The following is a 56667-nucleotide window of genomic DNA, read 5'->3' on the forward strand; positions in this document are numbered from 1 at the left end:
ACAAGCGCCTGCACAAGACCGACTGGATCGTCGGCGCCGTGTATCCGGTCGCCGAAGCGTTCACGCCGCTGATCCACCTGCGCCCGACCGCGCTGCTGGCCTCGGTCGCGGTGGCGGCGCTGGCCGGACTGGCCGGCTGGCTGGCCATCCTGCGCTTGCTGCGTCCGCTGGGCGAACTGCGCGGGCATGTGGCCGGGATGGTCGACGGCACGGTCGGGATCGACGTCTTCAACGTGCGCCGGCGCGACGAATTCGGCGAACTGAGCCGCGCCTTCTTCACGCTCTCGCAGCAGCGCCAGGAGGCCGAAGTCAAGCTCGCAGCCCAGGCCCGCACCGATATCCTGACCGGCATCGACAACCGCCGCATGTTCGAGGAAACCTTCGCCGCCGCACTGGCGCGCGCCGCGCGCGCCGACAGCATGGTCGCGCTGGCCTACCTCGACATCGACCATTTCAAGGCCATCAACGACACCTACGGCCACAAGGGCGGCGACGAGGTGCTGGTCGAGTTCGCAAAACGCTTGCGCGCGGCGGTGCGCTCGACCGACAGCGTGGCGCGCCTGGCCGGCGACGAATTCGTGGCGATCTTCGAAGGCGTGAGCAATGATGCCGAACCGGCAATCCTGGCCGGCAAAATCCTCGACATGGCGCGCACGCCCTTCCTGTGCGCCGGCAAGCAGGTGCAGGTGACGACCAGCGTCGGCATCGCCATCGGCGGCGGTGGCGCCAGCATGGAAGATTACCTGGCGCTGTCGGACGAAGCCCTATACGCGGCCAAGAACGACGGGCGCAACCGCTTTGCCATCCGCCGCCTGGATCCGGCGCTGGCGCAGGGGGCGCGCGCCTCCGTCTGTGCCGGCCGCTGATAGCGGGCGCCGCAAGCGGGGGCCGCAAGCGGGTGCGATAATGCTTGATTGCAGGTAACTCCAGCGTTAAGCTTTGCGTACAAGCACAATCTCGAAGGAATCTTTCATGAGCACACAATGCGACGGTTGCCCGGAATGCGCGCCCTTGCGCGCCAGGCTGGCTGAAAAAGAGCAGGAAATCCTGGACCTGACCGAGTCGCTGACGCGCCACGACACCCTGACCGGCGCGCTGAACCGGCGCGCGCTGACCGAACTGGTGGCTGAAGAGCTGCAGCGCTCCTCGCGCACCGGCCAGCCATTCTGCGTGGCCATGATCGGCATCGACCACATGAAAGAGGTCAACCAGCAGTTCGGCCACGACAGCGGCGACGCCGTGCTGCAGGCGGTCACCCGCTCGGCCACCGAGCTGCTGCGCACGCTGGACCGTTTCGGCCGCATCGAGAGCGACGAATTCGGCATCATCCTGCCGGCCACCTGGCTGCACCAGGGGGTGCTGGCGATGAACCGCCTCAACGCCAAGGTCGCCGCGTTCGACTGGGAAACCGTCACGCCGGGCCGCACGATCACGTTTTCGACCGGGCTGACCACCAATGCGCCGGCCGAAACGGCCGACATGATGATCCAGCGCGCCGAAAAAGCCATGGCCGAAGCCAAGCGGGACGGGCGCAACCGGATGGTGCAGATCGAGCAGGAGTTGCCCGCCGGCCTGTTCGCGGCGATGGACGATATGTAAGGACGGAAACTAGTCCCGTTTCCGCAATCCGGCCAGCTTGCTTTCGAGCGAGGCGGCCGAGACCGCGCCCAGATGCGAGTTGGCAAGCCTGCCGCCGGCGTCGTAGAACAGGGTGGTCGGCAGCGCGCTCGACCCCACCTCGCGCCCCATGGCCGACCTGCTGTCGAGCACCACGTTCTCCAGCGCCACCTGGCCGCCGTTCAGGTAAGCCATCACGCTCTGGCCATCTTCCCCCTGGTTGACGAAAACAAACACCACATCGCGGTTGCGTTGCTGGGCGCTGGCCAACAGCGGCATCTCCTGGCGGCAGGGCGGGCACCAGCTGGCCCACAGGTTGAGCACCACCGGCCGCCCCTGCGCCAGCGCGGCCAGGCTGACCGGGGCGCCGGCCGGCGTGACCAGCGCCACGGTCGGCAAGCTCTTGCGCTCGCTCAAGTTCAGCAGCAGCGGCGCGCCCGAGGTGAACCACGCCAGCGCGCCGGCCAGCACGCCGGCCGCCAGCGGATTGCGCAGGCGCGGCTGCCCGAGCATGCGCCAGGCGCCGAAGGCCAGGGCGGCCAGCAGCACCGCCCACGGCGTAAAACCGCCATCGCGGATATCGATGATCGACAACGGCGCGGCGCGGTACTGCGCGAACCAGCTGGCCACGAACACGCTCCGGCCCGCCACCAGGCCGACCAGCAGCATGTCGAGCAGCACTTTGCCGGTCTTTACCTTCTGATGGCGACCAACCCAGTTGCCGACGCCGCATGCTATAAGTAGCGATATCAGCAACAGCAAGTGCGCGCTCTGGAAGCTGAATGGCCCGAGGCTGACGTTCATGGCGGGTTTCTTTTCATGGGCGGGGTCCGTAGGGAAAACATTAACATTGTCGCGCACACAGATTAGGCCTGGATTAACCCGGTCCGGAGCAAGCATGAAAACAGGTCCATTCACATCGACGCTGGCCGCGCTGCTGCTGTTGGCGCTCGCGCTGGGCGGCTGCGCCGGCCTGCCCGCGCTCGATGGACGCACGCCGAGCCACTACATCGCCGCCAATGCCGCCACCCCGGCCACGCGCCTGGGCACGGCGCTGGCGCCGCTCAACGCGGCCCATCCCGGCATGTCGGGCCTGTACTCGCTGGCCAACGGGCGCGACGCCTTTGCCGCGCGCGCCATGCTGGCCAACGCCGCCGAGCGCAGCCTCGACGTCCAGTACTATATCTGGCGCAACGATACCACCGGCATGTTGCTGTTGAACGCCTTGCGCGCGGCGGCCTCGCGCGGCGTACGCGTGCGCCTCCTGCTCGACGATAACAACACGCAGGGCCTGGACCCGTTGCTGGCCGCGCTCGACGCCGAGCCCAACATCGAAGTACGCCTGTTCAATCCGTTTGTCATGCGCGCGCACCGCGCGCTGGGTTACCTGTCGGATTTTTCGCGCCTGAACCGGCGCATGCACAACAAATCGTTCACCGCCGATAATGCGGCCACCATCATCGGCGGACGCAATATCGGCGACGAATACTTCGGCGCGGCCGGCAGCCTGCTGTTCATCGACCTCGATGTGATGGCGGTCGGCCCGGTGGTGGACGCCGTCTCGCGCGACTTCGACCGCTACTGGAACAGCCGTTCGGCCTATCCGGTGGGCCTGCTGGTGGCGCAAGCCGGCGCCGGCCCCGGCGCTTCGCTCGACGCGCAGGCAGGGCAGGGCGGCGCTGCGCTGGACTACGTGGCGGCGCTGCGTGCCTCCCCGTTCGTGGAGCAGCTGGTCGCGCGCACCTTGCCGTTCGAGTGGGCCAACACGACGCTGGTGAGCGACGACCCGGACAAGGTGCTCGGCACCGAAGCGCCCGAAACCAAAGTGACTTATCAGCTCAAGCGCCTGCTGGGCGATCCAGGCGAGACGGTGGACCTGGTCTCGCCGTACTTCGTGCCCGGTAAAACTTGGGCCGCCAATTTTACGGCGATGGCGGCGCGCGGCATGGACGTGCACATCCTGACCAATTCGCTCGAAGCGACTGACGTGGTGGCGGTCCACGCGGGCTACGCCAAATGGCGCAAGCCCTTGCTGGAGGCGGGTGTGACGCTGTATGAACTGCACCGTGGCGTGGGCGGCGAGCGCGCTCCCGAAGGGGCCAAGGGCGGTAAACTCGGCAGCTCCGCATCGAGCCTGCACGCCAAGACGTTTTCGGTCGACCGCAAGCGCGTCTTCATCGGGTCGTTCAACTTTGACCCGCGTTCGGCCGACCTCAATACCGAAATGGGATTCGTGATCGACAGCCCGTCGATGGCCACGCGCATGGCCACGATCCTGCGCGAACAGGTCCCGGCGCGCGCCTACCGGGTGCGGCTCGCGCCCGACGGCACGCTGTACTGGACCGAACGCGTGGGCGACACCGAGATCCGCCACGACACCGAACCCGGTACCGGTTTCTGGAAGCGCGCGGCGGTCGGCGTGCTCTCGCTGCTGCCGATCGACTGGCTGCTCTAAAGCTTCGTTAGCCGGCCGCGCCGTGCGCCGCCTGCAGGCGTTCGGCGAAACGCGGGGCCGGCACGAAGCCGATGATGCGCCCCTGCGGCACTTCCTTGCCGCTGGCGTCGAACAGGATGATGCCCGGTGGCCCGAACAGGCTGAATTTTTTCATCAGCGCGCGGTCGTCGGCGCTATTGGCCGTCACATCCACCTGGATCAGGCGCATCTTCTTCATCGAGGCGGCCACCGCCGTGTCCGGGAACGTCATCCGTTCCATCTCCTTGCAGGCCACGCACCAGTCGGCGTAGAAGTCGAGCAGCACCGGCGTGCTGGTATCGGCCAGCGCGCGTTCGAGTTCGGCGACGGTGCGGATGCGGGTGAACTGGGGTGCGCTTTCGGCGTGCGCCACGGCCGTGCCGCCACCGCCGCGCAGATGCGCCAGCGGTTGCAGCACATCGCGCCCCGAACTGGCCGCGCCGGCCAGTTCGAACAGGCCCGCCACCAGCATCACCACGCCGAGCGCCTTGCCGGCATACGCACCGGCGCCGCTGTGCGGCGGCAGCGCATGGCCCACGTGCAGGAAGACCGCGCACAAAATCGCAAAGCCGCCCCACAGCGCCATCATCACCTGCACCGGGAACACTGGCGAGACCATCCAGATCGCCACCGCGATGAGCAGCATGCCGAACACTTTCTTGACGCCGTTCATCCAGGCGCCGGCACGCGGCAGCAGGCTGCCAGCGGAGAGGCCCGTGAGCAGCAGTGGCACGCTCATCCCGAGTGCCATCGAAAACAAGGCCCAGCCGCCGATCCAGGCGTTGCCGGTCTGGCTGATGTAGAGCAGCGCGCCGGCCAGGGGGCCAGCCACGCACGGGCCGACGATCAATGCCGACAGCGCGCCCATGATGAACACGCCCACGAAGCGCCCGCCCTGGACCGCGCCACCGGTGCTGGACAGGCGCGATTGCAGGGAGCTTGGCAGCTGCAACTGGTAGACATCGAACATCGACAACGCCAGGCCGACCAGCAACGCGCCGAAGGTCAGCAGCACCCACGGTTTTTGCAGCGCGCCGGCCAGGCCTTCGCCGGCCAGCCCCGCGCCCACGCCAAGCGCGGTGTAGACCAGGGCCATGCCGAGGCAGTAGGCGGCCGCCAGCAGCAGGCCGCGCGAACGCGAGACCGAGCCTTCGCCGACGATGATCGATGACAGGATCGGCACCATCGGCAGCACGCAGGGTGTGAACGACAGCAGAAGGCCGAACAGCAGGAAGGCGCTGCCGATGCGCCACAGGCTGCCGCTTTGCAGGGTGCGCTGGGCCAGGGTGGTGTCGTCTTCAGGGGCGGCGGCTGGCGCCGGCGTCGCTGGAACGGCGGCAGCCGGCGCGGGCGCCTCGGCCTGCGCCGTCAGCACGCCAGGCTTGGCCGGATCGACCAGAAAGGTCTTGGTCATAGGCGCGTAGCACAGGCCGGCGTCGGCGCAGCCCTGGTAGGCCACGTTCAGGGTGAACGGTTTGGCCATGGCGGCCAGCGTCACATCGAGCTGGCCGGCGTAGGTTTCCATCTCCTTGTTGAAGTTCTCGTCGAACTTGCGGATACCGGCCGGCAGCGCTGGCGCGGCAACCGGGTCCTGGCCGGCGGCGCTGGTAAAACCGAGGCGGTCGCGGTACAGGTGGTAGCCGGGCGGGATGGCCCAGCGCAGGGCCACAGCGCCGTCAGCGCGCACTTCGGTGCGCAGCACGAAGGCCAGTTCGGGATCGAGGAAGTCGTCGGCCGCAGCGGCCTTGCCCGCCCAGCCGCTCAGGGCAAGCACGGCGAGCATGGCGAGCATGGCGAGCAAGGACAGCAGCCATCTGAGGAAAGGTGCGGATGTCATGGTGGTTCTCCAGTAGTTTGATTCGGGGTGAAGCGTGTTACACATCCTTGCGGAAGCACTGGCCTTGCTGGTCGATGGCCAGGTAGGCCATGCCGGATTGATCGAGGAAGGCCAGGCCGTCTTCCCGCATCAGCATGGCGATGGTGGAACAGCTGCCGGCGGCAATCGCCAGCGGGCCGAGCACGCTGACCGAGCGCCAGTGCGAGACCGGCATGCCGCTGCGCGGATCGAGCACGTGGCAGTAGCGCGTGCCGGCGACGTCGATGAAGCGCTCGTAGTCGCCGCTGGTCGCCAGCGCGCCGCTGGCGATCGGGATCGCCGCCGCCAGGCCTGCGGCGTCGCGCGGGTCCTGCACGCCGATCGACCATGGCGCGCCATCGGGCTGCGGGCCGATGATGCGCAGGTCGCCGCCCAGGTTGACGTAACCGTGGCGCACGCCGCTTGCCAGCAGCAGCGCGGCGGCGCGGTCGGCGGCATACTCCTTGCCGAAACCGCCGAAGTCGATCTCCATGCCGGCCTGCCCCAGGCGAATGGCGCCGTTGGCGCGCTCCACATGACACCAGCCGACCAGCGGCAGCAGCGCATCGAGGGTCGCCTGCGCCGGCAGCACGGGACGGCGAAAGTCCCAGGCGCGCCGCAACACGCCCGAGGTGATGTCGAACAGGCCGCCGCTGCCGGCGTGCAGCACGCCGGCGTAGTCCAGCAGGGCGTTGGTCTCGTCGTCGCAGGGCAGCGCATCTTGCCCGGCGGCGGCGTTGATGCGCGCGATGACGCTGTCGGCCCGGTAGCGCGAATAGGTGCGCTCGATGCGCCGCACCTCGTCGATGGCCACCTGCGCCAGCGCCGCGCCGTCGACACCGGCATCGATACCTGGCGGCAGCGCCAGGCGCAGCTCGCAGCGGCTGGCCATGGCCTCGAACGGGAACGCGTGCACGTCCATTACCACTGCCGCGTGAGGCCCAGCTGGATGCTGTGGGCACGCAGCGGTTCCAGGCCCGGGCTGCCCTTGTCGAACAGGCGCCAGCTGCCGCGCTGCTGGTAGGCCTCGAGCTTGACGTCGACGATCCAGTCGCGGCTCAACTGCTTCGCGACCTTGATCCCGAGCGTCACCGCGCCAAAGCCCGACAGGCGCTGGTCGGCCGACGACAGCGCATCGGGCTTGCTCTCGTATCCGGGCCGGAACGGCTCGCCCAGCACGCCGTCGTACACCGGATCGAAGTGAAACCGCGCCGCGCGTTGCGAATACAGGCGCGCCGACGGCGTGATTGACCAGCCCTGGCCGACCGGCTGCACGTACTCGCCCCCGAAGGTGTGGGCGCGGATGCCGTAGGTATCGGTGTAGTAGCGGTACGACAGGCGGCTGGTGCCCCCGGTTGCCGTGTAATGGTGGTTCCAGCGCCCCATGATGGTGCTCTGGTTGCGCTGGCGCGGACGGTTGTCGAAGGCCTTGTACGGGTCCGAAAAGTAGCCGTGGCCCCGGCTGTGGGTCACGCTCAGCTGCGCCACATCGTTCGGCCCCAGCACCTGGGTCACGCCGGCGAGCAGGTTGACGGTCTGGCGCGATTCGTCGCGCACGATGAAGTTGACCGGATTGATCGAATCGTCCGACCCGCCCAGGCCGAGCGAGAAGGTGGTGTTCTTGTCTTCGCTCGACATGGTGCCGGTGACCGACAGGGCGCGCGAGTCGTAGTCATGCTCGGTCGAATAGGCCGCGCCCACGCTGACGCTGCCGCGCGAGAAGTAGCGGGTGACGGCAACGTCGCCGGCCTTGCGGTCGTCGCTCATGCGCGAGGCGCCCGACACCGCCGTGTGGTAACGCGGCGACGCGCCCGAGACATCGTCGGCGGTCAGCGAGCCGGCCACCGACCACACGCCCGCGACCGGGGCGACGAGCGAGATGGAGGGCGCGCGCACGCGGATGCGGTCCATGCTGGACTGGCTTTCTTCGTAACTGAGCAGCTTGACGCTGATCGACGCGTGCTCCGGCGGCGTTTCGGCATGCACCAGGCCTGGCAGCATCAGCGCCGCCGCCAGGATGGCGTGGCCCATGGCCGGAGTGGGTGCGGAAATGATTGGGGTGGTCATATGGTCGTTCATCTCTCAGTTGCAACCGCAGCCGCCGCCGCCGACACCGCTGCCGCCGGACGCCGCCTCGCGGCTGTTGTAAATATGCTCGTTGAAGCGCGCTTCGAGTCCGTCGCCCTCGATCAGCATCTCGGGTTTGGCCAGCGTGCCTTTTTCCCAGGCCTGCACCGGGGTAATGGCCGAACAGCCGGTAGCGCCGGCGGCCAGCGCCGCAACCGCACCGATGCGCAGCACGATCTTGCTCATCATCTTCATTTCTTCACTCCCAGTGCCGCTTTGATTTTCGCTTCCAGTTCCTCGCGGTCGGCCGCCTTGAAGCCGCTATGCTCGAACAGCACCTTGCCGTCCGCGCCAATGAGCACACTGCTCGGCATGCCCTTGACGCCATAGCTGCGCGGGGTGGCGCCGGCCGGATCGAAGCCGATCGCGAACTTTGCCGGCGTGCCCGCCAAAAAGGTGCGCGCGTCTTCGACCTTGGCGTCGACATTGACGCCGACGATCTGCAAACCCTGCGCGCCGTATTTGGCCTGCATCTCGTTCATCCACGGGAACGACTGGCGGCACGGGCCGCACCAGGATGCCCAGAAGTCGACATACACCACCTTGCCGGCGTATTTGTCGAGCTTGACCGCGCCATCCGGTCCCGCGAGGTCGAACGCCGGGGCGGGCTTGCCCGCTTCCAGCGCGCTTGCCGGCGCCGCCAGCAGCGCCAGGACGAGGGACGCGGCGATTGCGCGTGTATTGCGTTTGAAGTTGATCATAGCGGTTCCGTAAAGTAGATTGATCATGACTGCGCCGGATTGCGACGACGCCAGAAAAGGACACCGGCCGCCAGCAGCGCCAGCAAGGCCAGCATCGGATCCGTGCCATCGCGTACGGACGAACAGCCGCCGCCGCCCTGGTTCTGCGCCGGGGCCGCGTTGGCGTTGGGCGGGACAGCCGCAGCCTGGCCGGCCAGTGCGATGGTCCAGCTGCCGCCGCCATCGGCCTGCAGCACGACGCTGCCGTTGCTGGCGCCCGCGGCGGCTGGGGTGTAGCCGATCACCAGGTCGCACGATGCACCCGGTTGCAGCGCAAACGGCAAAGCCGCGCAGCCGCTGGCGTCATTCACGCGCGCAAACGGCCCGCTGAAGGTCGCCGCCGACAGGTTGATGGCGGCGGTGCCGGCGTTACTGAGCGTGAAACGTTTGGACGCCGCGCTGGAACCGAAGTCGAACGACTGCGGCGTGAGCGTGAGCGCGGGCGCCGCCGCGATGGCGGTGCCGGTGCCGCTCAAAGGCAGCGAAAACTGGGTGCCGCCGTCGGTCACCAGCAGCAGGTTGGCAAGCCGCGCGCCCGGAGCGCCCGGCTTGAAGCTGGTCTCGATGGTGCAGCTGCCCGCCGGACTGACGGCACCGTTGACCGCGCACGAGCCGCCGAGGACAAAGTCGCCGCCGTTGGCGCCGTCGATCACCAGGGTGGCGATGGTCAGTGCCGCCGTACCGGGATTGCGCAGCACCGTCGTGTGCGGCGCTGCGCTTTTACCGACCTCGATTTCGCCAAAACCAATCGGACCGGCATCCGACACTGTGGGCGAGGCGACTGCGGCGGTGGTGCCGGCGCCGCTCAGGGCCACCTGCACGGCGCCGCCGTTGAAGGTGGCTACCAGGGTCGCCGCGAACGCGCCTTTGGCCGACGGTGCGAACAACACCGGCACGCTGCAAGTGGCGCCAGGCACCAGCGCCGTGGCGCAGTGACTGCCCGGCGCCACGCTGAACCCGGCCGCGCCATTGACGGCGAGCGACGAGAAGGTCAGCACCACGTTGCCGGTATTGGTCAGCGTGACGTTCTGCGTGGCGGCCGCGCTGCCGATGGTCTGGCTGCCGAAGGCCAGCACGTTCGGTGTGGCGCCGGCCGCCGCTGTGGCGCTGGCGCCGCTGCCGGCCAGGCCGATGGTGACGTTGCCGTTGGCGGCATTCGAGGCCACCGTCAGGTTGCCGGTAAAGGCGCCGCTGGCGGTGGGCTGCGCCGCCACCGTCAGCGCGCAACTGGCGCCGCCGGCCAGCGGTTTGCTCACCGCGCAGTCGCCGCCGAGCGTGAAGACGGCGCCGTTGGCGCCCGCCAGCGCGATGCTGCTGAAGGTCAGGGCGCTCTGGCCGCTGTTATTGAGCGTGATGCTTTGCGGGGCCGATGGCGTATTGGTGGCCAGCGCGCCGAAGTTGATGCTGGTGGCCGAGACGCCAATGGTGGCCTGGGGCGCCGCGCTGCCGGTGCCGCTCAGCGCCACGCTGCTGCTGCCGCCGGTGCCGTTGTGGGCCACCGCCAGGCTGGCGCTGCGCGCGCCGGCGACGCTCGGCTTGAAGCTGACCAGCACCGTGCAGTTGGCGCCCGCCGCCACCGCGCCGCCGGGCGCGCAGGTGCCGCCGGCGATGCTGAAGTCGGCCGCCGCCGCCCCGGTCACGCCGATGGTATCGATATTGAGCGCGCCCGACCCTGTATTGGCCAGAGTGGCGGCGAGGGGACTGCTGGCCTGACCAAGGACCGTGCCGCTGAAGGCCAGGCTGGCGGGATTGAGACTGGCCGCCGGCGCCGCGCCCACGCCCGGGTTGCCGATAAAGGCCGCAAGGTCGGCCAGGTCGACATCCGACAATTTGCCGGCGTAGATATTGCCCATGCCGCCCTTGTTGGCGGCCATCGCCGCGCTGATGGCGGCCGGATTATCGGCCGCGCTCAGGATTTTGCTGACGTTGGCGGTCGGCGAGGCGGTATGGCAGCGCGCGCAAGCGGTGCCGCCGCCGGCCGGGCCGTTCAGGTACAGCGTCTTGCCGTGCAGGGCGTCGGCCGCGTGGGCCTGGCCCATTGCCAGCAAGGCGCACAGACCGGCGCCGCGCAGATGATGCCGCAGGCCGGATTGGTTCAGTCGAAATCCTGTCATTGCTACTCCTGGTTGATACCTGGTTAATGTTAAAAGTAGATGCTGAAACTGCAAAAACCCAGTGCGACACCGTTACACAGCGCGTGCACCAGTGCGCACAGCCGCCAGTCGCGCCAGCGGCGGTAAATCAGTCCGAATGCCAGTCCGGGCAGGAACACCGCCGCCATGGCTTGTGCGCCCGACATCAGGTGCAGCAGGCTGAAGGCCAAAGCGGGCAAGCCCAGCACCAAGACCGTCGGGCTTGGGCGCCGCGTCAGCCATTCCTGCAGGCCGGCGCGCACGATGCATTCCTCCAGCAGCGGCGCGAGCAGCAACAGCCGGAACAGGCTGGCGGCCGAGTGATCGAGAAGCGAGGGGCCGCACAGGGCAAACAAAATGCTGATCCTTCAGTGGTAACGATGCATTGTTCGGTCTTATTGAACGGTCAATACGGGCTCATCCACAAAAGGTTCAATGCTTTTGAAAAAATTTTTGTAAAAATTGCCACGTGTAGAATCAGCGGCGGGACCGGAGCAACATATTTTTTTCTCGGCAGCATGAACCTTTTCGCTTCGGGCAAGTATTCACCGCAGTAGCAGAGAACATCGTGGAGAACATCGCAGCATGCTTAAACAATGGAGAGCGCGTTTCGGGGGTACGCCGGCCGCACCGGCCGCACCGGCCGACACCGGCGACACCGCCTTGATTGCCCTGATCGCGGGCGGGGACCGGGACGCCTTCCAGGCGCTGTACCGCAAGTACTTCGGGCGGCTGGCGCGCTTTTTGGACCGGATGGTGCGCAACGGCGCCCTGATCGAGGAGATCGTCAACGACGCCATGCTGGTGGTGTGGCAGAAGGCGCACACGTTCGACCACACCTGCAAGGTGTCGACCTGGGTGTTCGCCATCGCCTACCGCCAGGGACTGAAGGCGGTGAACATGCGCGACGAGCCGGTGGAGTCGAATTTTGAGCTGGAGGCGGGCGACCCGCGCCAGGAACCGGAGCAGGCCCTCGCGCAGCAGCAGTTGCAGCAGGGCGTGGGCGAAGCGCTCAAGGCGCTCTCGCTCGAACAGCGGGTGGTCGTCACCCTGACCTATTACCACGACATGGGCTACCAGGAAATCGCCGAGACGATGGGATGCCCGGTCAATACCGTCAAGACGCGGATGTTTCATGCGCGGCAGCGCCTCAGGGTGCTGCTGTCCGCACATCAGGAGGAACCGTTATGAACCTGAACCAAGAACCGACCGGCGCATCGCACCAGGCGATGCGCGATTTGCTGCCGTGGTTTGCCAACGGCACCCTGGAAGAGACCGAAGCGGAACCGGTGCGCGCGCACCTTCAGCACTGCGCGCAGTGCGCCGGCGAGGTCGCATGGCAGCGCCAGTTGCATGCGGCGCCGGCCGAACCGCCCGGCCTCGATCCGGAGCGCGCACTGGCGCGCCTGATGCCGCGCCTCGGCCCCCAGGCGAGTGCGGCGCCTTCCAAGGTATCCGGCCTGCGCGCCTGGTTCGGCAACGGCTGGATGCCGTGGGCGCTGGCGGGGCAATGCGCCTTGATCACCGTGCTGGCGATCCAGATGATTGCGCCGGTGGGCAAGGGGGAGGCCTACCAGGCCTTGAGTGACGGCGCACCCGCGCCGGCCGGCACCATCGTCGTGATATTCCGGCCCGACGCCAGCCTGCGCGAGGTGCAGCGCACCTTGCAGGCCAGCGGCGCGCGCGTGGTCGACGGCCCGACCGTCAGCGGCGCCTTTGTCCTGAGCGCGCCGCCGGGCGAGCAATCGAACGCGCTTGCCGTGCTGCGCGCCGACGCCGGCGTGCAACTGGCCGAGTCGCTCACGCCGCGGAGCGCACCGTGATGCGCCTGCTGGTGTTGGCGCTGCTGCTCCTGGCGGCGCTCACCGGCCGCGCCCAGGAGGCGGCCCCGGCACAGGCGGAGGTGCGCCAGATCCTGGTGATGCTGCATTTGCCGGCGCCGCACTTCCGGCCCGACGCCGCCTACGGCGCCAACTACCGCGACGACGCCGGGCGCCTGGCGCGGCGCCGCATCGCCGAAGCGCTGGCGCGCGAACATGGCCTGACCATCCTCGAAGGCTGGCCCATGCCGGCCCTGAACGTGGACTGCTACCGCATGGCCGAACCGGCCGGCGCCGAGCCGGGCAAGATCGTCGAAGCGCTCTCGCGCGACGCCCGGGTCGACTGGGCGCAATCGATCAACACCTTCTCGGCCCAGGCCAGCGACCCGCTGTACCCGGTGCAGCCGGCCGCGCTGCAGTGGCAGCTGGGCGAAGTACGCAAGGCCGCCACCGGGCGCAAGGTGCTGGTGGCGGTGATCGACAGCGGCGTCGAAAGCGACCATCCCGACCTGGCCGGGCAGGTCGCCTTCCAGGAGAATTTCGTGGACGGCCAGGCATATGCCGCCGAGACCCACGGCACCGGCGTGGCCGGGGTGATCGCCGCGCTGGCCGGCAATGGCGTGGGGATCGAAGGCGTGGCGCCGGACGCGCGCCTGATGGCCTTGCGGGCATGCTGGCAAGTGGCTGGCGGGGCCACCCGCTGCAACAGCTTCACGCTGGCCAAGGCGATCAATTTCGCGCTGATGCACGGGGCGCAGGTGATCAACCTGAGTCTGTCGGGACCGTCCGACCGACTGCTGCGCGAACTGATCGACGTCGCCTGCGCGCGCGGCGTGCGGGTGGTCGGCGCGGTGGACGCGGCCAGCGCCGACGGCGGTTTTCCTGCCTCGCATCCTGGCGTGTTCGCGGTGGCGGCCGACAGCAGCCGGCAGATGAACGCGCACGTGCTGATGGCGCCCGGGCGCGACATCCCGACGGCGGCGCCTGGGGCGCGCTGGGGCATGGTCTCGGGGTCGTCCTATTCAGCGGCGCATATCTCTGGCATGATGGCCGTGCTGAGCGAGCTGCGTCCCGGGCTCACCTTGCCGCAGGTCCGCTCGAGCATCGTGCTCCAGCCGGGAGGCATCAACCTTTGCGCCACCGTCACCCGCCTCACAGGAAAATGTACATGCGTCTGCGTCGAGGTCACGCCGCCCAAGATTGTCCGCCTGCCCTGAACGCCGCCGCGCGCGGAGCGGCCCTTGCGTAGATGCCGGTTTGCGCTCGCACTGGCGTGCTGCCTCGCGGGCGGCAACGCCTGCGCCCAGGCCAGCGGCAGCGTGTCGCTGGTTTCCGACTATTATTATCGGGGCGTCGGCTACAGCAAGGGCGACCCGGTGGCCCAGTTCAACCTCTCGTTCGACACCCGCAGCGGCTTTTATGCAGGCACGTTTGCGTCGCAGCTCAAAATGAGCGGCACGCCGCACGGCGTGTACGCGATCGGCTACGCCGGCTATGCGCGGCGCATGACGGCGGGGCCGTCGTGGGAAGTAGGGGCGTCGAACCACACCTTTTCCAGCATGTCGGCCCTGAACTACCGCGAAGTGTATGCGGGGCTGGGCGGCGACCGGCTCAGTGGCAGGGTGTCGTATTCGTCGGCCTACCTGGGCACCAGCATGCGCACGGTGTACGGGGAACTCAATGGCGGCGTGGCGCTGACCGACGATGTGGGCTTGTTCGCGCGGGTCGGCTACCTGCGCCCGGTATCAAAGGTGCCGCGCTACACCTCCGGCGCGCGCGCCGACGCACGGATCGGCGTGAGCATGAGCATCGAGGCCTGGAAAATGCAGGCCGCGTGGGACGCGCTGCACGCGGAGCGGGGCGCCTACGCGCGCTCGAGCGGCAGTATCGGCTCGCGCAACGGGCTGGTGCTCACCCTCGGCCGCTCGTTCTGATCCGCCCCTTCGCCTGGTGTCAGGTCTGACATTCGGACACGAGCTGATCCTTAAGTACAACTACACAGCCATTTATAGTTGAGCCCGTGTCCGAATGTCAGACCTGACACCGGGGTGGGAAAAAGAAAAAGGGCCTGAAGATTTCTCTACAGGCCCTTCGTCTTACGAATTTTGGTGCGGCTGGCAGGAATTGAACCCACGACCCCTTGGTTCGTAGCCAAGTACTCTATCCAGCTGAGCTACAGCCGCGCTTAAGCAAATATTATAGCAGTGCGCGATGGCTTTGCCAAATCTTCTCACGCATTTCTTTTGAAAATACCGAACAAGCAAACAGTAGGGCAAAGAAAAAGGGCCTGGAGATCTCTCTACAGGCCCTTCGTCTTACGAATTTTGGTGCGGCTGGCAGGAATTGAACCCACGACCCCTTGGTTCGTAGCCAAGTACTCTATCCAACTGAGCTACAGCCGCTTAGGCAACTATTATAGCAGCTTCACCTTGTTTCCGGAACCTTGTTTTACTGGCGCCTGTCGCTCGGTGCTTCTACTATTCTCCAGATCGCTTGCATTTCCGAAGAAGGCGCTATTGTAGTGGCGCCTTCGCCGTTTGTCCAGAGGGCAAACGGAAAGGGGCGCCCGGCAAGTAATTTTCACCCCGGGCCGGCCATCTGTTAGATTACTCCTATTGCTGCGTGGAATGCTCATGATGCTTCGTTTGACGACCCGACCGAACGCGACACTGTTCCGGCTGGCCCTTGCCTGGCTGCTGGGCGTGGCGTGCGTGGGGACGGCGCTGGCCGCGCCCATGCGCAGCCTGCGCTTCGAGCATATCGGGCTCGAACAGGGCTTGTCGCAGGAGTCGGTGCAGAGCATCCTGCAGGACCGCCAGGGCTTCATGTGGTTCGGCACCCAGGCGGGCCTGAACCGCTACGACGGTTACCGCATGACCGTCTTCAAGAACGATCCCGCCGATCCGGACAGCATCGCCGACAATTACATCTCCGCCTCGTTCGAGGACGACCAGGGCCGCCTGTGGTTCGGCACCAAGGGCGGCTTGATCCGCTACGACCGCGCCACCCGCAAATTCATCCGCTACGCCAGCGCCGTCAACGCGGCCGACGGCATGAACAATCGCGTGGTCTCTGCCATCGTGGCCGACGGCGGCGGCGGCTTGTGGCTGGCCACCGGCGAAGGACTCAAGCACTTCGACCCGGCCAGCGCGCGCTTTGCCACGCTGCGCCACGATCCGGGCGACGCCACCAGCCTATCCGACGACCGCGTCAACGCGCTGGTGCGCGATACCGACGGCAGTCTGTGGGTGGCGACCGCGCGTGGGCTGGATCGGCTGGCACGCGGCGCACAGCGCTTCGAGCGCTTTACGATCGCCTCGGGCGGCGACGCCCGGCGTAGCGACGCCCGGCGCAATCAAGTGCTCTCGCTCTCGCTCGGCGCCAACCGCACCTTATGGGTCGGCACCGGCGCCGGGCTCGAAGCGTGGCAGCTGGGCGCGGCGCAGCCGGCGCGGCGCCAGTTCGGCGCGGCCGACGGCATCGGCGCGGTGCGCGTGCAGTCGTTGTATCACGACGCGAAGGGCAACCTGTGGGTCGGCACCGAACTCGATGGCCTGTTCTTGCGCGACCCCGCCAGCGGCGCATTCGTGAGCTACCGGCACCAGCCGCTCGACCGCCATTCGCTGTCGGACAACCGCATTGCGGCCAGTTTCCTCGACCGCAGCGGCACCCTCTGGGTCGGCAGCTGGTTCGGCGGCGTGAACCGGGTCGACATCGCCAGCGGCGGTTTCAACCGGCTCGCGCACGCGCCGGACGACCCGGCCAGCCTCAGTTCCAACAAGGTCCGGGCGCTGGCGCCGGACGGTCATGGCACGCTCTGGCTCGGCACCACCGGCGGCGGCGTCAACAAGGTCGACCTGCAAAAGGGCAGCGTTACCCGCCTGCGCGCGGGTGAGCTGGTGACGGCGCTGGCGGTCGGGGGCGAGCGCGTCTGGGTCGGCACGCCCACCGGCCTGTCGTCGATGGACAAGGAGGGCGGCCACGTCACGCCGCTGCCGCTCGGCGGCGACGCCAACGCCTCGTATATCCAGCGCCTGCTGATCGACCGCGCCGGCAAGCTGTGGATCGTCACGCGCGGCGGCGTGGTGCGCTACGATCCGGCCAGCGACACCCGGATCGGCTGGCGCCACGATCAGCACAATCCGCACAGCCTGGGCGAGAACCACGGCTTTGCGATCGTGGAAGACCAGCGCGGCATCATCTGGATCGGCACCGACAACGGCCTCGAACGGCTCGACCCGGCCACCAGCCGCTTTACCCATTACCGCTACGACCCGGCCGATGCGGCCAGCCTGCGCCACAGCCGCATCTATTATCTGTTCGAGTCGCGCGCGGGCCAGCTGTGGGTAGGCACCGCGGGCGGCCTGCACCGGGTCGAGCCTGGGGCCGACGGCAAGGTGCGCTTTCGCTTTTATGATCTTAACGGCACTGGCGCCGCCGACCCCATCGGCGGCATCGTGGAAGACGACGCCGGCATGCTGTGGGTGAGCAGCACCGCCGGCCTGGCGCGGCTGGACCCGTCCAATGGCCAGGTCAAGCACTACACCGCCAGGGATGGCCTGACCGATGGTTCGTATTTCGTCGGCGCGGCCGCGCGCAGCGGCGACGGCAGCCTGCACTTCGGCGGCATCAACGGCCTGACCTCGTTCCGTCCCGAGGCGATCCGCGAAAATCCCTACCCGCCGGCGGTCATGATCACCGATTTCCTGATCTTCAACCGTCCGCTGCGCGCCGGCCAGCAGCTTGGCGACGCCACCTTCAAAGGCGCCATCGAAGACGCCCGCGAGATCACGCTGTCGTACCGCGATTCGGTGCTCTCGCTCGAATTCGCGGCCCTGCATTTTGCCGACCCCCAGCGCAACCGCTACCTGTACCAGCTCGAAGGCTTCGACCAGGGATGGGTCAGCACCGACGCCGGCAAGCGCTTCGCCACCTATACCAATCTCGATCCGGGACGGTATGTGTTCCGCGTCAGGGCCAGCAACAAGGACGGCGTGTGGAACGAGGCGCCGACCGCGCTGGCCATCACGATTACGCCGCCGGCCTGGAAAACCTGGTGGTTCCGCCTTGCGCTGGCGGCGCTGGTGGCGGGCATCGGCTATGCGCTGCTGCGCCTGCGGGTGCGCGCGCTGGTGCAGCAAAAATCCCTGCTCGAGCGCCTGGTCGGCTCGCGCACGGCGGAACTGCGGCTGCAAAAGGATTCGGTCGAACGCCAGAAAGTGGAAGTCGAGCAGGCGCACCGCAATATCGCGCTCCTGAGCGACATCGGCCGCAAGCTGACCGCCAAACTCGATAGCGAGTCGATCATGCTGATGTTGTACGCCCACGTCAATGAGCTGATGGATGCGAGCGTGTTCGGCATCGGCCTGTATCGGCCGGAGCGCGCCTGTATCGACTATCCGTTCGCGATGGAGGGTGGCAAGCGCTATTTGCCGTATTCGCGCAGCATGGACCAGCCGAACCAGCTGGCGGTATGGTGCATCGCCAACGAGCGCGAGGTGTTCATCAATGACCTGGAGAAGGAGTACGGCAATTACATCGGCGACCTGCTGCTCACTTCCAGCGAAGAGAACCTGGGCACGCTCGAAGACGGCTCGCTGCCGACCACGCCGCGTTCGCTGCTGTATGTGCCGATCGCGGTCAACGGCCGCATGCTGGGCGTGGTGTCGGTGCACAGCTATGCGACCAATGCCTACGAACGCATTCACCTCGACATGCTGCGCACGCTGGCGTCCTACGTCGGCGTGGCGTTCGACAATGCTGACGCCTACCGCCAGCTCCAGAGCACCCAGGCGCAGCTGGTCGCGCAGGAAAAGCTGGCGGCACTCGGCTCGCTGGTGGCCGGAGTGGCGCACGAACTCAATACCCCGATCGGCAACAGCCTGCTGATGGCCAGCACCTTGCAGGAGAAAACCAGCGCGATCGCCGAGAAGTTCGACGGCGCCACCATCCGCCGCTCCGACCTGAAGGTGTTCATCGATGCGTCGCAGGAGGCGTCGGAGCTGATCATGCGCAGTTTGTTCAACGCGGCCGACCTGCTCAACAGCTTCAAGCAGGTGGCGGTGGACCAGGCCAGCGCGCATCGGCGCCGCTTCGACCTCGAACAGGCCGCGCACGAAATCGTGGCCACCATGATGAACCAGGTGCGCAAGGCCGGCCATACGCTCACGCTGGCGGTGGAACCAGGCATCGAGATGGAGAGCTACCCGGGACCGTTCGGGCAGGTGATGATCAACCTGATTAACAACGCCTTGCTGCATGCGTTTGAAGGGCGCATCGGCGGCGCGATCACGGTCACGGCCGGCCGGCAAGGGACGGAGCGGGTGCAACTGGTGTTCGTCGATGACGGTGTCGGCATTCCGATCGAGCACCAGGCGCGCATTTTCGATCCGTTTTTCACGACCAAGATGGGGCAGGGCGGGTCCGGCCTGGGCCTCAATATCACGTACAACATCGTCACGTCGCTGCTGGAAGGGAGTATTCGCGTCGAAAGCGGCGCGGGACGCGGCACCACGTTCTTCATCGACCTGCCGCTCAGGGTGGCGGCGTAGGCGAACACACACAGGGAGATGCATGACCATCATCACGACCGTTGAAGACTTGCGGGTACTGGCCAGGAAGCGCGTTCCGCGCATGTTCTACGATTACGCCGACGCTGGTTCCTGGACCGAATCGACCTACCGCGCCAACAGCGACGATTTTGCGAAGATCAAATTCCGCCAGCGGGTGGCGGTCAACCTGGTCGACCGCACCACCCGCACGACGATGATAGGGCAGGAGGTGGCGATGCCGGTGGCGCTGGCCCCGACCGGGCTGACCGGCATGCAGCATGCCGATGGCGAGATCCTGGCCGCGCGCGCCGCCGAACGCTTCGGCGTGCCGTTCACCCTCTCGACCATGAGTATCTGCTCGATCGAGGACGTGGCGGCGCATACCACCAGGCCGTTCTGGTTCCAGCTGTATGTGATGAAGGACCGCGCTTTCATCGAGCGCCTGATCGAGCGCGCCAGGGCGGCGCGCTGCTCGGCGCTGGTGCTCACGCTCGACCTGCAGGTATTGGGCCAGCGCCACAAGGATATCCGCAACGGCATGACGGCGCCGCCCAAGATGACGCTGGCGAACATCATCAACCTGATGACCAAGCCGCGCTGGTGCATGGGCATCCTGCGCACGCCGCGTCGCGGCTTCGGCAATATCGTCGGCCACGCCAGCGATGTGTCGGACATGTCCTCATTGTCGGCATGGACCTCGCAGCAGTTCGATCCGGCCCTGTCGTGGGCCGATGTGGAATGGATCAAGCGGCGCTGGGGCGGGAAACTGATCATCAAGGGCATCATGGATGCGCAAGACGCGCGCCTGGCGCTTGATTCCGGCGCCGATGCGCTGATCGTATCGAACCATGGCGGGCGCCAGCTCGATGGCGCGCAGTCGAGCATCGGGGCGCTGCCCGCCATCGTGGAGGCGCTCGGCAAGCGCATCGAGGTGCATATGGATGGCGGCGTGCGCTCGGGGCAGGATGTGATCCGAGCGCTGGCCCTCGGCGCCAAGGGCGTGTATATCGGCCGGCCGTTCCTGTACGGGCTGGGCGCGCTGGGCGAGCAGGGCGTGAGCAAGTGCCTGGAGATCATTCGCAACGAGCTCGATCTGACGATGGCGTTCTGCGGCCTGCGCGACGTGAATGACGTGAACAGCAATATCCTGTTGCCGGGGACCTTTTAGAGCACGTTCTGCGGCTTGCCCGCTTCGAAGGCTTCCAGGTTATCGATCAGCATCTCGGCCAGGGTCTGCATGGCGCCAGCGCTGGCCCAGGCCACGTGCGGCGTCAGGATGAAGTTGGGCAGGCGCAGCGCCAGCAGCGGATTGCCGGGCAAGGGCGGCTCCTGGCTCAATACATCGAAGCCGGCGCCGCCGATCACGCCATCGGTCAGCGCCTGTGCCAGCGCCGCTTCGTCCACCAGGCCGCCGCGCGCGGTGTTAATCAACAATGCACTGCGCTTCATGCTGGCCAGTTGGCGCGCACCGATGATGTTCGTGGTCTGCGCGCTTAAAGGCAGGTGCAGGCTGACCACGTCGGACGTCGCCAGCAGTTCGGCCAGCGTCACGACATCGACATCGGCGTCGTCTACCGGCGAGCGCGAGACCACGGCGACGCGCATGCCGAACGCGCGCCCGAGCGCCGCCACTTGTTTGCCCAGCGCGCCGTAGCCGACGATGCCGAGCCGGCTGCCGGCCAGGTCGGCTATCGGGTGATCGAGCAGGCAAAACTGGTTCGAGGCCTGCCAGCGGCCCGCGTCGACGTCCGCGCCATACGCCTTCAGGTTGCGGCGCAGGGCGAGAATGAGGCTCAGGCAATGCTCCGGCACCGACACCAGCGAGTAATTGCGGATATTCGATACCACGATCCCGCGCGCGCGGCAGGCGTCGAGATCGATGTTGTTGGCGCCGGTGGCGGCGACGGCCACCATCTTCAGCTCCGGCAGTTGCGCAATATCGGCCGCGCGCAGCGGCACCTTGTTGGTGATCGCAATGGTGGCGCCGCGCAGGCGTTCGACCACCTGGCCGGCGCTGGTGGCGCCGTAGTCGCGCCACGCGTGTTCGAATGCGGGACGCCGCACGTCGGCCATCAGGCTGTCGCGGTCGAGGAAGACGATGTTGTGCATATCAGGGCCTTGGTAGTTGCAGGAGTGGGTGGGTGAGAAACAGGTCGGCGACCCATTCGACGAACACGCGCACCTTGGCCGACAGGTGGCGATTCTGAGGATATACCACGTTCACCGGCACCGGCGTGCTGCTCCAGTCGGGGAGCACGATTTCGAGCTTGCCGACGGCGACCATCTGGTCGACCATGAAGCTCGACATCTGCATCAGCCCGAGCCCCTGCATTCCGGCGGTCATATAGGCGGTGGAGTCGTTCACGGCCAGGCAGGCGGGGGCTGCGACGGTGATCACTTCATCGCCCCGGACGAAATCCCAGTCGAAGATCTTGCCGGTCTTGGTGGAAAAGTAGTTGACGCAGCGGTGGCTGGCCAGGTCGTGCGGATGGGTGGGCCGTCCATGCCGGTCCAGGTAGCCCGGCGTGGCGCAGGTGACAAAATTGAGCACGCCCACGCGGCGCGCGATCAGCGCCGAATCGGGCAGGTTGCCGCCCCGGATGGCGCAATCGACGCCTTCTTCGATCAGGTCCACCGGGCGGTCGCCGATACCGAGGTCGAGCCGGATGTCGGGATAGCGATCGAAAAAATCGGACAGGGCCGGCAGCAGGATGTCGTTGGCGAACCCGCTCGCGACATCGACGCGCAGCCGTCCGCTCGGATTGGCGCGATTGCGCGAGAGCGATTCTTCGGCTTCGCGCACATCCGACAGAATGCGCAGGCAGCGTTCATAATAGGCAGCGCCGTCGGCGGTCACGCTCACATGCCGCGTTGTGCGGTGCAGCAGTTTGACTTCGAGCGCCAGTTCGAGCGCCTGCACCAGGGTCGACACGGTGGCTTTGGGAAGCTGCATGTTCTCGGCCGCGCGCGTAAAGCCGCCGGCGTCGACCACCTGGACAAACACTTCCATAGCTTGCAATTTATTCATATTCCTCCGCATTGTTCAGATTCCTGAACAATCAATTCGCTCTTGCCCTCTTTATCAGATTGTAGATCAAGTTTAAAGTGGCCGTACTGCAACATAGGATGTCGGGACAATCGGAAGGAAAGGGCTACTCTTATGCGTTATCAAAAAGCAATCATGATGATCGTGACACTCGCGATGGCGATGCTGACGTTGACGGGTACCGCCTTGTCCGACCAGTTCCCGCAGGCCGCGAGTGCGGAAAGCGTCGGTTTTGACGCACTTGCACATGACCTGTTCGGCACTTCCCTGCTGGCCTGTGCGGACGACGAGTTGGCGGAGCCGCAATGAGCTCCCAGGACGCGCCGGTGCAGCTGAAGATCCGCGACCTCGAGGTTGCGGGGGCCGAAGGCCCGCTGGCTGCGCGTCTGTATTCGGGCGGCGACGCCGGCGCCAAAAAAGATGGCTTGATCGTGTTCTTCCACAGCGGCGGCTTTATCGGCGGCGACCTCGATGAGGCGGACGAGTTCCTGCGCCACCTGGCCAGCTGCTCGACCCAGCACCTGGTGCTGGCGTCGCGCTACACCCTGGCCACCGAGCGGCCCTTTCCCGCCGCCGCCGAAGATGCGCACGCGGTGCTGGCCTGGTCCAAGAAGCACAAGGCCAAGCTGGGATGGAGCGGCAAGCGCCTGCTGGTGGCCGGCATCGAGGCCGGCGCCAACCTGGCTGCCGTGTGTACGCTGATGGCGCGCGACCGCGGCGGGCCGGCGCTGGTCGGCCAGATCCTGATCATGCCGATGCTCGACCCGGGCCTGTCCACCTGTTCGATGCGCGCCATTCCGCAAGACGCCACCCTGGCCGGGGTGGCAGTCCAATGCGCCGCCAGCTACCGCGGCTACCTGCCGAATGCGGCCGACCGCACCCACCCGTATGCCTCGCCGCTGCAATCGAGCCGGCTGAAAAACCTGCCGCCCGCGCTGATCCTGTCCGCCGAAGACGATCCATTGCGCGACGAGGCCGAACAATACGGCGCCAAGCTGGCCACCTGCGGCGTGACCACCACGGTCAAGCGCATGGCGGCGGCGCCCCTGGACGACACGGCCGCGCGCAACGAGTGCGCCTGCAGAGCCGTGGCGCTGCATGAAATCGGCAATTTTTTACATGGCCTCGATACGCCGCCATCCTGAATTAGCGCATTACTCGTAACACCACCACCAGTTACCCCCGTGCAGCTGCGCTGAGAAACCCTCGGCGCAGCGTACGGACCCTTTTCGCCTTTTGAAACAGCACAGCTCGTCTTTCGTCGTCTATCCGGCTGATTTATTAAACATTTTCATCAATAAGAGGAAAAAAATGAAAACCACTAATCGATTAATGACCTTCGCCCGCCCGCTCGCGGCCGCGATGGCCTTGGCGGGACTAGCGGCCCTGTCGCTGGCGGGGTGTGAAGAGGCGAACAGCAAGGCCCAGCCGGCCGCTCCCGCCGGCCCGCCGATCACCGCCGCCACCGTGATCGAGCGTTCGGTCAACGAGACCCAGGAATTCTCTGGCCGGCTTGAAGCGGTCGACCGGGTCGACATCCGGGCGCGCGTGAACGGCTTTATCACCTCGGTCAACTTCAAGCCGGGCAGCATTGTCAAGAAGGGCGACGTGCTGTTCGTGATCGACCCGCGCCCTTACCAGGCCGAAGCCAATCGCGCCGAAGCGGCCGTCAGTTCGGCCCGCGCGCGCGCCGACCTGGCCAAGCTGGAACTGGCCCGCGCCGAGCGCCTGCTGGGCGACAAGGCGATCGCCCAGCGCGAGTTCGACGAAAAGGCATCGGGCCTGAAGGAACTGGACGCCAACGTACGCGCAGCCCAGGCTTCGCTCGAAGCGGCGCGCCTGAACCTGAGCTACACCAATGTGCACGCGCCGATCGGCGGGCGCGTCTCGAAAGCCGAAGTCACCACCGGCAACCTGGTCGACGGCGCCGTGATCCTGACCTCGGTGGTATCGAGTAATCCGATCTATGCGACCTTCGACGGCGACGAAGACACCTACCTGCGCGTCGGCCGCGTGGCCCAGAAGGGCACCACGGTGCCGGTCAAGATCGGCCTGGCGAATGAAAGCGGCTTCCCGCACGAAGGCAAGCTCGAATTCATTGACAACCGCCTCGACTCGGCCACCGGCAGCGTGCGCATGCGCGCCATGTTCGACAACACCGATAACACGCTCGTTCCGGGCCTGTTCGCACGGGTTCAATTGGGCGGCGGCGACGGCGCCCAGGCCAAGACGATCCTGATCAACGACCGCGCCGTCGGCACCGACCAGAACCGCAAGTTCGTGTATGTGATTGGCGCCGACAGCCGCGCCGAATACCGCGCCGTGGTCCTGGGACCGAGCGTGGACGGCCTGCGGGTGGTGCGCAGCGGCGTCAAGCCAGGCGAAAAAATCGTCATCAACGGCTTGCAGCGCGTCCAGCCTGGCGCACCGGTAACGGCGCAGATCGTGGCGATGGACCAGGACAGCAAGGCGCCGCAAGCGAAGGCCGACGACGCCAAAGCCCCGGACGCGAAAGCCGCGGACGTCGCCGACGCGAACGTCGCCGACACCAAAAAAGAAGTCAAGGTTGCCGACGCATCGGCTAAAACCAAGGAATAACTCACATGAACTTTTCACGATTTTTCATCGACCGGCCGATTTTCGCGGCCGTCCTGTCGATCATCATATTCGTGGCCGGCCTGCTGTCGATTTTTGCATTGCCGATCTCCGAATATCCTGACGTGGTGCCGCCATCGGTGGTGGTGCGCGCCCAGTATCCCGGCGCGAACCCGAAAGTGATCGCCGAAACCGTCGCCGCCCCGCTGGAAGAGCAGATCAACGGCGTCGAAAACATGCTGTACATGTCGTCGCAGAACACCTCGGACGGCTCGCTGATGCTGACCGTGACGTTCAAGGTCGGCACCAACGTCGAGCAGGCCGAGTCGCAGGTGCAGAACCGCATCCAGCGCGCCTTGCCGCGCCTGCCCGAAGAAGTGCGCCAGATCGGCGTGACGGCGGTCAAAAGTTCGCCCAACCTGACCATGGTGGTGCACCTGTTGTCGCCGACCGGCCGTTATGACGACGTCTACCTGCGCAACTACGCGGTGCTCAACGTGAAGGATCAGCTGGCGCGTATTCCGGGCATGGGCGACACCCAGCTGTTCGGCGCCGGCGACTACGCCATGCGCATCTGGCTCGATCCGCAGAAGGTGGCGGCGCGCGGCATGACCGCGTCCGACGTCGTGGCCGCGGTGCGCGAGCAAAACGTGCAGGTCGCCGCCGGCGTGATCGGCGCTTCGCCGTCGAAAGGCGCGGAATTCCAGTTGACCGTCAATACCCAGGGCCGCCTGACGTCGGTCGAGGAATTTGGCGACATCATCGTGCGCACCGGCGCCGACGGCGCCATTACCCACCTCAAGGATGTGGCGCGGATCGAGCTGGGATCGAATTCCTACTCCCTGCGCGCGCTGCTCAACAACAAGTCGGCCGCCGCCATCGGTATTTTCGAAGCGCCGGGTGCGAACGCCTTGCAACTGTCGGCCGACGTACGCGCCAAAATGGCGGAACTGAAGAAAGACTTCCCCGAAGGCGTCGACTTCAGCGTGGAGTACGACCCAACCCAGTTCGTGCGCGCATCGATCAAGTCCGTCATCCACACCCTGCTCGAAGCGGTCGCCCTGGTGGTGCTGGTGGTGATCATCTTCCTGCAAACCTGGCGCGCATCGATCATTCCGCTGCTGGCCGTGCCGGTATCGATCATCGGCACGTTTGCGGTGATGCTGGGCTTCGGCTTTTCGATCAACACGCTGTCCCTGTTCGGCCTTGTACTGGCCATCGGTATCGTGGTCGATGACGCCATCGTGGTGGTGGAAAACGTGGAACGCAATATCGAAGCGGGTTTGAGCCCGCGCGACGCCACCGTGCAAGCGATGAAAGAGGTGAGCGGTCCGATCATCGCCATCGCCCTGGTGCTGTGCGCCGTGTTCGTGCCGATCGCCTTCGTGGCCGGCCTGTCGGGCCAGTTCTATCGCCAGTTCGCGCTGACGATCGCCATTTCGACCGTGATTTCGGCATTCAGCTCGCTGACCCTGTCGCCGGCCCTGGCCGCCGCCTTGCTCAAGCCGCACCATGCGCCGAAAGATGGACTGACGCGCGTGATGGACAAACTGTTCGGCCGTTTCTTCGCCTGGTTCAACCGCTTCTTCGGCCGCGCGTCGACCAAGTATGAAGGTGGCGTGAACGTGGTCCTGAAACGCAAGGGCATTTCGCTGATGGTGTACGCCGTGCTGGCGGTGGCCGCCGTGTTCATGTTCAAGGCGGTGCCGAGCGGCTTCGTGCCGGCCCAGGACAAGCAGTACCTGGTCGGTTTTGCCCAATTGCCCGACGCGGCTTCGCTGGACCGTACCGACGCCGTGATCCGCCAGATGTCCGACATCGTGGCCAAGGTGCCGGGTGTGGAATCGTCGATCGCCTTCCCTGGCTTGTCGATCAACGACTTTACCAATGCGCCTAACGCCGGCATCGTGTTCGTCACGCTCAAGTCTTTCGAGCAGCGCACCGGCAAAGGCATGTCCGGTCCCGAGATCGCGGCCGAGGTGAACAAACGCCTGGGCGCCATCCAGGACGCCTTCATCATGGTGTTCCCGCCACCGCCGGTCAACGGCCTTGGCACCGTGGGCGGCTTCAAGATGATGATCGAGGATCGCGGCAACGTGGGCTACGACGAGTTGTACAAGGCGACCCAGGCGATGCAGATGAAAGCCTGGCAGAACCCGCAGCTGGCCGGTGTGTTCTCCAGCTTCCAGATCAACGTGCCGCAACTGTTCGCCGACGTCGACAAGGTCAAGGCCAAGCAGCTCGGCGTGCCGCTGACGACGATTTACCAGACCTTGCAGATCAACCTCGGTTCGCTGTACGTGAACGACTTTAACCAGTTTGGCCGTACCTACCAGGTGCGCGTGCAGGCCGATGCGCCGTTCCGCTCGCACGCCGACCAGATCGCCCAGCTCAAGGTGCGCAACGACAAGGGCGAGATGATTCCGCTGTCGTCGCTGATGCGCATCAAGGATACCTATGGCCCGGACCGCGTGCAGCGCTACAACGCCTACGTATCGGCCGACATGAACGGCGGCCCGGCTCCTGGCGTCTCGTCCGGCCAGGCCCAGGCCGCGCTGGAGAAGATCGCTGCCGAAACGCTGCCAAAAGGCGTGTCGTACGAATGGACCGAACTGACCTACCAGGAGATTTTGTCGGGTAACACGATGGTGCTGGTCTTCCCCTTGTGCGTACTGCTGGTGTTCCTGGTGCTCGCGGCGCAGTACGAAAGCTGGACGCTGCCGCTGGCGGTGATCCTGATCGTGCCGATGTCGATCCTGTGCGCCCTCGTCGGCGTCAAGCTGACCGGTGGCGACAACAACATCTTCACCCAGATCGCGCTGTTCGTGCTGGTGGGGCTGGCGTCGAAAAATGCGATCCTGATCGTCGAATTCGCCCGCGAACTCGAAGACCACGGCCGCACCATCGTCGAAGCGGCGCTGGAATCGTGCCGCCTGCGCCTGCGTCCGATCCTGATGACGTCGATCGCGTTCATCATGGGCGTGGTGCCACTGGTGTTCTCGAGCGGCGCCGGCGCCGAAATGCGCCATGCGATGGGCGTGGCGGTGTTCGGCGGCATGCTGGGCGTGACCTTCTTCGGCCTGTTCCTCACGCCGGTGTTCTACGTGCTGCTGCGTACCTTCGCCAAGAAGCTGGAAAAGAAATCAAGCGTGGCAGTGCCTGCGCATCTGGAAGGAGCAGTGTAATGACTGATATGAAGACAACCATCATGAGGCGCATGTCACCCTTGCTGGCGGCGCTGCTGCTGGTGGCCTGTTCCAGCATCCCGCAACTGAAAGCGCCGGCGCTCGACATGCCGTCCGCCTTCAAGGAGTCGTCCGAGCCCTTGCAGGCGGCCGACGGCACCCGCTGGAAAGTGGCGCAGCCGGCCGAAGGGCAGGCGCGCGGCGAGTGGTGGCTGGCGTTTAGCGATGCCAACCTCACCGCCTTGATCCGCGAGGCGACCGACGCCAACGCCAGCCTGGCGGTGGCGGCGGCGCGCGTCAAGCAGGCCAGGGCGCTGGCCGGCATCTCGCAAGCGGACCGCTCGCCGCAGGTCGGCGCCGGCATGGGCGCGCAGCGCAGCCGCACCTCGGGCGTCTCGCGCGGGCTTGCCGACGACGCGTCGGTCGCCCCCGGCAATGTGTACCAGGCCAGGCTGACGGCCAGCTACGAGCTTGATCTGTTCGGCCGCGTGGCGGCCAATGTCAGCGCGGCCAATGCCGACGCGGCGGCCAGCGAAGCGACCTACAAGTCGGTGCTGCTGGCCTTGCAGGCCGACGTGGCGCAGACCTACTTCAAGCTGCGCGAAACGGACGCCGAACTGGCCACCCTGGCGCGCACGGTCGACCTGCGCACCCAGAGCGTGAAAGTGAACCAGAGCCGTTACGACAATGGCGACATCGGCGAATTCGACCTGGCCCGCGCCAGGACCGAACTGTCGACCGTGCGCGCCGAGGCGATCGGCCTGCAACGCCAGCGCGTGCAATACGAGCACGCACTGGCCGTGCTGCTCGGTAAACCGGCGGCCATGTTCAGCGCCGACGTCAACCCGCTGGTGGAGTCGGCGCTGCTGCCGGCCATTCCGGCCGGCTTGCCGTCGGCCCTGCTGGAGCGCCGTCCCGACATCACCGCCGCCCAGCGCGCGATGATCGCCGCGAATGCGCGCATCGGCGTGGCGAAAACGGCCATGTACCCGTCGCTCAGCCTGACCGGCGGCCTTGGCACCGAATCGGGCGGCGGCGGCAACCTGTTTAACTGGAGCGCGCGTTCGTGGGTGCTGGGCGCGCTGCTGTCGATGCCAATCATCGACGGTGGTCGCAACAAGGCCAACATCGCGCGCAGCGAAGCGGTGCTGGAAGAGTCGGTGGCGAGCTACCGCCAGAACGTGCTGGTGGCGTTTGCCGAAGTCGAAGACAACCTGGCCGGCCTGCGCATCCTGGCCGGCCAGACCGAGCAGATTGACGCGGCCGTGGTGTCGGCGCGCCGTTCGGCCGACCTGGCGCAAAAGCTGTACAACGCCGGCCGTTCCAGCTACCTGGACCTGCTCGACTCCCAGCGCAACCTGGCTGCGGTCGAGCGCAACGCGGTGCAACTGCGGGGTGACCGCGCGGTGACCACCGTGGCGCTGATTCGCTCCCTGGGCGGCGGCTGGCAGTAGGTTTTTGAGGCCCCCGGTAGTGGAACGGTAATCCCCTCTCACATGGCGCGGCCGACCAGCCGCGCCATTTGCGTATTCACAGGGCAAGCCATACAATGGCGGCACATGCCCGCCACCCTACAAGACGAGCAGCTCATGCTGCGCTACCGCGATGGCGACCTGGTCGCCTTCGAGGAGCTCTATCGCCGTCACCATGCGGGCCTGTACCGCTTCGTCGCCTGGCGTTCGCCGCGCGCGGACTGGGTCGACGAGATCGTGCAGGACAGCTGGATCAACCTGCATCACGCGCGCAGCCGCTATCAGCCCGACGCGGCCTTTCGCACCTACCTGTTCCAGATCGCCCGCAACCGCCTGCTCGACCTGCTGCGCCAGCAGCAACCGCTGTTGGCGGCGGAGCTGGGCAGCGGCACGGATGGCCGCGACGTATTTGACTCGCTGGCCGATGCGGCGCAGGATGTGGTCTCGCCCGATGTGGCGCTCGAACACAAGCAGCGCAACGACAGCCTGCATGAAGCACTGGCGGGCCTGCCGAGCGAGCAGAAAGAGGCGCTGGTGCTGCAACAGTTTTGCGGCATGAGCCTCGAAGACATCGCCGCCGTGGTAGCAGCACCGGTGGAAACGGTCAAGAGCCGTTTGCGCTACGCCATGCGCAAACTGCGCGAAGGGAGCCTGAGTGGACAACGATGACATGAGCGACGAACAATTCGACGCCTTCCTGCGTGGGGAAGACGATCTGTCGCGCCGTCTGCAAGGATTGACCCAGCCGGCGTCCAGTCCCAAGCTCGATGCCGCCATCCTGGGGTATGTCAAGGCGGGCCTGGAGCAGGAGGCCAGGGCGGCTCAGGCGGCGCGGCCGGCGGCGGCCAATGACGCCGTCATCGAAGGCGCGCCGCCACGGCTGGCCCCCGGCCTGGGGCGGCGCTGGCGCATTCCGGCCGGGATTGCGGCGGGGGTGCTGGCCGGCGTGCTGGGGCACCAGGTTTACCAGGGCAGCGGCGGCGGGGCGGGCATGGAAGGCGGGATGGCCGCCGCTCCGACTGCGGAAGCGCCGCAGGTCGTGGCAAACGTGACGCTCGACATGGAGCGGCCCGCGCCGCCGGTGGCGATGGATGTGCCGGCGCCTTCGGCGCCCGCTCCGGCCAGCGTGGAGGCTTCTGCGGCGCCCGCGCCGACCCCTGTCATGAAGGCGGCGCCGCCTTCGCCAGCGCCGGTGCAGGTGGCCGCCGCACCGCCATCGCAAGAACTTCAGCGTGTTGAAATCACCGGCTCGTCGATCAAACGCACGGCTGCCGAAAGCACGCTGCCGGTGGAGGCGTTGAAGCAGAAGGATTCGAAGCAGCCGTATCAAGGGTACAACAGCGACAACCCGGTCCCCGAGGTGCAGTCGCCGCCGCCAGTGGCTTTAGCGCGGGCGCCTGAACCGGTGGCGGCTCCGGCACCAGCGCCGGTGAGGGTGGCGGCGGCGCCTCCCGCCGAACCGGTTGCCGACGACGCGAGGGCGGCTGCCGCGGCGCCGGCCGCGCGCCCGGCGCGCGTGGCGGGGCGCGAGTCGAAGAGCGACCTGGAGCTGTCGAAGGCGAGAGCGTTCGATGCCCATGACAAGCGCGCGCACGACTGGCTGGCGGTGATCGACGCCATGCTCAAGGCGAAGCTGGACAAGGACGCGCTGGCCGAATGGGCCAGGTTCCGCGCCGCCTATCCCGATTATCCGGTACCGGCCGCAACGCGCGACCGGATCGCCGCGATCAAGCAGTGACAAGGCAATGATGCCGCGAGCGCGGGTTCGCGCGATGTAAGCCGGCGCCAGGCAGATTGCCGGTGGAATGCGATATCGTGGCGCGGCTGGCCGGCCAGGATATCGGGAACGATCGGTGACGTTGAAATGCGGCGCATCGTTTTCCGGCGCGCCGCGTGGCCCGTTCAGGGCTTGATGTCGAACTCACCCACGAATACAGTTTCCCTGCGGTCCTTCAGGCGCAGGGTGATGGCTTGTTCCTTCTGGCGCGCCGTGCCGAAGGCGGTGAACAGCTTGACCTGAAGTGTCGTCGCGCCGGCCACCACCTGCTGGCGGTTGCCGTAGAAATTGGCCTCGATTTTGTATTTGCCCGGTGCCGCGCGCCGCAGCGAAAACTCTTCCGGCCCGTAGCCGCCCGTGAAATCATAGGACATGCGCGCCCCCTGGCTCGACAAGCGGTTTGCATAGCTCGATTTTTCGCCATTCGGCGCCGTCACCCACAAGTCCATGTCGCTGTTGTCGGCATCCCAGGTCAGCACCACGCGCAAGTCGAGCGGCAGGTTGGCGCGCAGGCGCGGATCGATGCGGCGCAGGTCGAGCGGCTTGGGCGCGGCGGCGACGATGGCGTTGATTTCGGCCAGCACGATCGTTTCGATATCCGGAAAACGGCCGTTCCACGGGCGCTCCACCACCTCGTACAAGGTGTCGATGGCTTCCTGCGTGCGCCCGGTGGCGGCCAGCGCCAGGCCCAGGTCGCGGTACGATTGCGGCTCTTCCCCGGCCAGGCGCAGCACTTTTTCGAACACCGGCACCGCCAGTTGCGGCGCGCCGGCCTGCAGCAGGCGGTAGCCGAGAATGCGCAGTACGGCGCGGTTTTCGAGGTCCATTTCGGCCAGGTTCGACAGCACCCGCAGGGCCAGGTCGCGCTGGCCTTTTTCGAGCAGGATGTCGGTTGCATCGAGGTAGAAGGCGCTGCTGTTGGCGTAGTCCGGTTTCTGGTCGAGGTAAATCGTGTAGACGGTGGCGGCATCGGCGTCGCGCAAGCGCTTGAGGTAGGGCGCGTTCGGCACCCATTTTTTCAGGCCCATGCCGATCGACGGCGCGCGTTCGGCGACGTCTTTTTCCTTGGACGATACTCCCTGGGGCGCAATGATCGATTCCGCGTCACGGCTTCGTATCGCGCTGGCCGTTATCTCGACGCGTTGTGGCGAGGGCGCGCGCGCCGCCATCGGTGCCGGCACTGGCATGGGGGCAGGCATGGCCATCGGCGCGCGAGGCGCCTCCCTCAGGTTATCGAACGGCATGGCGCGTTCCTGTGCGGGTTTGGCGGGAGCGCGCTCGAAGGCCGTGTTCCACCACGCGGTACGGCTCTCGAAATTTCTGACCACCTGATCCAGATGCTTGACGCGCGCGGCGCTGCGCTCGCCGCCGCGCTGGTCCTTGAGCTTGCGCCAGGCGTCGCGCTTGTCCTGCGGCGGCTCGATCTCGTAGCGCACGTAGTCTTCCAGCCGATCGAGCACGATCAGCGAAGTTTCGCGGGTCGGGATGCCGAAGCGGCGGCCGATGCGGCCGATTTCGGAGCGGTGCAGCTCGGGGTCCGCTTCCAGCGCGCGCAGGCGCAGCGCCGCCCAGGTGGACGCGGCCAGCGGATGCTGCGCGCTGTCGGCGCCGAGCTGCAGCTTGATGGTTTCCTTCTTCTCGCCGGTCGCCAGCGTGACGTTCAGGGTCGCGTCGGTGCTGAGCAGGCGGCCCGCGATGCGCAGCATGCCGCCTTCAACCAGCCCGCTGCCCGCTTCGATGTCGGTGGCGCCGCTCGCCTGCACCTGTTCGATGCGCGCCTGGGTTGATAGCAGGATGTCGCTGGCCTCGCCCGGCGAGGCGGGATTGATACGGATGATCTGGCCCCGGTTGCGTTCGGCCAGTGCGGCCAGGCGGCTGGTGTCGGACGACGCCGACGAGACCAGCGCAAACAGCGCCTGGTGCGACGCCAGCACCGGCGCGCGCGCCAGGCCATAGTTGGACAGGCCGTCGCTCAACAGCAGGTACTGGTCGACGCCCGCTTCCGGCTTCCAGTCATTGAGTGCGCTGGCGCCGTCGTAGCGGGTGCTTTCAAGCGCGCGCCGCAATGCGCTCCAGTCGCCGCCACGGATGTCGAACACTTGCTGCGCTTCGGGACGGTCGCGCAGGCGCGTCAGGCGCACCTGCACCGAGCCAAGCGCGCGCAAATAGGCGTCGAGTGCGGCCAGTTCCTGTTCAATGTTGCGCTGTTCGCCCGAGCCGGAGCTATCCCACAGCAGGCCGATGACGCGCGGACGCGCACGCGCCACATGGGTCGGCGGCACCGGAATCTCGGCCAGGAACCAGGTTTGGCCGAGACGGGTCTCCTGATAGAGGCGCGCTTGCTTGCCGGCGACGGTCTGGATGCCGATACCGCGCTCGGCCTTGTAGTCCTGGCGCCGCAGGCGCGCTTCGTAGGCGCCGGCGGTCCGCTCGAAACGCAGGTCGTGGCCGTTGGCCAGCGCCAGCGGGGCCTCGGCGGCGTCGTTGACGCGGACGGTCAGGTCGAAATTGCGCACCTCGCCAAAGGCGAGCGGCAGTTGATAGACCCAATTGGCGCCGCTGCGCATCAACGGGCCGGCGTAGGTCAGTTCCACGGTGCGGGTTTTGCCCGGCATGATGGGGTAGACCCGCAGTTTGAAGTTGTTACCTTGGGTGACTTCGAGCAGGGCGGGGTCGACGCCGGCCCGTACGATTTCTTCGAATACCGCGCGGCCGCGCTCTTTTTCAACCGGGACGGCCGCGCGCATCTTGCCGTCGATATCGAGGGCGAAGGCATTGACCTGCTGGCCGTCGGGCAGCGGAAACTGCAGCTTGCCTTCGAGCTGGCGCGCGTTGGGGTTGTAGAACTCCATGCGCACCGTCGTTTGCGCCATGCCGCCGCTGATGTCGGCGCTGATCGAGAGCGTTTGCAGCTCGATCGGCCTGGCGTCGGCGGCGCTCTGCATTAACGGTGGTGGACGGAGAATGAGGCGGGGCGATTGCGCGTACGTGAGGGCGCTGGTCGACAACAGCAGCGCCAGGGGCACGATTCGGTTCGACATGGGAGGCTCCGGTTGGCCGACGCTGGTGCCGGCATTGACGATGAAACGGAGCGGCGGGCAAAAAGGGGTTGAAGCGGGGTGAAATGACCGCGGTTTTTGTCAAAAAGAGCGTTTTGAACTAAAAAACCAAAAACGGGGACGAAAAAAAAGACAGGGAGCCTGTCTTTTTCTTCTCACTGCGGGAACAACTTACTTCATTGCTGCGTCTTTTTTGGCTTCCGCGGTGTCGACAGCTTTGTCGGCTTTGGCTTCTGCTTTAGCTTTTTTAGCTTTCGAATGGGCTTTGGCTTTGGTTTTGGTGGCGTCAGCGTGGGCTTCGGCGACGTCGGACTTGGCTTCAGCGGCTGCTTTTTCTACTTTTGCATCGGCTTTTGCGTCGGCTTTGGCAGCTTTTGCGTCAGCTTTGACGACGGCTTTGGTTTCTTTTGCTTCGGCTTTGGCGATTGGTGCGGCAGCGGCAGGTGCGGCAGGAGCCTGGGCGAAAACCGAGGTAGCGAACAGACCGGCGATCAACGATGCGATAACTTTTTTCATGGTGTTTCCTCAGTGTGGTTATATGGTGGAGCAATTCTTGGATGCTACAGATTCACTAACGCGGCCACTTGCATCCCAGTTGACGCGATTTACAACTACTTACAATCAGCCGGGAAAGTCGCTCAGTTAGCTGGCGAACAGTCGTTCTGTCCGCTTGGCCCCAAAATCGGTAAAAAACCACACTCACGAGGTTGCCGCCATGCCGGATGCATTAACGGTGTATCAGTCCAAACGCGATTTTTCGATTACGTCCGAACCGGCCGAGGGAGGTGAGGCGACTCCCGGTGCACTCACCTTCGTCATCCAGAAGCACTGGGCCAGCCGCCTGCATTACGACTTTCGGCTTGAACTGGACGGCACCATGAAAAGCTGGGCCGTGCCCAAGGGGCCCAGTTACGACACCAAAGACAAGCGGATGGCGGTGCACGTGGAGGACCATCCGATCTCGTATGCGAGCTTTGAAGGCACCATCCCGGAAAAGCAGTACGGGGCCGGCAAGGTGATCATCTGGGACAAGGGCACCTGGCAGCCGCAGGGCGATCCGCACAAGGGCTACCAGGGTGGAAACCTCAAGTTCGAGATTCACGGCCATAAAATGCGCGGCAAATGGGTGCTGGTGCGTATGAAGGGCAAGGGTGAAAAGCAGGAGCCCTGGTTGCTGATCAAGGAAAAAGACGATTACGCCAGGTCCGCCGCCGAGTTTTCGGTGGTCGACGAGATGCCCGACAGTGTCAGCAAGTTGCCCATGCCGGGCGCGCAGGCCGCCAAGGCCAAAGCCAAAGCCAAGCCTGCGCCGCTCAAGTCGGCAGCCGGGGCCACCGGCCGCGCCATGCCGGCGCAGGCGCTCAAGGCGGCCCTGCCGGCGTCGCTCTCGCCCGAACTGGCGACCCTGGTCGACCAGCCCCCGGGCGACCCGGCCGAATGGATCTTCGAGGTCAAGTTCGACGGCTACCGCCTGCTGGCGCGGATCGAGGGTAAACAGGTGCAACTGATGACCCGCAATGGCCACGACTGGACCCACAAGCTCGAACCGCTGCAAAAGGAACTGCTCAAACTCAAGCTGCCGGACGGCTGGTACGACGGCGAAATCGTGGTCCATGACGAGAACGGACGGCCCGACTTCGGGCTGCTGCAACTGGCCTTCGACGGCGCGAACACGGCCGACATTGTGTACTTCCTGTTCGACGCGCCGTACTTCAAGGGCCACGACCTGCGCAACGTTCCGCTCGAGGCGCGGCGCGCGCTGCTTGGCGCGGCACTTGGCAAGGCGTCGTCGGACGCGGTGCGCTTTTCGGGCGAATTCGGGACCGATCCGGACGAACTCGTGCTTGCCGCCTGCAAGCTGGGACTGGAGGGGGTGATCGGCAAGCGGCGCGACTCGCTGTACGTCACGCGCCGCTCGCCCGACTGGATCAAGCTCAAATGCGGCCAGCGCCAGGAATTCGTCATCGGCGGCTATACCGATCCGCAGGGTGCGCGCACCGGCATCGGCGCGCTGCTGCTCGGCACCCACGACAAGGACGGCGTGCTGCGCTACGCCGGTAACGTCGGCAGCGGCTTTACCCGGGCCGTGCTGCGCGACCTGAAAGAAAAACTAAGCGCCCTCGATACGGACCAGAGCCCGTTTCCGTCCAAGGCGGTGGCGGGCCGCAAGCATCACTGGGTCAAGCCCACGCTGGTGGCGGAGGTCAGCTTTGCCGAGTGGACCAGCGCCGGGGCAATCCGCCACGCCGTGTTCCAGGGCCTGCGCAGCGACAAGCCGGCCAGGGCGATCGGGCGTGAAGTCGCCACACATATGGAGGAGTCGATGCAGACGCAAAGCAAAACCGAAGCAAAGAGCGCAAGCGCGAAAGCGGAGCCAGTGGCGCCGCTAGGCGAGCTGCCCGCAACCCTGAAGGTGACCCACGGCGAGCGCGTGATCGACAAACAAAGCGGCGCCACCAAGATCGAGCTGATTGGCTATTACGCGCTGGTCGGCGCGCTGATGATGGAGCACCTGAAAGGGCGGCCGGTGTCGCTGGTGCGCGCCCCGAGCGGCGTGGGGGGCGAGCTGTTTTTCCAGAAGCACTCGGACGTGGACAAGCTGCCCGGCGTGAAGCAGATGGACCCGGCGCTCGACCCGGAGCATCCACCGATGCTCGAAGTGGGCAGCGTGGGCGGCATTCTGTCGGCGGCGCAGTGGAACGTGGTGGAGTTTCATACCCAGAATGCCATCGGCAAGAGCTACGAGGCGCCCAACCGCATGGTGTTCGACCTGGACCCGGGCGAGGGCGTCGACTGGGCCGCGATCCAGGAGGCGGCGCAGCTGATGCATGCATTCCTGGACGAACTGGGCCTGCCGTCTTTTCTGAAAACCAGCGGCGGCAAGGGCTTGCATGTCGTGGTGCCGCTCAAGGGCGGGCTCGATTGGGACACGGTAAAGGACTTTTCGCAGGAGGTGGTGCGTCATATGGCGCTCACCCTGCCGGAGCGCTTTGCGTTCAAGAGCGGCCCGAAAAACCGGGTCGGCAAAATTTTTATCGATTACCTGCGCAACGGGCGCGGCGCCACCACCGCCTGCGCCTGGTCGGCGCGGGTACGGCCGGGGCTGGGGATTTCGGTGCCGGTGGGGTGGGATGAACTGGCCGCGCTCAAGTCCGGCGACCAGTGGACGGTGCATAACGCGCATACGCGTCTCGATCACGGCAACGCGCCGTGGGACGGCTACGCAAAAGCCGCCAAGACGCTGACGGCGGCCATGAAGAAGCTGGGCTTCAAGAAGCAGTGATGCGCGGGCCGGCGCGGCCCGCGCACCGGATCCTTACTTCATGTTCAGCGCGGCCCGCACGCCGTCGCCGTAAGCGCTGTCGGCCTTGTCGAAGTGGGCCAGCTGGCGCTGCAGGATCTCGTCGCTGACCTGGCTCAGGGGACCGGCCAGGTTGGCGCACAGGTTCAGCTTTTCCTGCGCCGTCAGGAGGCGGAACAGGTTGCCGGCCTGGGTGTAGTCGTCTTCCATACCGCGTCCATCGAAGCGGCCGGCGCCGCCGCGCAGCGCCAGTTCCGGTTCGCCGTGGCCCATGCCGCGCGGTGCGCTGCCCGTGGCGTTGACGGTGGCGTAGTTTTGCGCCGCACCGCCGTTATCGACCGCCATCGCACCATCGCGCTGCTGGTTGTGGAACGGGCAGCGTGGCGCGTTCACCGGCAGGTGCTGGTGGTTGGTGCCGACCCGGTACAACTGGGCGTCGTGGTAGGCGAACAGGCGGCCTTGCAGCATCTTGTCCGGCGAGTAGCCCATGCCCGGCACCGCGTTCGCCGGCGAAAACGCCACCTGTTCGACTTCGGCGTGGTAATTGTCGGGATTGCGATTGAGCTCGAAGATGCCGACCGGGTCCAGCGGGAAGTCGCGGTGCGGCCAGACTTTGGTCAGGTCGAACGGATTCCAGCCGGTGCGCGCTTCCCAGTCATCGAGCTGCTGCTCGCTGGCCACCTGGAGCCGCACTTCCCACTGCGGGAAGTCGCCGCGTTCGATGGCGCCGAACAGGTCGCGCTGGGCGTAGTCCGGGTCTTCGCCGGCGATGCGCGCGGCGTCGGCCGCACTAAGGTTCTTGATGCCCTGGCGCGTCTTGAAGTGCCACTTGACGTAGACGCGTTCGCCGGCGGCGTTGATCAGGCTATAGGTATGGCTGCCGAAACCGTCCATGTGGCGGTAGCCGTCGGGCGTGCCCCGGTCCGAGAACAGCATCGTCACCTGGTGCAGGCTTTCGGGCGCACGGCTCCAGAAGTCGAACATCATGGTGGGCGACTTGAGATTGCTGCGCGGGCAGCGTTTTTGGGTGTGGATGAAGTCGGGGAACTTGATCGGGTCCTTGATGAAGAACATCGGCGTGTTGTTGCCGACCAGGTCCCAGTTGCCTTCTTCCGTGTAAAAGCGCAGGGCGAAACCGCGTGGATCGCGTTCGGTGTCGGCGCTGCCGCGCTCACCGCCTACGGTGGAGAAGCGCGCGAAGGTGTCGGTTTTCTTGCCGATGGCGGCAAACAGCCGGGCCTTGGTCAAGTGGCTGATGTCGTGCGTGACGGTGAAGGTGCCGTAAGCGCCCGAGCCTTTGGCGTGCACCACGCGCTCGGGAATGCGCTCGCGGTTGAAGTGCTGGAGCTTTTCGATCAGGTGGAAGTCTTGCAGCAGCAAGGGGCCGCGCGGGCCCGCGCTGATGGAGTTCTGGTTGTCGGCGACCGGGATGCCGGAAGCGGTGGTGATCTGTTGGTCTTGGCTCATGCTTGCAACTCCTCAGTGGTGATTCGATGCAAGAAGTGTAGTTGAGCTCATTAGTTAGTCAAAGGCAATTAAATATATCCAAGCGATAGTTTTTATTAATTCACTTCTTTGGCGCGGGGAAGCGCGCGGCGAAGATCAGCATTCCCAGGACCGGGAAGGCGGCGGCCTTGAGAGTGATGTTCCCCTCTTTGGTGGGGGTGAACAAGATGGTGAGCACTGTCAGGACGCAGAAAAGCAGGTACAGGCAGAGACGAAGAATCTTGCTCGGCAAGGGCATGCCGGACAAGGTCAGATACCAGACCAGCGCTGCGGCGATGAGGCCTGTCGGCCATAAAAGATAGAGCGCGATCAGGGCAACTTCGCCGACGATCATGCCCAGGAAGAGCAGCGACAACAGGAACAGCACACTGACTGCGGCGCCGTCCGCGTGACGCGTCAGATTACTCTTGGCCATGGCTGCCTTTCAGGCGATTCATGAATTTGCCGGCCTGTCAGGCGCGTGATGTCTGAAGCGCGATGAGTTCACGGCTATTCTTTTTCGACGACGATGCCGCGGCCATATCCGCCGTGCGCCTGTGGCAGCAAAACGCACAGCATGAGGGCCTTGTCGGTGGCGGCGATGGTCTTGATGACATCGCGCTGCTCAGCGTAGTTTTCGCTCGCGCGCAGTTGTTCCGCCGTTTTGCCGGATTTTTTGATCTGTTCGGCCAGGCGCTCTTTGTCGACGGTGAGGTTGGGGCACTTGGCGGTGGCGTAGTCGCCCGAGGCCATGGCCCCGGCCACTTGCGCCTGGATGGCGTCTTGCTCGGTGACCTCGGCGCAGGCGGCACCGGTGCCCAGTGCGAGAAGGGCGGCCGCTGCAACGGTAGCGAATTTCATGGTGATGTCCTGTGAAGTAGATGTTGACATTATCACATGAAAATAGGTCTATCAAGCAGTCAGGCCCCGCACATTTTTACGACTCGTCCGCTGGTTCAGCCGTCTCGCGCGACAGATGAAGAGGCAAATTTCATGCAAACGTCCGGTAAGAACTGGCAGCCTTGCTGCGGAATGCTTACCATTATGGCATGTTGATCGCTGGCCGGTCCTGGTCAGCCATCCTCGTTCTTGCGGATGCCGCGCACGTTCAGGGCCAGCAGGCCGACGTTGAGCGCAATGAGCGCCCAGGCGGCTTCGCCCCAGCCCCACGCGATCCACATCAGGTTGCCGACGATGAGCATCCAGAAGGCGACGATGCGCTTGCCGGCCTTTTTCGAACCCATCCACCACGCGGCGGCCAGGCTGATCGCCATCGCCGGCCACTCGAGTAAAGCAAATATATCGTCCATGCGGCTCCTGTCAGGTCACGCGGCCTTGCGCCGGGCCGGCGCCGCCTTGGCTTTGGCCGCTGGCTTGGCGGCGGCTTTGGTCGCGACTTTGGCCGGCGCCTTGGCGCGGCTCGGGGTTTTTGAAGCAGCCTTGCGCGGTTTGGCCGCTGGCGCTTCTTCCTCGTCCTCGCTCTCTTCGACGGGGGCACTGGCCTTGCCGGGCTTCTTGCCCAGGCTTTGCTGGAGCAGCGCCACCAGGTCGATGACGTTACTTTTGGCAGCCGGCGCCTTTTCCTTGTCCGGCATGGTGATGGTCTTGGTCTGTTTGGCCTTGACCTTCTTCGCAACCAGCGCGAGGATGTCTTCGCGATAGGTGTCGTGGTACTGCTCCGGCTTCCAGTCCTCGCTCATGCCCTCGACCAGCGCCATCGCCATTTTCAGCTCCTTGTCGGAGATGGCGGCGGTTTTCGACCTGGCGGTCGGGATCTTGAGTTCATCGGTGGGACGGATCTCGTCGCTGTAGCGCAGCGTGTTGAGCACGATCGTGTCGCCTTCGCACACCAGCGCCGCAAGGTGCTGCTTGACGCGGATGACCACCGTGGCGATGCCGATCTTGCCCACTTTTTTCAAGGTCTCGCGCAGCAGCGCATAGACTTTATCGCCGCCCTTGCCGGGCGCCAGATAGTAGGGCTGCTCGTAATACAGCAGCGGCACCGTCTCGGCGTCGATGAAAGCGAGGATGTCGATGGTGCCGGTGGCCTCGGGATTGGCGCGGCGCAGGTCTTCCTCGGACAACACGACGTATTCGCCGTCGCTGTACTCGTAGCCCTTGACGATGTCGTCCCAGACGACTTCCTTGTTGTTGCCCTTGTTGTAGCGCTTGAAGCCGACCGGCGAGAAATCGCGCCGGTCGAGCATGGTCAAGTCAAGCGCGTTGTCGCTCACGGCCGGATGCATCTCGACCGGAATATGCACCAGCCCGAAGCTGATTGCGCCTTTCCACAGACTGCGTCCCATAGCCGGTCCTTTCCTTATCCGCCCACGCTGCCGGTGACCGGCAATACGATGCCTGTGATGTAGCCCGAACATACCGACGAGGCCAGGAACACGTACGCCGGCGAGAGCTCTTCCGGTTGGGCCGGACGGCGCATGTCGGTGTCCTGCCCGAACTTGGCGATCTTCTCGGGCGACTGGTCGGCCGGGTTGAGCGGGGTCCAGACCGGGCCTGGCGCAATCGCGTTCACGCGGATGCCCTGATCGAGCAGGTTCGAGGCCAGCGACATCGTGAACGCGTGGATCGCGCCCTTGGTGGCCGAGTAGTCGAGCAGCTTGCCCGAGCCCTGCAGCCCGGTCACCGAGCCGGTGTTGATGATCGCCGCGCCGCGCTTGAGGTAGGGCAGGGCGGCTTTGGCCATGTGGAAGTAACCGTATATATTCGTGCGCATGGTTTCGTCGAAGCGCTCTTCGGTCAGGTCCAGCAGCGATGCGGCGTGCTCCTGGAAGGCGGCGTTATTGACCAGCACATCGAGGCGCCCGAATTCGGCCACCACCTTGTCCACCGCCTCCTGGCAGAACGCCATGTCCTTGACGTCGCCCGCCACCGTGATGCAGCGCCGGCCTTCAGCTTCGATGCAGCGCTTCGTTTCGTCGGCGTCTTCATGTTCGTTCAGGTAAAAGATGGCCACGTCGGCGCCTTCGCGCGCGAACAGCACGGCCACCGCGCGTCCGATGCCGGAGTCGCCGCCGGTGATGATCGCGGTTTGCCCCTGCAGCTTGCCGCTGCCCTTGTAGCCTTCGGCCATGAAGCGCGGTTTGAGCTCCATCGACGCTTCGATGCCCGGTTTGACCAGGTGCTGCGACGGCAGCGGCGGCGCCGGCTGCGCCGGGCCGCCCGTTTGTACCGCTTGCTTGCTTTCTTCCTTGCCGCCCGAGGCGTCTTTCTGATCCTGCCTGCTCTGGATCGCGCGCTGCTTGTCGGCGACCGCTTCGACCTGCGAATTCATTTCGTTCTCATCTGTATTTGGCATGGTGCTTCCTCCTCTGGAGCAGGCAGTATCGGACCGTGCTGGCATGATGACGGTGCGCCCGCGCACACTGCGCACGTGTTGGTGTTTGCTGAGTTGGTGCTTTATGGCAAACTGTGAACAGGATGGACGCAAGGTGTGTTGCCACTGCGTATTTATGCCGCATACTTTAGTGCTCAAGGAGATTCGATGGCGCAGCAGATTGGACTTTTTCTGAATCCGGTAGGACAGCGTCGAGTCGATTTCCAGGGTATGTATGCCGACATGTTCGCGCGCCTGTTCATCGCCGACGGCAGCGAGCAGGCCACCGTGCTGCTTGGCCAGGAGCGGGTCGACCTGTTGATTATCGATCTCGAGCGGTTCGATCGCAGCTTCGATCTCGACGCCCTCGGTGAACTGATCGCGCGCCGCGCCGGGGCGCCGGTGCTGATCCTGTGCCCGTTTTCAAGCGCCGGCTGGCTGCCCGCGCTGATGAAGTTTGGCCCGCTCGCTTACGCCATCACGCCGCTCGACGAGGGCGAGTTACGCGCCGCCATCGGCGCCCAGTTGCAGGCGCCCGAGGCGAGCGTCACGCATGCGGACGACCTGCGCGCGCTGCTCGCCTTGCGCACGCGCTTGCAGCAGGCGCTGGTCGATGTCGACGACCTGGCCACCGTGGCCGAACAGATTTGTGTGGCCCTGTGCGACGTTTCCGGCGCGGTGCACGCGTCGCTGTTTCGCATGGACGTGCCGGGCGACCTGCAGCTCGAAGCGCAGTATTCGCCCACGGGCCTGAACCTGGCGCGCGTGCTTCACCGCAGCGACAGGCTGCTGCAGTCGCCGCTGCGGCACGCTTTCCCGGGCCTTGTGGCCGCCTGCAGCAACGAAATGTGCCTGCTCGACGCGCCGGCCAAGGCGGGCGAACCGGAACTGGCGCTCTCGCTGGTCGACAAGGGCGTCGACATGGTGGTCGGGCTGCCGCTCGGTTCCGCGCCGGGCAGTGCGCTGGCCGGCTCGCTGTGCCTGATGTTCGGCCGCGCGCGCCAGTTCAGCACCGAGGAACTCGATTCCTTCGTGACGCTCGCGCAACTGGCCGGTTTTGGCTTGCGCATGGCGGCGGTCAGCCGCGAGAACGAAGCCTTGCTGGGGCGCGTGACGCACATGGCCACGGTCGACGCGCTCACGGGCGTGGCCAACCGGCGCCACGGCGAGCACCTGCTCGAACTGGAAATCAAGCGCGCCCGCAGGTACAAGGTGCCGGCGGCGCTGATCGGGTTCGACATCGACCGTTTCAAGGCCATCAACGACCAGTTCGGCCATCCGGTGGGCGACGCGGCGCTGCGCACGGTGGCCGCAGTAACCCAGGCCGCGCTGCGCACCAGCGATGTGCTGATCCGCTCGGGCGGCGAGGAGTTCCTGATTATCGTGCCGCATACCAGCGCCATCGATGCGCTGAAAATCGCCGAAAAGATCCGGGTGGCGGTGGCGCAGACCGATATCGCCGGCTGCGACAGGCTGACCATTTCGCTGGGCGTGGCGCAGCTGGCCGACCAGGAAAGCGCGGACTCGCTGATGCTGCGGGTCGATGCGGCCCTGAGCCGGGCCAAGCGCGCGGGGCGCAATTGCGTGGAGCTGGCGATGTCGTAGGCGCCGCAGCGCCGGCAGGCGGCTACTGTATAATCCGCCATCACCGGCAAAAGGATAAACAGATCAAGTGGGCATGCTGCAATGGGTAAGAAACTACCGGCGCGCGTCGCTGCCCGGTGATATCAGCGCCGGCATCGTCGTCGCCCTCATGATGATCCCCCAGGGGATGGCCTACGCCCTGGTGGCCGGCTTGCCGCCGGTGGCCGGCATCTACGCCAGCATCCTCCCTCCCATTCTGTACGCGATCTTCGGATCGAGCATGACCCAGTCGGTCGGGCCGATGGCGATCATCTCGCTCATGACGGCCGCCGCCCTGGCGCCGCTGGCCGCTCCCGGTTCCGGCCTGTACATCGTGCTGGCCGCCCAACTGGCCCTCGCTTCCGGCGCCGTGCTGCTGCTGTGCGGCTTGCTGCGGCTCGGCTACGTGGCCAATTTCTTTTCGCGTCCCGTGATGAGCGGCTTCACCATTGGCGCGGCCGTCGTCATCGCCATCGGCCAGGTGAAGGTGCTCGCCGGCGGCGCTCTGCCGCAGGTGCACATGCCCAGCGCACTGCTTGGCGGCGGCGCCATCGTCGTGCTGCTGCTGGCCAAACGCTACCTGGCGCCGCTGCTGCGCCGCGCTGGCCTGGCTGCCAACGTGGCCGACATCGGCGCACGCCTCGCGCCCATGCTGGTGGTGCTGGGCGCCATGTTGCTATCGAGCCTGGTCGACTTGCCGGCGCTGGGCGTGCAGAGCACCGGCGAGGTCCCTTCCGGCTTGCCCGGCCTGAACCTGGCCACCTCCGGCGCCCACTGGCGCGCGCTGGTGCAACCGGCGCTGCTGATCGGCTTCATGATTTTCTTGCTGGGGATGTCGGCCGCGCAAACGCTCGCGCTCAAGCGCCAGGAAAAACTGCAAAGTAATATGGAGCTGGTCGGCCTGGGCGTGGCCAATATCGGCAGCGCGCTCACTGGCGGCTTGCCGGTCACCGGCAGCCTGTCGCGCTCCGGCGTGAACTTCGCGGCCGGCGCCAACACGCCGCTGGCGAGCATCATCACCGGCGCGCTGCTGGCACTGGCGCTGGTCGCGCCGACCGGATGGCTGGCGCTGCTGCCGCTGCCCGCGCTGGCGGCCACCATCATCGTGGCGGTACTGGGCATGCTGGAGCTGGACACCCTGCGCACCGCCTGGCGCTACGACCGCGGCGACGCGCTGGCCCTGCTGGCGACCGCCGGCGGCGTGATCGCGCTGGGCATCGACTACGGCGTCATTCTCGGCGTGCTGCTCTCGCTCGGCACCCTCATCTGGCGCGCCAGTCGTCCGCATATCGCGGTGCTGGGGCGGATCCCCGGCACCGAGCATTTCAGGAATATCGAACGCTACCCGGCCGGCACCGTGCCCGATGTGCTAATGCTGCGCATCGACGCCAATCTCTTTTTCGGCAATGTGGAAGCGGTCAACGCGCGTATCGAAGACGAACTGGCGCTGCATCCGGCCGCCCGCCACCTGGTATTGGTCATGACGGCGGTCAGCTCGATCGATACGTCGGCCCTGTTCGGGTTGGGCGAACTTAATCTGGCGCTGCGCCGGCGCGGCATTGGCCTGCACCTGGCCGAGGTCAAGGGGCCGGTGATGGACCGGCTGAAAGCGAGCGAGCTGCCGGGCGTCCTTCATGGCCAGATCTTTTTGAGCGCGGCGATGGCGTCGGACGCGCTGGCCGCCAAATGAAGGCGCGCTTCGGGCAACTGGGCTACGCGCTCGTGCCCGAGGTGCTGCCGGCAGCCGACTGCGCGCGCCTTGCGCAGCTGGCGCAGCCGGCTGCCGCCGCGTCGGGCGGCACGCGCTGCCTGCTGGCGCAGCCGTGGTGCGCCGACCTGGCCCGGCGGCTGCGCGCCGATCCCGCGCTGGCGTCCTTGCTTGATCCGGACGCGGTCGCGGTGCAGTGCACCTACTTTGAAAAATCGGCGGACCGCAACTGGCTGGTGCCGCTGCACCAGGACCTGAGCATACCGGTGGCGGCGCGCGTCGATGCGCCTGTGTTGCGCGGCTGGTCGGTCAAGGAAGGCACGCTGTTCGTGCAGGCGCCGCCGGCGCTGCTCGACACATTGGTGGCCGTGCGCGTGCACCTCGACCCATGCGGCCTTGACGACGGGCCGCTGCTGGTGGTGCCGGGATCGCACCGCGCCGGCGTGCTTGCACGGCCTGATGCCGCCGCCGCGCGCGCCGCCACGCCGCCGGTGGCGTGCCTTGCCGGCGTGGGCGGCACGCTGGTGATGCGCCCGCTGCTGCTGCATGCGTCGTCCAAGGCGCTCGGGCACGGCCGGCGCCGCGTGCTGCACTTTGTGTTCGGCCCGCGCGTGCTTCCGCACGGCCTTGCATGGAACGTCGCGCTGTAAGCCGGCTAGTGACCCCGCGACGCGCCTTGTGTACTATGCCGATATTATAAAAAACAGATCCGGGGACCGACGATGGACGACTTCATCGAGATTTACGAGAACGCGCTGACCGGCGAGCAGTGCGCCGCCGTCATGGCGCGCTTCGACGCCAGCGACAAGGTCGTGCGCGGCAAGACCGGCAACGGCGTCGACACCAGCAAGAAAGACAGCTACGACCTGACCATCTCGGCCCACGAAGAATGGCAGGACGTGGCGGCCATCATGATGCAGGCCGTGCGCGAGCACCTGTGCGCCTACATGGACAAATACCGCATGATGCTCATCGGCGCGCTGTCGCCGCAGGTGATTCACCCCGGCACCGGCGAGCCGGTGGTGCTGTCGCCGGAGAATTTCGACGAGTGCGGCACCGCCCACATCGATGAGCTGATGCGCATGATGTACCGCGCCGGCCAGGTCAACGTGCAAAAGTACGTGCAGGCCAGCGGCGGCTATCATCACTGGCATTCCGAGATCTATCCGCAGAACGCCAGTTGCGAGAGCCTGCACCGCGCGCTGCTGTTCCAGTTCTACCTGAACGACGTGGACGACGGCGGCGAGACGGAGTTCTACTACCAGCGGCGCAAAATCGAGGCACGCCAGGGCCGCTTGATCATCGCGCCGGCCGGCTTCACCCATTCGCACAAAGGCCATGTGGCGCGCAGCGGCGACAAATACATCGCCACGTCGTGGATACTGTTCCAGCGCGCCGAGGCGCTGTATGGCCCACCGGCCTGACCGGCTTCACTTTCACCGACTGACACCATGAACCAATTTCTTCGCTACCTGATCGCCCAGGCCTACAACAACGCCTGGGCCAATCACCGCCTGTTGCGCGCATGCGCCGAGCTGTCGCAGGAAGAATTCGAACTCGCCACGCGCACCAGTTTTTTCCCGTCGATCAAAGAGACCCTGAATCACAACCTGACGGTCGACTGGTTCTACATCGACGCCATGGAGCGGGCGGCGCGTGGGGACGCACCGCATCCCGACTATTGCGCCGCCTTCTTCGAGCCGGAAGAGCCATTCGCCGCGTGCGCCGATTTGCGGGCCGCGCAAAAGTTGAGCGACCAGCGCCTGATCGCCTACTGCCGCCGGCTCGACGAGGGCACGCTCGCGCGCGACGTCGGCATCCTGCGTGACCACGGGCTCATGCTCGACACGCCCGCTCGCCTGTTGGCGCATCTGTTCCAGCACCAGGTCCACCACCGTGGCCAGGTCCACGCGATGCTCGCCGGGACGGCCGTCGAACCGCCGCAGCTCGATGAATTCTACAGCCGTGGCGAAGCCGAAGACCGGGCGCAGGATTTCGCGGAACTTGGCTTTACCGAGGCCGATGTGTGGGGTGTGTAAGTACGCGTGACAAGCGCTCGTAGCGCGTGGTAAATTTGAGTTGTAGCCAAAAGTAAAAACCGGCCACTGACGGCTTACCGTAACCTACCACAGGCCAAACATGCATTGCACCGGGCGTCGGCACGTTCACGTCGCTTTCACGGTCGCCGCTTTGGCGAGCGCGGCGCCGGCGTGCGGGCTGGAGACGCAAGTGAGCGGGCGGCTCAGTTTCGGCGCCAGCTTCCGTACCGAGGCATCGGCCCCGCATATGCTCGTTGCATACAATGCGCAAGCGCTTGGATTGTCCGGCCTTGCCAGCGCGGGCCAGAACAGCGATGACGCCAACCTGAATTTCCGGCGCGGCGACGCCGTCACGCGCGCGCTCAAAGGCTATGTGGAGCTGGCCGCTTTTGAAGCCAATGTCAGCGCGCTGGTACGCATCAAGGCGTGGCACGACTTCGCCCTGAGCGACCATGCGCACGCGTGGGGCAACAGCATCAACGGCTACGTCGCCGGCCAGCCGCTGGGCGATGCCGGCGGCGCGCGGCTGGCGCGTTTTTCGGGCGTGGCGCTGGGCGATGCGTTCATTGCGCACAACACCCAAGTCGACGACGTGCGCGTGCTGACGCGCTTCGGACAGCAGTCGCTCTCGTGGGGGGAGCGCAGCGGCTTTCCGGGCGGCCTGGCTGCGCTCAACGCAGTCGACTTCCCGGCGCGCCGGCGTGCCGACGCCGTGCCGCAGGAAACGCTGGTACCGGCGCCGATGCTGTTCGCGCGCGCGCAGGCTGCCGGCGGATTCGGGGTCGAGGGCTTTTACCAGACCCACTTCCGTCCGTCCGCGCTGGACCTGTGCGGCACCTTCTGGTCGGGCACCGACTACGTGGCGCAAGGATGCAACCAGGCTTTCGCCGGGCCGATGCCCGTGAGCGACCGGGTGCGCCTGGCGCGTGGCGCTTATGTAAAGCGCATGGACAATCCCGTCCCGCACGACCATGGCCAGTACGGCGCGGCGCTGACGTGGACCTCGGCGCCGCTGGCGATCGATGTCGGCCTGTATCATGCGCGCTACACCAGCCGCACCCCGCTGCCGGGCGTGCGCAAGGCGCAGCGCGCCGGCATGGGCCTGATCGCGGGCGACCCGGATGGCAAGAATATGCGCTACTTTACCGAGTACGTGGGCGACATCGCCATGACGGCGCTGACCGTGGCGCACCGGCGTGCGCACGGGAGCCTGTTCGGCGAGCTGGCCTACCGCGCCAACCAGCCCTTGCAACTGCCTCCCGGCGGCACCTTGCCGGCTTTGCTCAATCCGGCGTTTCCATCGCTGCTGCGCAAGGACGTCGATGCGCTGGCGCCCGGCGCGCTGTATCACACCTACGACCGTTACCGCACCTTCCAGCTGCAAGCGGGCGTGCAGCGGGATTGGCCGCGCATCGGCGGCGTCGCCCTCAGTACCCTGGGCGAAGTGGTTCTCAAGCGGGTCGCCGGATTGCCCGATCCCGCCGTGCGGCGCTACGGCCGCGCCGACCAGTATGGCAACGGCCCAGTCAACGGAACCTGCGCCGTCACCACCACCGACGCCGCCCGCCAGTGCAGCGCCGATGGCTATGTGAGCCCGGCCGCCTATGCTTATCGCATTCGGATGGACGCGCGCATGGCGCAGGTGGGGCCGGGACTGAACCTGCACGCATGGGCGCAATTGCAGCACGACGTGAAGGGCTGGTCGCACGACTTCATTCTCAACGAAGGCCGGCGCACCATGAACATGGGCGTGCGCATGGAATACCTGAAGCGTTATGTCGCCGAAGTGGTCTATGTGCCGGTGTGGGGCGGCATCTACAACACGCAGGTGGACCGCGACGTGCTGGCGGTGTCGATGGGCGTCAAGTTCTAGCGCACCAAAGTAGTGCGTGCGCGCCGTGGCGGTGCGCCTGATCACCCGCTGTGGGCGCGCCGCACCATGAACGTGCCGCGTGCGCTGGCACGCATCCTGCTCCTGCAAAGGTATGCGAGATTGCCACCCGACCGAACCGACCCACACTGCATGGCAAGCGAGCCTGAGGCTGCGCTTCGCCGACGATGCCGGCACCACGCGGCTGATGGAGCGCATCCACAGCGGGCCGCTGCGGGTGCAAAAGCCGCTGTATCCGGAAGGTGCGCGTATCTGCCACGCGATCATCGTCCATCCGCCCGGTGGCGTGGTGGGCGGCGACCGGCTGTCGGTGAGCGTGTCCGCCGGGGGGGCCACGCATGCGTTCCTGACCTCGCCCGGCGCCGCCAAGTGGTACCGGGCCAACGGCAAGGTCTCGCGCCAGGATGTGACGATCGACGCCGGGGCCGGCGCGGCCGTCGAATGGATGCCGCAGGAAGCCATCTTCTTCAATGGCGCCCATGTGGCGCTCGAACAACGGGTCGAGTTGGCGCTCGATGCCAGCTACATCGGCTGCGACATCCTGTGCCTGGGCCGGCGCGCCTCGGGCGAGATTTTCGACAGCGGCGTCATCACCCAGCACACGCAGATCCGCCGTGGCGGCAAGCTGCTGTGGTGGGAGCAGGGCGCGCTGCGCGGCGGCGGCGCGCACATGCACAGCCCTCTTGGGCTGAACGGCGCGAGCGTGTGCGCGACCCTGGTCGGCGTGGGCCGGCCGGCCGGCGCCGCGCTGATCGACGCCATGCGCGCGCTCGATCCGTCGCTCGGCGTCACCCAGGTCAAGTCGGTTTTTGTTGCACGTTACCTGGGCGAGGACAGCGAAAGCGCGCGTCGCGCCATGTTCGGGGTGTGGCAGATGTTGCGCCCGCACCTGCTCGGGTGCGCCGCGCCGCTGCCGCGCATCTGGAACACCTGAAAAGAGAGACGACAATCCATGGACCTGACCCCGCGCGAAAAAGACAAACTGCTGATCTTCACCGCCGCCTTGCTGGCCGAACGGCGCATGGCGCGTGGCCTCAAACTCAATTATCCGGAAGCCGTGGCGTTGATCAGCGCGGCCATCATGGAGGGCGCGCGCGACGGCAAGACGGTGGCGCAGCTGATGTCCGAAGGCGCCGCGATATTGACGCGCGCCGACGTCATGGACGGCATCGCCGAGATGATCCCCGATATCCAGGTCGAGGCGACTTTCCCGGACGGCAGCAAGCTCGTGACCGTCCACAACCCCATTCCCTGAGAGCGAGATGAGCATGATACCTGGCCAATACCTGCTTGCCGATGGCGACATTGAACTGAACGCCGGCCGCGCCACCCGCACCGTGGTGGTGGCCAACAGCGGCGACCGGCCAATCCAGGTCGGCTCGCACTTTCACTTCTTCGAGGTCAATACCGCGCTGCACTTCGCGCGCAGTGCGGCAATCGGCATGCGGCTCAATATCGCTTCCGGCACCGCGGTGCGCTTCGAGCCGGGCCAGCGGCGCACCGTGGAACTGGTCGCGCTCGGTGGCGACCGGATGGTGTTCGGCTTTAACGGCCTGGTGATGGGCGAACTGCCATCGCACCGGGGAGATTGAGATGCCCTCGATCAGCCGCCGCGCCTACGCCGACATGTTCGGCCCCACCACGGGCGACCGACTGCGCCTTGCCGATACCGACCTGTTCATCGAGATCGAACGCGACTTCGCCATCCATGGCGAGGAAGTCAAGTTCGGCGGCGGTAAGACCATCCGCGACGGCATGGGCCAGTCGCAGCGGCTGCACGCCGATGTCATGGATACCGTCATCACCAACGCCGTCATCGTCGACCACTGGGGCATCGTCAAGGCCGATATCGGCCTCAAGAACGGCCTGATCGCCGCCATCGGCAAGGCCGGCAACCCGGACGTGCAGCCAGGCGTGACGATGGCCATCGGCGGCGCCACCGAAATCATCGCCGGCGAAGGCATGATCGTCACCGCCGGCGGGGTCGATACCCACATCCATTTCATCTGCCCGCAGCAGATCGAAGAAGCGCTCATGAGCGGCATCACCACCATGATCGGCGGCGGCACCGGTCCCGCGACCGGCACCGCGGCCACCACCTGCACGCCGGGACCGTGGCACCTGCACGCGATGCTCGGCGCGGCCGACGCCTTTCCGATGAACCTGGGCTTCATGGGCAAGGGCAACGTCAGCCTGCCGGGGCCTCTGGAGGAACAGGTGCTGGCCGGCGCGATCGGCCTCAAACTCCACGAAGACTGGGGCAGCACCCCGGCCGCCATCGACAACTGCCTGGCGGTGGCCGAGCACATGGACGTGCAGGTGGCGCTGCATTCCGATACCCTCAACGAAGGCGGCTTTTTGGAAAGCACGCTGGACGCCTTCAAGGATCGCACCATCCACACCTTCCATACCGAAGGGGCGGGCGGCGGCCATGCGCCCGACATCATCGCCGCCGTCGGCCAGGACAACGTGCTGCCGTCGTCGACCAATCCGACCCGGCCCTTTACCGTCAACACGCTCGACGAGCATCTCGACATGCTGATGGTGTGCCATCACCTCGACCCGGCCATTGCCGAAGACGTGGCCTTCGCCGAGTCGCGCATCCGGCGCGAGACCATCGCCGCCGAGGATATCTTGCATGACCTGGGCGCGATCTCGATGATGTCGTCCGACTCGCAAGCCATGGGCCGCGTGGGCGAAGTGATCATGCGCACCTGGCAGAGCGCCCACAAGATGAAGCAGCAGCGCGGCCCGCTCGCACCCGACACGGCGCGCAACGATAACTTTCGCGTCAAGCGCTACATCGCCAAATACACCATCAACCCGGCCATCACGCATGGCGTCTCGCACGCGGTCGGCTCGCTGGAAGTGGGCAAGATCGCCGATATCGTGCTGTGGAAGCCGGCGTTTTTCGGCGTGAAGCCGTCGATCATTCTCAAAGGCGGCATGATCGCGGCGGCGCAGATGGGCGACCCGAATGCGTCGATCCCGACGCCGCAGCCGGTCCACTACCGCATGATGTTCGGCGCCTTTGGTGGCGGCCTGAAGAAGTCGTTCACTTTCGTCTCGCAAGCGGCGTTTGATGCGGGTATCGGCCGGCAACTGGGCTTGAACAAGACGCTGATTCCCGTGCACGGCATGCGCCACCTGCGCAAGCGCGACATGATCCACAACGGCGCCACGCCCCGCATGGAAGTCGATCCCGAAACCTACGAAGTGCGCGCCGACGGCCAGTTGCTGGTGTGCGAGGCGGCGCTGGTGCTGCCGATGGCGCAGCGCTATTTCCTGTTCTAAGAGAGTCCCGCGATGATGACATTGCATACCAAGCTGACGCACGCCGAGCGCGTCGACGATGAACTGGTGCTGGCCTACGACCAGCGCGAAAAGTGCCGCCTGCGCGCGCGCATGGCGTCCGGCGAGGAGGTGGCGCTGTTCATGGTGCGCGGCACGGTGCTGTGCGACGGCGAGCTGCTCACGGGCGCCGAAGGGCGCGTGGTGCGCGTTATCGCCGCCAGCGAACCGACCTACGTGGTCCGTTGCGGCACGCCCCTGATCATGGCGCGCTGCGCTTTTCATTTGGGGAACCGGCATACGCAGGCCCAGATCGGCGAGGGCTTCTTGCGCATCCGGGTCGATCCGGTGCTCAAGGAGATGGTGGAGGGCCTGGGCGCGCGCGTGGAACAAGAGAGCGCGCCGTTCGCGCCGGAAGCGGGGGCGTATTCGGGTGGAGGGCACAGCCACGGCCACGATGGCCATCTGCTCGCGCCCGTGCCGCTGCGCCAGAAGATACACCGGCCGGGCGACCCGGCGTCGGCATGAACGCCAGCGCGCTGCTGCACCTGCTGCAGTTTGCCAGCCCGGCGCTGCCGATCGGCGGCTACAGCTATTCGCAAGGGCTGGAAGCGGCGTTCGAGGCGGGCCTGGTGACGGACGCCGACAGCGCCCGCGCCTGGATCGCGCGCCACCTGGACGAGGTGGTGGCGCAGTGGGATGCGCCGCTGTTCTGGCGGCTGCTCAAGGCCTTCGAGGCGCATGACGACGCCTCGGTGGCCTTGTGGAGCGAGCGTTTCCTGGCCTCGCGCGATAGTGCCGAGTTCCGCGCCGAGACCATCCAGATGGGCTACTCGCTCACGCGCCTGATCGCGGAGCTGGGCGTGGCCGACGTGGCCTCGCTCGGCCCCGAGGTGGCGCTGCCGACCGCCTTTGCCTGCGCGGTCGACGCCCTTGGCATACCGCACGAGGAAGCGCTGCTGGCGATGCTGTTCTCCTGGATTGAAAACCAGGTGCTGGTGTGCGTCAAGTCGGTGCCGCTGGGGCAGGTGGCGGGCCAGCGCATGCTGCTGTCGCTGCGCGCAAACATCGAACAAGCGGCGCGGCGCGCGCAAACGCTGGACGACGAGGAGATGTCGAACTGGTCGCCCGGCCTGTCCATGCTGTCGATGCGTCACGAGGCGCAGCACGGCAGGTTGTACCGATCATGATTAACAAGGAAGAGAGACAGAAAATGACATCGAATCCCCTGCGGGTCGGCATCGGCGGCCCGGTTGGTTCCGGCAAAACCGCCTTGTGCGAAATGCTATGCAAAAGCATGCGCGATCAATACGACATGGCGGTCATCACGAACGACATCTACACCCGCGAAGACATGGACATCTTGCTGCGCGCCGGTGCGCTGCCGGCCGAGCGCCTCATGGGCGTGGAAACCGGCGGCTGTCCGCACACCGCAATCCGCGAAGATGCCTCGATCAACCTGGAAGCCATCGCGCGCATGCAGGCCGATTTTCCCGAGCTGGACCTGATCCTGATCGAGTCCGGCGGCGACAACCTGGCCGCCACCTTCAGCCCCGAGCTGTCGGACCTGACCCTGTACGTGATCGACGTGGCCGGCGGCGAGAAAATCCCGCGCAAGGGCGGTCCGGGCATCACGCGCTCGGATCTGCTGATCATTAACAAGACCGACCTGGCGCCGCACGTGGGGGCCGATCTCGCGGTCATGGCGCGCGACGCGAAGCACCAGCGCGGCGAGCGCCCCTTCATCTTCACCAACCTGCGCAGCGGCGAAGGCGTGGACGCCGTGGTGGCCTTTATCCGCGAACAGGGCCTGCTCGACGCCGGATGACTGGCCCGCCCACGGCGGCGGCTTGTCTTGATGGGTCATTTCGACTATTATTGAATCATCAAAACGAGCCCGCATCGCGCGAATCCGCCATGACCATTACGATTTACCACAACGCGCGCTGCAGCAACTCGCGCCGCGCCCTTGAACTGATCCAGGCCAGCGGCTTTGATCCGAAGATCATCGATTACCTTGTCGAGCCGCCCACGCGCGCCGTGCTGAAAGAGCTGATCTCGCGTGCGGGCCTGGCGGTGCGCGACGCCATGCGCACCAAGGAGCGCGAATACGCCGACCTCGCGTTGGTCGATGCCGCCGACGATGCCCTGCTGGACGCCATGGTGGCCCATCCGACCCTGATCAACCGCCCGTTCGTGGTCACGCCGCTGGGCGTGCGCCTGTGCCGTCCCGGCGATCTGGTGCTCGATATCTTGCCGCCGAAGGGGGCTTGAATGGACATCAAGGACATGAGCCTGCCCAACCTGGGCGAAGCGCAGTTCGACCTGCCGACGCTCGATAAACTGGCGCCGCCAGTGCGCTTCAACCATGCGCCGCGCATCCTGCTGCTGTACGGGTCCCTGCGCGAGCGCTCGTTCAGCCGCTTCCTGACCGAAGAAGCGGCGCGCATCCTGGCGCACATGGGCGCGGACGTACGCATTTTCGACCCGCACGGCCTGCCGATGACCGACAGCGAAGCGGTCACCCATCCCAAGGTGGCCGAGCTGCGCGCCTTGTCGCTCTGGTCGGAAGGGCAGGTGTGGTGCAGCCCGGAGCGGCATGGCGCCATTACCTCGGTGATGAAAAACCAGATCGACTGGATTCCACTGGAAGTCGGCTCCACCCGGCCGACCCAGGGACGCACGCTGGCGGTGATGCAGGTGTCGGGCGGATCGCAGTCGTTCAATACCGTCAACACCCTGCGTTTGCTGGGGCGCTGGATGCGCATGGTGACGATACCGAACCAGTCGTCGGTGCCCAAGGCCTACGAGCAGTTCGACGAGGCGGGACGCATGAAGCCATCGCCGTTTTATGACCGTGTGGTCGATGTGATGGAAGAGCTGTTCAAGTTCACCTTGCTGCTGCGCGAGCGCAGCGACTACCTGGTGGACCGCTACAGCGAACGTCGGGATGCCGCCCTGCGCAGCGTCTAAAGGGCGCCGCGAAAAACCGGTCCAGCCCCTGTAGTACTAGCGGCCAAGGTTGAGGCGCGCTCCCAACAACTCAACAAACATGAAAGCGGCCTCAACATTCCGCCCAGACCTGGCCGAGTCGTGGTCTACCGTCCCGGCCTTGGTGGTTTGTCCGCGCCCTGATCCACTACCCTGGACGTGCAAGTAGACGCCTTGGTTGGCGCCGCTTTCAAAACGATATCTACCCTACGACTGCCATAATGACCGTTATATAGGCAACGAAGAGAGCGCCGGCAAGTATCATTCTTCGAAAGTAGTATTGCTCCTCGGGTGGATCGGCGCGCGTTATTAAGCGCAACCAGCCCCCCCCCGTGAAATCATGCAAATAATCAACGAAAGTATCTTTACGACCTCGTCGTAGCCGCGTGTATCGTACTGTGTAGAAAACGAACGCCGCCAGCGCGAGCACCCCTGGCAGGATCATTGCGACTCCTATCGCGATTTGTAATATGTTCATAGCGTTGAGATCTCTGTAAGCTTTTGAGGAGCGGAATCAGATTGTGCTGAACTGACCAAGTACCGGTCTTCTGAGCT

General features: G+C 65.9%; 50 protein-coding genes and 2 tRNA genes (1 of these 52 running past the window's edge). 32 read left to right on the top strand and 20 right to left on the bottom strand.

All coding sequences use genetic code 11. The features are described 5' to 3' along the window. Positions 1-866: the 3' portion of a sensor domain-containing diguanylate cyclase gene (locus F2P46_RS01285; RefSeq protein WP_166884500.1), read on the top strand. It extends 784 nt beyond the left edge of the window; 866 of the gene's 1650 nt are visible here — the last part of the coding sequence; its start codon lies beyond the left edge, outside the window; its stop codon occupies positions 864-866. A 106-nt stretch (positions 867-972) separates the two neighbouring features. Then, on the top strand, positions 973-1599 hold the full coding sequence (locus tag F2P46_RS01290) for a GGDEF domain-containing protein (RefSeq protein WP_166884502.1): 627 nt from the start codon (positions 973-975) through the stop codon (positions 1597-1599). A 9-nt stretch (positions 1600-1608) separates the two neighbouring features. On the opposite strand, the gene F2P46_RS01295 is transcribed toward F2P46_RS01290, so the two are convergent. Then, positions 1609-2421 (bottom strand): TlpA disulfide reductase family protein, encoded by an 813-nt coding sequence (locus tag F2P46_RS01295; protein ID WP_166884504.1) that lies wholly within the window; start codon positions 2419-2421, stop codon positions 1609-1611. Between the two features lie 94 nt (positions 2422-2515). On the opposite strand from F2P46_RS01295, the gene F2P46_RS01300 reads away from it, so the two are divergent. Next, on the top strand, positions 2516-4072 hold the full coding sequence (locus tag F2P46_RS01300; protein ID WP_166884505.1) for a phospholipase D family protein: 1557 nt from the start codon (positions 2516-2518) through the stop codon (positions 4070-4072). A 7-nt stretch (positions 4073-4079) separates the two neighbouring features. Here the strand turns inward: F2P46_RS01300 and dsbD are convergent, their stop codons facing one another. Genes dsbD through mrtJ form a run of 7 tightly spaced genes read right to left on the bottom strand, consistent with a single transcriptional unit; the run spans position 4080 to position 11300 of the window. After that, positions 4080-5927, bottom strand: coding sequence for a protein-disulfide reductase DsbD (dsbD, locus tag F2P46_RS01305; protein ID WP_166884507.1), 1848 nt, complete (start codon positions 5925-5927; stop codon positions 4080-4082). A 37-nt stretch (positions 5928-5964) separates the two neighbouring features. After that, a complete protein-coding gene (locus F2P46_RS01310) occupies positions 5965-6867 on the bottom strand; it encodes an FAD:protein FMN transferase (RefSeq protein WP_166884509.1) in 903 nt (300 codons plus the stop codon). Continuing rightward, a complete protein-coding gene (locus tag F2P46_RS01315; protein ID WP_166884510.1) occupies positions 6867-8012 on the bottom strand; it encodes a DUF3570 domain-containing protein in 1146 nt (381 codons plus the stop codon). Before F2P46_RS01315 ends, F2P46_RS01310 begins: the two co-directional genes overlap by 1 nt. Positions 8013-8027: 15 nt before the next feature. Continuing rightward, positions 8028-8267, bottom strand: a complete 240-nt coding sequence (locus tag F2P46_RS01320) for a DUF4266 domain-containing protein (protein ID WP_306667661.1) — start codon at positions 8265-8267, stop codon at positions 8028-8030. Further along, positions 8264-8773, bottom strand: coding sequence for a TlpA disulfide reductase family protein (locus tag F2P46_RS01325; protein ID WP_166884512.1), 510 nt, complete (start codon positions 8771-8773; stop codon positions 8264-8266). Before F2P46_RS01325 ends, F2P46_RS01320 begins: the two co-directional genes overlap by 4 nt. Before the next feature lie 23 nt (positions 8774-8796). After that, positions 8797-10926 carry a choice-of-anchor D domain-containing protein gene (locus tag F2P46_RS01330; protein WP_229508927.1) on the bottom strand — a complete coding sequence of 710 codons (2130 nt, stop codon included), beginning with the start codon at positions 10924-10926 and terminating at the stop codon, positions 8797-8799. Positions 10927-10955: 29 nt separating this feature from the next. Next, positions 10956-11300, bottom strand: coding sequence for a JDVT-CTERM system glutamic-type intramembrane protease (gene mrtJ / locus F2P46_RS01335; protein WP_229508929.1), 345 nt, complete (start codon positions 11298-11300; stop codon positions 10956-10958). A gap of 229 nt (positions 11301-11529) precedes the next feature. Between mrtJ and F2P46_RS01340 the strand changes: the two genes are divergently transcribed. Genes F2P46_RS01340 through F2P46_RS01355 form a run of 4 tightly spaced genes read left to right on the top strand, consistent with a single transcriptional unit; the run spans position 11530 to position 14698 of the window. Next, positions 11530-12135, top strand: a complete 606-nt coding sequence (locus tag F2P46_RS01340; protein WP_166884514.1) for an RNA polymerase sigma factor — start codon at positions 11530-11532, stop codon at positions 12133-12135. Next, the gene (locus F2P46_RS01345; RefSeq protein ID WP_166884516.1) at positions 12132-12767 is read left to right on the top strand and encodes a zf-HC2 domain-containing protein; all 636 of its coding nucleotides are present in this window, start codon (positions 12132-12134) and stop codon (positions 12765-12767) included. The genes F2P46_RS01340 and F2P46_RS01345 overlap by 4 nt, the downstream gene beginning before the upstream one ends. After that, a complete protein-coding gene (locus F2P46_RS01350; RefSeq protein ID WP_166884713.1) occupies positions 12767-13981 on the top strand; it encodes a S8 family serine peptidase in 1215 nt (404 codons plus the stop codon). The genes F2P46_RS01345 and F2P46_RS01350 overlap by 1 nt, the downstream gene beginning before the upstream one ends. 24 nt (positions 13982-14005) lie before the next feature. Next, positions 14006-14698, top strand: a complete 693-nt coding sequence (locus F2P46_RS01355) for a TorF family putative porin (protein ID WP_166884518.1) — start codon at positions 14006-14008, stop codon at positions 14696-14698. 172 nt (positions 14699-14870) lie between these two features. Here the strand turns inward: F2P46_RS01355 and F2P46_RS01360 are convergent. Both F2P46_RS01360 and F2P46_RS01365 read right to left on the bottom strand, forming a co-directional pair. Further along, positions 14871-14947: transfer RNA gene (locus F2P46_RS01360), tRNA-Arg, on the bottom strand. Between the two features lie 142 nt (positions 14948-15089). Then, positions 15090-15166, bottom strand: a tRNA-Arg gene (locus F2P46_RS01365). 231 nt (positions 15167-15397) lie between these two features. On the opposite strand from F2P46_RS01365, the gene F2P46_RS01370 reads away from it, so the two are divergent. Beyond that, complete coding sequence (locus F2P46_RS01370; protein ID WP_229508931.1) at positions 15398-19315, top strand: two-component regulator propeller domain-containing protein; 3918 nt, start codon at positions 15398-15400, stop codon at positions 19313-19315. Between the two features lie 22 nt (positions 19316-19337). Then, positions 19338-20483: an alpha-hydroxy acid oxidase gene (locus tag F2P46_RS01375; RefSeq protein WP_166884520.1), complete on the top strand. Its 1146-nt coding sequence runs from the start codon at positions 19338-19340 to the stop codon at positions 20481-20483. Here the strand turns inward: F2P46_RS01375 and F2P46_RS01380 are convergent. Both F2P46_RS01380 and F2P46_RS01385 read right to left on the bottom strand, forming a co-directional pair. After that, positions 20480-21424: a D-2-hydroxyacid dehydrogenase gene (locus tag F2P46_RS01380; RefSeq protein WP_166884522.1), complete on the bottom strand. Its 945-nt coding sequence runs from the start codon at positions 21422-21424 to the stop codon at positions 20480-20482. The two genes, F2P46_RS01375 and F2P46_RS01380, sit on opposite strands and share 4 nt — an antisense overlap. A 1-nt stretch (position 21425) precedes the next feature. Further along, a complete protein-coding gene (locus F2P46_RS01385; RefSeq protein ID WP_166884524.1) occupies positions 21426-22343 on the bottom strand; it encodes a LysR family transcriptional regulator in 918 nt (305 codons plus the stop codon). Between the two features lie 132 nt (positions 22344-22475). Between F2P46_RS01385 and F2P46_RS01390 the strand changes: the two genes are divergently transcribed. From F2P46_RS01390 to F2P46_RS01420, 7 genes are all read left to right on the top strand, one after another. After that, the gene (locus F2P46_RS01390) at positions 22476-22670 is read left to right on the top strand and encodes a hypothetical protein (protein WP_166884526.1); all 195 of its coding nucleotides are present in this window, start codon (positions 22476-22478) and stop codon (positions 22668-22670) included. Next, a complete protein-coding gene (locus tag F2P46_RS01395) occupies positions 22667-23506 on the top strand; it encodes an alpha/beta hydrolase (protein ID WP_166884528.1) in 840 nt (279 codons plus the stop codon). The genes F2P46_RS01390 and F2P46_RS01395 overlap by 4 nt, the downstream gene beginning before the upstream one ends. Before the next feature lie 166 nt (positions 23507-23672). Next, positions 23673-24959, top strand: a complete 1287-nt coding sequence (locus F2P46_RS01400) for an efflux RND transporter periplasmic adaptor subunit (protein ID WP_166884530.1) — start codon at positions 23673-23675, stop codon at positions 24957-24959. Between the two features lie 5 nt (positions 24960-24964). After that, positions 24965-28141, top strand: a complete 3177-nt coding sequence (locus F2P46_RS01405) for an efflux RND transporter permease subunit (RefSeq protein WP_166884532.1) — start codon at positions 24965-24967, stop codon at positions 28139-28141. Positions 28142-28149: 8 nt separating this feature from the next. Further along, a complete protein-coding gene (locus F2P46_RS01410; RefSeq protein WP_166884717.1) occupies positions 28150-29595 on the top strand; it encodes an efflux transporter outer membrane subunit in 1446 nt (481 codons plus the stop codon). 105 nt (positions 29596-29700) lie between these two features. Beyond that, positions 29701-30282: a sigma-70 family RNA polymerase sigma factor gene (locus tag F2P46_RS01415; protein WP_229476825.1), complete on the top strand. Its 582-nt coding sequence runs from the start codon at positions 29701-29703 to the stop codon at positions 30280-30282. A 1-nt stretch (position 30283) separates the two neighbouring features. After that, positions 30284-31351, top strand: coding sequence for a hypothetical protein (locus F2P46_RS01420; RefSeq protein WP_166884534.1), 1068 nt, complete (start codon positions 30284-30286; stop codon positions 31349-31351). 164 nt (positions 31352-31515) lie between these two features. On the opposite strand, the gene F2P46_RS01425 is transcribed toward F2P46_RS01420, so the two are convergent. Together F2P46_RS01425 and F2P46_RS01430 are read right to left on the bottom strand one after the other, a co-directional pair. Beyond that, the gene (locus tag F2P46_RS01425) at positions 31516-34431 is read right to left on the bottom strand and encodes a VIT domain-containing protein (RefSeq protein WP_166884535.1); all 2916 of its coding nucleotides are present in this window, start codon (positions 34429-34431) and stop codon (positions 31516-31518) included. Between the two features lie 189 nt (positions 34432-34620). After that, positions 34621-34965, bottom strand: coding sequence for a hypothetical protein (locus F2P46_RS01430; RefSeq protein WP_166884537.1), 345 nt, complete (start codon positions 34963-34965; stop codon positions 34621-34623). Between the two features lie 199 nt (positions 34966-35164). Between F2P46_RS01430 and ligD the strand changes: the two genes are divergently transcribed. Further along, a complete protein-coding gene (ligD, locus tag F2P46_RS01435) occupies positions 35165-37732 on the top strand; it encodes a DNA ligase D (protein WP_166884539.1) in 2568 nt (855 codons plus the stop codon). 33 nt (positions 37733-37765) lie between these two features. Here ligD and F2P46_RS01440 read toward each other — a convergent pair whose 3' ends face one another. From F2P46_RS01440 to F2P46_RS01465, 6 genes are all read right to left on the bottom strand, one after another. Continuing rightward, complete coding sequence (locus F2P46_RS01440; protein ID WP_166884541.1) at positions 37766-39217, bottom strand: catalase; 1452 nt, start codon at positions 39215-39217, stop codon at positions 37766-37768. Between the two features lie 100 nt (positions 39218-39317). Continuing rightward, complete coding sequence (locus F2P46_RS01445; protein ID WP_166884543.1) at positions 39318-39671, bottom strand: hypothetical protein; 354 nt, start codon at positions 39669-39671, stop codon at positions 39318-39320. A gap of 74 nt (positions 39672-39745) precedes the next feature. After that, a complete protein-coding gene (locus F2P46_RS01450) occupies positions 39746-40096 on the bottom strand; it encodes a hypothetical protein (protein WP_166884545.1) in 351 nt (116 codons plus the stop codon). A 212-nt stretch (positions 40097-40308) separates the two neighbouring features. Continuing rightward, on the bottom strand, positions 40309-40545 hold the full coding sequence (locus F2P46_RS01455) for a hypothetical protein (protein ID WP_166884546.1): 237 nt from the start codon (positions 40543-40545) through the stop codon (positions 40309-40311). 15 nt (positions 40546-40560) lie between these two features. Then, entirely contained in the window at positions 40561-41541 is a 981-nt protein-coding gene (locus tag F2P46_RS01460) for a Ku protein (RefSeq protein WP_166884548.1), read from the bottom strand. A 14-nt stretch (positions 41542-41555) separates the two neighbouring features. Next, a complete protein-coding gene (locus F2P46_RS01465; protein ID WP_229508933.1) occupies positions 41556-42551 on the bottom strand; it encodes an SDR family oxidoreductase in 996 nt (331 codons plus the stop codon). 186 nt (positions 42552-42737) lie between these two features. On the opposite strand from F2P46_RS01465, the gene F2P46_RS01470 reads away from it, so the two are divergent. The 15 genes from F2P46_RS01470 to arsH all read left to right on the top strand — a co-directional run bounded on the left by F2P46_RS01470 (position 42738) and on the right by arsH (position 56094). Then, entirely contained in the window at positions 42738-44174 is a 1437-nt protein-coding gene (locus tag F2P46_RS01470) for a diguanylate cyclase (protein ID WP_166884550.1), read from the top strand. A 73-nt stretch (positions 44175-44247) separates the two neighbouring features. Further along, positions 44248-45882 (top strand): SulP family inorganic anion transporter, encoded by a 1635-nt coding sequence (locus F2P46_RS01475; RefSeq protein ID WP_166884723.1) that lies wholly within the window; start codon positions 44248-44250, stop codon positions 45880-45882. Then, positions 45879-46550 (top strand): phytanoyl-CoA dioxygenase family protein, encoded by a 672-nt coding sequence (locus F2P46_RS01480; protein ID WP_166884551.1) that lies wholly within the window; start codon positions 45879-45881, stop codon positions 46548-46550. Before F2P46_RS01475 ends, F2P46_RS01480 begins: the two co-directional genes overlap by 4 nt. Positions 46551-46622: 72 nt before the next feature. After that, on the top strand, positions 46623-47324 hold the full coding sequence (locus F2P46_RS01485) for a 2OG-Fe(II) oxygenase (RefSeq protein WP_166884553.1): 702 nt from the start codon (positions 46623-46625) through the stop codon (positions 47322-47324). A 27-nt stretch (positions 47325-47351) separates the two neighbouring features. After that, on the top strand, positions 47352-47939 hold the full coding sequence (locus tag F2P46_RS01490; RefSeq protein ID WP_166884555.1) for a DinB family protein: 588 nt from the start codon (positions 47352-47354) through the stop codon (positions 47937-47939). A 100-nt stretch (positions 47940-48039) separates the two neighbouring features. After that, entirely contained in the window at positions 48040-49812 is a 1773-nt protein-coding gene (locus F2P46_RS01495) for a DUF1302 family protein (protein WP_229508935.1), read from the top strand. Between the two features lie 112 nt (positions 49813-49924). After that, entirely contained in the window at positions 49925-50764 is an 840-nt protein-coding gene (locus F2P46_RS01500) for an urease accessory protein UreD (protein ID WP_166884559.1), read from the top strand. Between the two features lie 18 nt (positions 50765-50782). Further along, positions 50783-51085 carry an urease subunit gamma gene (locus tag F2P46_RS01505; protein ID WP_054262719.1) on the top strand — a complete coding sequence of 101 codons (303 nt, stop codon included), beginning with the start codon at positions 50783-50785 and terminating at the stop codon, positions 51083-51085. 13 nt (positions 51086-51098) lie between these two features. Next, positions 51099-51422 (top strand): urease subunit beta, encoded by a 324-nt coding sequence (locus F2P46_RS01510; RefSeq protein ID WP_166884725.1) that lies wholly within the window; start codon positions 51099-51101, stop codon positions 51420-51422. Between the two features lies 1 nt (position 51423). Further along, positions 51424-53124 carry an urease subunit alpha gene (gene ureC, locus F2P46_RS01515; protein ID WP_166884561.1) on the top strand — a complete coding sequence of 567 codons (1701 nt, stop codon included), beginning with the start codon at positions 51424-51426 and terminating at the stop codon, positions 53122-53124. Positions 53125-53136: 12 nt separating this feature from the next. Next, positions 53137-53649 (top strand): urease accessory protein UreE, encoded by a 513-nt coding sequence (gene ureE, locus F2P46_RS01520; protein WP_166884562.1) that lies wholly within the window; start codon positions 53137-53139, stop codon positions 53647-53649. Next, the gene (locus tag F2P46_RS01525) at positions 53646-54311 is read left to right on the top strand and encodes an urease accessory protein UreF (RefSeq protein ID WP_166884564.1); all 666 of its coding nucleotides are present in this window, start codon (positions 53646-53648) and stop codon (positions 54309-54311) included. Before ureE ends, F2P46_RS01525 begins: the two co-directional genes overlap by 4 nt. A gap of 23 nt (positions 54312-54334) precedes the next feature. Beyond that, entirely contained in the window at positions 54335-54949 is a 615-nt protein-coding gene (ureG, locus tag F2P46_RS01530; RefSeq protein WP_166884566.1) for an urease accessory protein UreG, read from the top strand. Positions 54950-55038: 89 nt separating this feature from the next. Then, positions 55039-55395, top strand: coding sequence for an arsenate reductase (glutaredoxin) (gene arsC, locus F2P46_RS01535; RefSeq protein ID WP_166884567.1), 357 nt, complete (start codon positions 55039-55041; stop codon positions 55393-55395). 15 nt (positions 55396-55410) lie between these two features. Then, positions 55411-56094 (top strand): arsenical resistance protein ArsH, encoded by a 684-nt coding sequence (gene arsH / locus F2P46_RS01540; protein ID WP_166884727.1) that lies wholly within the window; start codon positions 55411-55413, stop codon positions 56092-56094. Positions 56095-56667: the final 573 nt, after the last annotated feature.

Source organism: Massilia sp. CCM 8734, from assembly GCF_011682155.1.
Taxonomy (GTDB): Bacteria; Pseudomonadota; Gammaproteobacteria; order Burkholderiales; family Burkholderiaceae_D; genus Telluria_A; species Telluria_A rubra.

Coding starts and splice junctions, on each gene's coding strand:
- F2P46_RS01290 (WP_166884502.1), top strand. CDS start 973: ATGAGCACACAATGCGACGGTTGCCCGGAATGCGCGCCCTTGCGCGCC.
- F2P46_RS01295 (WP_166884504.1), bottom strand. CDS start 2,421: ATGAACGTCAGCCTCGGGCCATTCAGCTTCCAGAGCGCGCACTTGCTG.
- F2P46_RS01300 (WP_166884505.1), top strand. CDS start 2,516: ATGAAAACAGGTCCATTCACATCGACGCTGGCCGCGCTGCTGCTGTTG.
- dsbD (WP_166884507.1), bottom strand. CDS start 5,927: ATGACATCCGCACCTTTCCTCAGATGGCTGCTGTCCTTGCTCGCCATG.
- F2P46_RS01310 (WP_166884509.1), bottom strand. CDS start 6,867: ATGGACGTGCACGCGTTCCCGTTCGAGGCCATGGCCAGCCGCTGCGAG.
- F2P46_RS01315 (WP_166884510.1), bottom strand. CDS start 8,012: ATGACCACCCCAATCATTTCCGCACCCACTCCGGCCATGGGCCACGCC.
- F2P46_RS01320 (WP_306667661.1), bottom strand. CDS start 8,267: ATGAAGATGATGAGCAAGATCGTGCTGCGCATCGGTGCGGTTGCGGCG.
- F2P46_RS01325 (WP_166884512.1), bottom strand. CDS start 8,773: ATGATCAACTTCAAACGCAATACACGCGCAATCGCCGCGTCCCTCGTC.
- F2P46_RS01330 (WP_229508927.1), bottom strand. CDS start 10,926: ATGACAGGATTTCGACTGAACCAATCCGGCCTGCGGCATCATCTGCGC.
- F2P46_RS01340 (WP_166884514.1), top strand. CDS start 11,530: ATGCTTAAACAATGGAGAGCGCGTTTCGGGGGTACGCCGGCCGCACCG.
- F2P46_RS01345 (WP_166884516.1), top strand. CDS start 12,132: ATGAACCTGAACCAAGAACCGACCGGCGCATCGCACCAGGCGATGCGC.
- F2P46_RS01350 (WP_166884713.1), top strand. CDS start 12,767: ATGCGCCTGCTGGTGTTGGCGCTGCTGCTCCTGGCGGCGCTCACCGGC.
- F2P46_RS01370 (WP_229508931.1), top strand. CDS start 15,398: ATGATGCTTCGTTTGACGACCCGACCGAACGCGACACTGTTCCGGCTG.
- F2P46_RS01375 (WP_166884520.1), top strand. CDS start 19,338: ATGACCATCATCACGACCGTTGAAGACTTGCGGGTACTGGCCAGGAAG.
- F2P46_RS01380 (WP_166884522.1), bottom strand. CDS start 21,424: ATGCACAACATCGTCTTCCTCGACCGCGACAGCCTGATGGCCGACGTG.
- F2P46_RS01385 (WP_166884524.1), bottom strand. CDS start 22,343: ATGAATAAATTGCAAGCTATGGAAGTGTTTGTCCAGGTGGTCGACGCC.
- F2P46_RS01390 (WP_166884526.1), top strand. CDS start 22,476: ATGCGTTATCAAAAAGCAATCATGATGATCGTGACACTCGCGATGGCG.
- F2P46_RS01395 (WP_166884528.1), top strand. CDS start 22,667: ATGAGCTCCCAGGACGCGCCGGTGCAGCTGAAGATCCGCGACCTCGAG.
- F2P46_RS01400 (WP_166884530.1), top strand. CDS start 23,673: ATGAAAACCACTAATCGATTAATGACCTTCGCCCGCCCGCTCGCGGCC.
- F2P46_RS01405 (WP_166884532.1), top strand. CDS start 24,965: ATGAACTTTTCACGATTTTTCATCGACCGGCCGATTTTCGCGGCCGTC.
- F2P46_RS01410 (WP_166884717.1), top strand. CDS start 28,150: ATGAAGACAACCATCATGAGGCGCATGTCACCCTTGCTGGCGGCGCTG.
- F2P46_RS01415 (WP_229476825.1), top strand. CDS start 29,701: ATGCCCGCCACCCTACAAGACGAGCAGCTCATGCTGCGCTACCGCGAT.
- F2P46_RS01420 (WP_166884534.1), top strand. CDS start 30,284: ATGAGCGACGAACAATTCGACGCCTTCCTGCGTGGGGAAGACGATCTG.
- F2P46_RS01425 (WP_166884535.1), bottom strand. CDS start 34,431: ATGTCGAACCGAATCGTGCCCCTGGCGCTGCTGTTGTCGACCAGCGCC.
- F2P46_RS01430 (WP_166884537.1), bottom strand. CDS start 34,965: ATGAAAAAAGTTATCGCATCGTTGATCGCCGGTCTGTTCGCTACCTCG.
- ligD (WP_166884539.1), top strand. CDS start 35,165: ATGCCGGATGCATTAACGGTGTATCAGTCCAAACGCGATTTTTCGATT.
- F2P46_RS01440 (WP_166884541.1), bottom strand. CDS start 39,217: ATGAGCCAAGACCAACAGATCACCACCGCTTCCGGCATCCCGGTCGCC.
- F2P46_RS01445 (WP_166884543.1), bottom strand. CDS start 39,671: ATGGCCAAGAGTAATCTGACGCGTCACGCGGACGGCGCCGCAGTCAGT.
- F2P46_RS01450 (WP_166884545.1), bottom strand. CDS start 40,096: ATGAAATTCGCTACCGTTGCAGCGGCCGCCCTTCTCGCACTGGGCACC.
- F2P46_RS01455 (WP_166884546.1), bottom strand. CDS start 40,545: ATGGACGATATATTTGCTTTACTCGAGTGGCCGGCGATGGCGATCAGC.
- F2P46_RS01460 (WP_166884548.1), bottom strand. CDS start 41,541: ATGGGACGCAGTCTGTGGAAAGGCGCAATCAGCTTCGGGCTGGTGCAT.
- F2P46_RS01465 (WP_229508933.1), bottom strand. CDS start 42,551: ATGCCAAATACAGATGAGAACGAAATGAATTCGCAGGTCGAAGCGGTC.
- F2P46_RS01470 (WP_166884550.1), top strand. CDS start 42,738: ATGGCGCAGCAGATTGGACTTTTTCTGAATCCGGTAGGACAGCGTCGA.
- F2P46_RS01475 (WP_166884723.1), top strand. CDS start 44,248: ATGCTGCAATGGGTAAGAAACTACCGGCGCGCGTCGCTGCCCGGTGAT.
- F2P46_RS01480 (WP_166884551.1), top strand. CDS start 45,879: ATGAAGGCGCGCTTCGGGCAACTGGGCTACGCGCTCGTGCCCGAGGTG.
- F2P46_RS01485 (WP_166884553.1), top strand. CDS start 46,623: ATGGACGACTTCATCGAGATTTACGAGAACGCGCTGACCGGCGAGCAG.
- F2P46_RS01490 (WP_166884555.1), top strand. CDS start 47,352: ATGAACCAATTTCTTCGCTACCTGATCGCCCAGGCCTACAACAACGCC.
- F2P46_RS01495 (WP_229508935.1), top strand. CDS start 48,040: ATGCATTGCACCGGGCGTCGGCACGTTCACGTCGCTTTCACGGTCGCC.
- F2P46_RS01500 (WP_166884559.1), top strand. CDS start 49,925: ATGCGAGATTGCCACCCGACCGAACCGACCCACACTGCATGGCAAGCG.
- F2P46_RS01505 (WP_054262719.1), top strand. CDS start 50,783: ATGGACCTGACCCCGCGCGAAAAAGACAAACTGCTGATCTTCACCGCC.
- F2P46_RS01510 (WP_166884725.1), top strand. CDS start 51,099: ATGATACCTGGCCAATACCTGCTTGCCGATGGCGACATTGAACTGAAC.
- ureC (WP_166884561.1), top strand. CDS start 51,424: ATGCCCTCGATCAGCCGCCGCGCCTACGCCGACATGTTCGGCCCCACC.
- ureE (WP_166884562.1), top strand. CDS start 53,137: ATGATGACATTGCATACCAAGCTGACGCACGCCGAGCGCGTCGACGAT.
- F2P46_RS01525 (WP_166884564.1), top strand. CDS start 53,646: ATGAACGCCAGCGCGCTGCTGCACCTGCTGCAGTTTGCCAGCCCGGCG.
- ureG (WP_166884566.1), top strand. CDS start 54,335: ATGACATCGAATCCCCTGCGGGTCGGCATCGGCGGCCCGGTTGGTTCC.
- arsC (WP_166884567.1), top strand. CDS start 55,039: ATGACCATTACGATTTACCACAACGCGCGCTGCAGCAACTCGCGCCGC.
- arsH (WP_166884727.1), top strand. CDS start 55,411: ATGAGCCTGCCCAACCTGGGCGAAGCGCAGTTCGACCTGCCGACGCTC.